The 42,252-nt window shown below is 60.6% G+C and carries 43 protein-coding genes and 1 pseudogene (1 of these 44 running past the window's edge); 19 read left to right on the top strand and 25 right to left on the bottom strand.

Annotation, left to right across the window (positions count from 1 at the left end):
- Positions 1 to 394: 394 nt before the first annotated feature.
- The 8 genes from H096_RS16345 to H096_RS16310 all read right to left on the bottom strand — a co-directional run bounded on the left by H096_RS16345 (position 395) and on the right by H096_RS16310 (position 9,670).
- Positions 395 to 1,396 (bottom strand): diguanylate cyclase, encoded by a 1,002-nt coding sequence (locus H096_RS16345; protein ID WP_033899969.1) that lies wholly within the window; start codon positions 1,394 to 1,396, stop codon positions 395 to 397.
- Positions 1,397 to 1,447: 51 nt separating this feature from the next.
- Positions 1,448 to 2,458, bottom strand: a complete 1,011-nt coding sequence (locus H096_RS16340) for a chemotaxis response regulator protein-glutamate methylesterase (protein ID WP_033899968.1) — start codon at positions 2,456 to 2,458, stop codon at positions 1,448 to 1,450.
- Positions 2,455 to 4,725: a hybrid sensor histidine kinase/response regulator gene (locus H096_RS16335; RefSeq protein WP_033899966.1), complete on the bottom strand. Its 2,271-nt coding sequence runs from the start codon at positions 4,723 to 4,725 to the stop codon at positions 2,455 to 2,457. The genes H096_RS16340 and H096_RS16335 overlap by 4 nt, the downstream gene beginning before the upstream one ends.
- Positions 4,722 to 5,423, bottom strand: coding sequence for a chemotaxis protein CheW (locus H096_RS16330; protein WP_033899964.1), 702 nt, complete (start codon positions 5,421 to 5,423; stop codon positions 4,722 to 4,724). Before H096_RS16330 ends, H096_RS16335 begins: the two co-directional genes overlap by 4 nt.
- Positions 5,420 to 6,679, bottom strand: a complete 1,260-nt coding sequence (locus tag H096_RS16325) for a protein-glutamate O-methyltransferase CheR (protein ID WP_033899962.1) — start codon at positions 6,677 to 6,679, stop codon at positions 5,420 to 5,422. Before H096_RS16325 ends, H096_RS16330 begins: the two co-directional genes overlap by 4 nt.
- A complete protein-coding gene (locus H096_RS16320; RefSeq protein ID WP_033899959.1) occupies positions 6,676 to 7,188 on the bottom strand; it encodes a chemotaxis protein CheW in 513 nt (170 codons plus the stop codon). The genes H096_RS16325 and H096_RS16320 overlap by 4 nt, the downstream gene beginning before the upstream one ends.
- Positions 7,188 to 8,810, bottom strand: a complete 1,623-nt coding sequence (locus H096_RS16315) for a methyl-accepting chemotaxis protein (protein WP_033899957.1) — start codon at positions 8,808 to 8,810, stop codon at positions 7,188 to 7,190. Before H096_RS16315 ends, H096_RS16320 begins: the two co-directional genes overlap by 1 nt.
- 149 nt (positions 8,811 to 8,959) lie before the next feature.
- On the bottom strand, positions 8,960 to 9,670 hold the full coding sequence (locus H096_RS16310; protein WP_033899955.1) for a tellurite resistance TerB family protein: 711 nt from the start codon (positions 9,668 to 9,670) through the stop codon (positions 8,960 to 8,962).
- 168 nt (positions 9,671 to 9,838) lie between these two features.
- Here H096_RS16310 and H096_RS16305 point away from each other — a divergent pair, with 168 nt between their 5' ends.
- From H096_RS16305 to H096_RS16265, 9 genes are all read left to right on the top strand, one after another.
- Positions 9,839 to 10,750 (top strand): LysR family transcriptional regulator, encoded by a 912-nt coding sequence (locus tag H096_RS16305; RefSeq protein WP_003209548.1) that lies wholly within the window; start codon positions 9,839 to 9,841, stop codon positions 10,748 to 10,750.
- A gap of 133 nt (positions 10,751 to 10,883) precedes the next feature.
- On the top strand, positions 10,884 to 12,341 hold the full coding sequence (locus H096_RS16300) for a gamma-aminobutyraldehyde dehydrogenase (RefSeq protein ID WP_033899952.1): 1,458 nt from the start codon (positions 10,884 to 10,886) through the stop codon (positions 12,339 to 12,341).
- 136 nt (positions 12,342 to 12,477) lie between these two features.
- Entirely contained in the window at positions 12,478 to 13,629 is a 1,152-nt protein-coding gene (gene ydcS / locus H096_RS16295; RefSeq protein ID WP_033899951.1) for a putative ABC transporter substrate-binding protein YdcS, read from the top strand.
- A gap of 175 nt (positions 13,630 to 13,804) precedes the next feature.
- Positions 13,805 to 14,839: an ABC transporter ATP-binding protein gene (locus tag H096_RS16290; protein ID WP_033899948.1), complete on the top strand. Its 1,035-nt coding sequence runs from the start codon at positions 13,805 to 13,807 to the stop codon at positions 14,837 to 14,839.
- A 1-nt stretch (position 14,840) separates the two neighbouring features.
- Positions 14,841 to 15,770 carry an ABC transporter permease gene (locus H096_RS16285; protein WP_016977918.1) on the top strand — a complete coding sequence of 310 codons (930 nt, stop codon included), beginning with the start codon at positions 14,841 to 14,843 and terminating at the stop codon, positions 15,768 to 15,770.
- The gene (locus tag H096_RS16280; protein ID WP_012722540.1) at positions 15,760 to 16,569 is read left to right on the top strand and encodes an ABC transporter permease; all 810 of its coding nucleotides are present in this window, start codon (positions 15,760 to 15,762) and stop codon (positions 16,567 to 16,569) included. The genes H096_RS16285 and H096_RS16280 overlap by 11 nt, the downstream gene beginning before the upstream one ends.
- 21 nt (positions 16,570 to 16,590) lie before the next feature.
- Complete coding sequence (locus tag H096_RS16275) at positions 16,591 to 18,015, top strand: gamma-aminobutyraldehyde dehydrogenase (RefSeq protein WP_033900006.1); 1,425 nt, start codon at positions 16,591 to 16,593, stop codon at positions 18,013 to 18,015.
- 63 nt (positions 18,016 to 18,078) lie between these two features.
- The gene (locus H096_RS16270) at positions 18,079 to 19,941 is read left to right on the top strand and encodes an FAD/NAD(P)-binding protein (RefSeq protein ID WP_033899946.1); all 1,863 of its coding nucleotides are present in this window, start codon (positions 18,079 to 18,081) and stop codon (positions 19,939 to 19,941) included.
- Positions 19,942 to 20,184: 243 nt separating this feature from the next.
- Positions 20,185 to 21,810 carry a glucan biosynthesis protein D gene (locus H096_RS16265; RefSeq protein WP_033899943.1) on the top strand — a complete coding sequence of 542 codons (1,626 nt, stop codon included), beginning with the start codon at positions 20,185 to 20,187 and terminating at the stop codon, positions 21,808 to 21,810.
- 44 nt (positions 21,811 to 21,854) lie between these two features.
- On the opposite strand, the gene H096_RS16260 is transcribed toward H096_RS16265, so the two are convergent.
- The 4 genes from H096_RS16260 to H096_RS16245 all read right to left on the bottom strand — a co-directional run bounded on the left by H096_RS16260 (position 21,855) and on the right by H096_RS16245 (position 26,020).
- Entirely contained in the window at positions 21,855 to 22,040 is a 186-nt protein-coding gene (locus H096_RS16260) for a hypothetical protein (protein WP_033899941.1), read from the bottom strand.
- A gap of 194 nt (positions 22,041 to 22,234) precedes the next feature.
- On the bottom strand, positions 22,235 to 22,780 hold the full coding sequence (locus tag H096_RS16255) for a GNAT family N-acetyltransferase (RefSeq protein ID WP_033899939.1): 546 nt from the start codon (positions 22,778 to 22,780) through the stop codon (positions 22,235 to 22,237).
- Positions 22,781 to 22,884: 104 nt separating this feature from the next.
- Positions 22,885 to 23,991 (bottom strand): NADH:flavin oxidoreductase/NADH oxidase, encoded by a 1,107-nt coding sequence (locus H096_RS16250; protein WP_033899937.1) that lies wholly within the window; start codon positions 23,989 to 23,991, stop codon positions 22,885 to 22,887.
- Between the two features lie 127 nt (positions 23,992 to 24,118).
- The gene (locus H096_RS16245) at positions 24,119 to 26,020 is read right to left on the bottom strand and encodes a potassium transporter Kup (RefSeq protein ID WP_033899936.1); all 1,902 of its coding nucleotides are present in this window, start codon (positions 26,018 to 26,020) and stop codon (positions 24,119 to 24,121) included.
- A 381-nt stretch (positions 26,021 to 26,401) separates the two neighbouring features.
- Here H096_RS16245 and H096_RS16240 point away from each other — a divergent pair, with 381 nt between their 5' ends.
- From H096_RS16240 to tsaA, 7 genes are all read left to right on the top strand, one after another.
- Positions 26,402 to 26,692 carry a type II toxin-antitoxin system RelB/DinJ family antitoxin gene (locus H096_RS16240; RefSeq protein WP_033899935.1) on the top strand — a complete coding sequence of 97 codons (291 nt, stop codon included), beginning with the start codon at positions 26,402 to 26,404 and terminating at the stop codon, positions 26,690 to 26,692.
- Positions 26,658 to 26,972 (top strand): type II toxin-antitoxin system YafQ family toxin, encoded by a 315-nt coding sequence (locus H096_RS16235; RefSeq protein WP_033899934.1) that lies wholly within the window; start codon positions 26,658 to 26,660, stop codon positions 26,970 to 26,972. The genes H096_RS16240 and H096_RS16235 overlap by 35 nt, the downstream gene beginning before the upstream one ends.
- Positions 26,973 to 27,153: 181 nt before the next feature.
- The gene (rimO, locus tag H096_RS16230; protein WP_169855583.1) at positions 27,154 to 28,482 is read left to right on the top strand and encodes a 30S ribosomal protein S12 methylthiotransferase RimO; all 1,329 of its coding nucleotides are present in this window, start codon (positions 27,154 to 27,156) and stop codon (positions 28,480 to 28,482) included.
- A gap of 104 nt (positions 28,483 to 28,586) precedes the next feature.
- On the top strand, positions 28,587 to 29,060 hold the full coding sequence (locus H096_RS16225) for a GNAT family N-acetyltransferase (RefSeq protein WP_033899933.1): 474 nt from the start codon (positions 28,587 to 28,589) through the stop codon (positions 29,058 to 29,060).
- Between the two features lie 71 nt (positions 29,061 to 29,131).
- Positions 29,132 to 29,842: an rRNA pseudouridine synthase gene (locus tag H096_RS16220; protein WP_033899932.1), complete on the top strand. Its 711-nt coding sequence runs from the start codon at positions 29,132 to 29,134 to the stop codon at positions 29,840 to 29,842.
- Positions 29,843 to 29,912: 70 nt separating this feature from the next.
- Positions 29,913 to 30,374: a DUF1456 family protein gene (locus H096_RS16215; RefSeq protein WP_032893248.1), complete on the top strand. Its 462-nt coding sequence runs from the start codon at positions 29,913 to 29,915 to the stop codon at positions 30,372 to 30,374.
- A gap of 69 nt (positions 30,375 to 30,443) precedes the next feature.
- Entirely contained in the window at positions 30,444 to 31,139 is a 696-nt protein-coding gene (gene tsaA, locus H096_RS16210) for a tRNA (N6-threonylcarbamoyladenosine(37)-N6)-methyltransferase TrmO (RefSeq protein WP_033899930.1), read from the top strand.
- A 77-nt stretch (positions 31,140 to 31,216) separates the two neighbouring features.
- Here tsaA and fpr read toward each other — a convergent pair whose 3' ends face one another.
- The gene (gene fpr / locus H096_RS16205; RefSeq protein ID WP_003189055.1) at positions 31,217 to 31,996 is read right to left on the bottom strand and encodes a ferredoxin-NADP reductase; all 780 of its coding nucleotides are present in this window, start codon (positions 31,994 to 31,996) and stop codon (positions 31,217 to 31,219) included.
- A 123-nt stretch (positions 31,997 to 32,119) separates the two neighbouring features.
- On the opposite strand from fpr, the gene H096_RS16200 reads away from it, so the two are divergent.
- Entirely contained in the window at positions 32,120 to 33,046 is a 927-nt protein-coding gene (locus tag H096_RS16200; RefSeq protein WP_003189054.1) for a LysR family transcriptional regulator, read from the top strand.
- Positions 33,047 to 33,049: 3 nt separating this feature from the next.
- Here H096_RS16200 and H096_RS16195 read toward each other — a convergent pair whose 3' ends face one another.
- From H096_RS16195 to H096_RS16185, 3 genes are all read right to left on the bottom strand, one after another.
- Positions 33,050 to 33,412 carry a diacylglycerol kinase gene (locus H096_RS16195; RefSeq protein ID WP_003172176.1) on the bottom strand — a complete coding sequence of 121 codons (363 nt, stop codon included), beginning with the start codon at positions 33,410 to 33,412 and terminating at the stop codon, positions 33,050 to 33,052.
- A gap of 75 nt (positions 33,413 to 33,487) precedes the next feature.
- Positions 33,488 to 34,138: a response regulator transcription factor ErdR gene (erdR, locus tag H096_RS16190; protein ID WP_003189050.1), complete on the bottom strand. Its 651-nt coding sequence runs from the start codon at positions 34,136 to 34,138 to the stop codon at positions 33,488 to 33,490.
- A gap of 139 nt (positions 34,139 to 34,277) precedes the next feature.
- Positions 34,278 to 34,997: a tRNA-uridine aminocarboxypropyltransferase gene (locus H096_RS16185; RefSeq protein WP_033899928.1), complete on the bottom strand. Its 720-nt coding sequence runs from the start codon at positions 34,995 to 34,997 to the stop codon at positions 34,278 to 34,280.
- Positions 34,998 to 35,176: 179 nt separating this feature from the next.
- On the opposite strand from H096_RS16185, the gene H096_RS16180 reads away from it, so the two are divergent.
- Both H096_RS16180 and H096_RS16175 read left to right on the top strand, forming a co-directional pair.
- Complete coding sequence (locus tag H096_RS16180; protein ID WP_016977934.1) at positions 35,177 to 35,611, top strand: PA3611 family quorum-sensing-regulated virulence factor; 435 nt, start codon at positions 35,177 to 35,179, stop codon at positions 35,609 to 35,611.
- Between the two features lie 275 nt (positions 35,612 to 35,886).
- Positions 35,887 to 36,999, top strand: coding sequence for a TIGR00730 family Rossman fold protein (locus H096_RS16175; protein ID WP_033899925.1), 1,113 nt, complete (start codon positions 35,887 to 35,889; stop codon positions 36,997 to 36,999).
- Between the two features lie 63 nt (positions 37,000 to 37,062).
- Here the strand turns inward: H096_RS16175 and recX are convergent, their stop codons facing one another.
- The 9 genes and pseudogenes from recX to H096_RS16135 form a co-directional block, all read right to left on the bottom strand.
- Entirely contained in the window at positions 37,063 to 37,530 is a 468-nt protein-coding gene (recX, locus tag H096_RS16170; RefSeq protein ID WP_033899922.1) for a recombination regulator RecX, read from the bottom strand.
- A 2-nt stretch (positions 37,531 to 37,532) separates the two neighbouring features.
- Positions 37,533 to 38,591 (bottom strand): recombinase RecA, encoded by a 1,059-nt coding sequence (gene recA, locus H096_RS16165; RefSeq protein ID WP_010170065.1) that lies wholly within the window; start codon positions 38,589 to 38,591, stop codon positions 37,533 to 37,535.
- 84 nt (positions 38,592 to 38,675) lie between these two features.
- Positions 38,676 to 39,176 (bottom strand): nicotinamide-nucleotide amidohydrolase family protein, encoded by a 501-nt coding sequence (locus H096_RS16160; protein WP_033899920.1) that lies wholly within the window; start codon positions 39,174 to 39,176, stop codon positions 38,676 to 38,678.
- Positions 39,177 to 39,257: 81 nt separating this feature from the next.
- The gene (locus tag H096_RS16155) at positions 39,258 to 39,719 is read right to left on the bottom strand and encodes a lysis system i-spanin subunit Rz (protein WP_033899918.1); all 462 of its coding nucleotides are present in this window, start codon (positions 39,717 to 39,719) and stop codon (positions 39,258 to 39,260) included.
- Positions 39,707 to 40,264, bottom strand: a complete 558-nt coding sequence (locus H096_RS16150; RefSeq protein ID WP_033900004.1) for a glycoside hydrolase family 19 protein — start codon at positions 40,262 to 40,264, stop codon at positions 39,707 to 39,709. Before H096_RS16150 ends, H096_RS16155 begins: the two co-directional genes overlap by 13 nt.
- Positions 40,265 to 40,321: 57 nt before the next feature.
- Positions 40,322 to 40,507 (bottom strand): annotated as a pseudogene (locus H096_RS16145) (MFS transporter); the annotation flags it as partial.
- Between the two features lie 388 nt (positions 40,508 to 40,895).
- Positions 40,896 to 41,858 (bottom strand): hypothetical protein, encoded by a 963-nt coding sequence (locus H096_RS16140; RefSeq protein WP_033899916.1) that lies wholly within the window; start codon positions 41,856 to 41,858, stop codon positions 40,896 to 40,898.
- An 11-nt stretch (positions 41,859 to 41,869) separates the two neighbouring features.
- On the bottom strand, positions 41,870 to 42,055 hold the full coding sequence (locus H096_RS33295; RefSeq protein ID WP_082461604.1) for a Com family DNA-binding transcriptional regulator: 186 nt from the start codon (positions 42,053 to 42,055) through the stop codon (positions 41,870 to 41,872).
- Positions 42,049 to 42,252, bottom strand: partial view of a hypothetical protein gene (locus tag H096_RS16135; RefSeq protein ID WP_033899914.1) — the 3' portion only. The gene runs 309 nt beyond the window's last position; only the last 204 of its 513 coding nucleotides appear in the window; the start codon falls outside the window, past its right edge; it ends in the stop codon at positions 42,049 to 42,051. The genes H096_RS33295 and H096_RS16135 overlap by 7 nt, the downstream gene beginning before the upstream one ends.

Below are 42,252 nucleotides of genomic sequence, written 5' to 3'. Positions count from 1 at the left end.
AAGGATTATTTTGAAAATAAATCCTCAAAGACAGTTGCTCCCACATTTTACCGAGTTAGACCAAACAATACCGGTCGGCTCTAAGGCCGCCACGCTCTTGCTTCTGCTTTTGATCTTAGGCGCCCCGTCAAACACGCTGGCCGAACGCAGGCTTGAATCCGTGGGTAACCCGGCAGGACGCCGGGTTAGCCGCGCTGGGCCAAGGATGGCCCATCGCGGCGGCCCACGCTCCAAAGCCGGAGTGAGGGCACACCGAGCCTAAGCGAGGTGCCGAGTGTTGGGGCGAAGCGTTTTTGGTTACTTTTTGCGCTTTTCAAAAAGTGACCCGCTGTAAGAGCGGAACCAATAGCAGCCGTGACCGCAGCAACGGATATGTACACAGAAGCACTCAGCCCTACTCAATCCCCACCTGATTCCGCCCATTATGCTTAGCCGTATACAACCCCTTATCCGCCGCCAAGATCACCTGCCGGCAATCCGTCCCCTGCTGCGGCGTCATGGTCGACAACCCAATGCTAATCGTCAGGCTCGACCCCTCAGTCGGCGCGTTATGCGGAATCTTCAACGCAGCCACCGCCATGCGCAGCTTCTCAGCCACCAACCGCGCACCGCCCGGCGAGGTATTAGGCAGCACCAGGGCAAACTCCTCCCCTCCATAGCGCGCCGGCAAATCCGAAGGCCGACTGCTGGCCTCACGAATGGTCGCCGCCACCTTGCGCAAGGCTTCGTCACCCTCAACGTGCCCAAAACTGTCGTTATAGGTCTTGAAGAAATCCACATCAATCATCAACAACGACAACTGAGTCTGATCACGCATGGCCCGACGCCACTCCAGCTCCAGGTATTCATCAAAGTGACGACGGTTGGACAGCCCGGTCAGGCCATCAGAGTTCATCAGCCGTTGCAGTACCAGATTGGTGTCCAGCAACTGTTGCTGGCTGACCCGCAGCGCACGATAAGCCGCATCCCGCTGCAACAGGGTCATGTAGGACCGCGAGTGATAGCGAATGCGCGCCACCAATTCGATGTTGTCCGGCAGCTTGACCAAGTAATCATTGGCCCCTGCAGAAAAAGCCGCGCTCTTGATCAGCGGATCTTCTTTGGTGGACAGCACGATAATCGGGATATTCGCGGTGGCCGGATGATTGCGGTATTCGCGCACCAAGGTCAGACCGTCGAGGCCCGGCATCACCAGATCCTGCAGGATCACGGTCGGCTTGATGCGGATCGCCTGGGCAATCGCCTGGTGTGGATCGGCGCAGAAGTGGAAGTCGATATTTTCTTCATGGGCCAGGCCGCGTCGCACGGCTTCGCCGATCATGGCCTGGTCGTCGACCAGCAACACCATGGCGGCATTTTCGTCGGTCTTGATGTCGTCGATCTGTAAATCATTCATGTGCAGTCACCTGAATTACTACCTGCCAGCCAGCACCGCGGGAGGTCATGTTCATTTTGCAAAGACCTCCAGCAATCGGGGCGCAATTCTATCCAGTGGGCGAATTTCAACAGCAGCATCAATTGCCGCCGCCGCTTTGGGCATGCCATACACCGCCGAGCTTTGCTGATCCTGGGCGATGGTTAAATAACCTTGTTCACGCAGCAACTTGAGGCCCTGGGCCCCGTCACGCCCCATGCCGGTCAGCAGCACGCCGACGGCATCGCCATTCCAATGGCTGGCCACGCTTTCGAAAAACACGTCGATCGAAGGCCGGTAAATCTCGTTCACCGGCTCTGCGGTATAGGCCAGCGTGCCATTTTTCAGCAAACGAATGTGGTGGTTGGTGCCGGCCAGCAGCACCACGCCGCTTTGCGGGGGCTCGCCTTCACGGGCCAGGCGCACCGGCAGGCCGGAAGCGCTGCCCAGCCACTCGGCCATGCCGGCGGCGAACACTTGGTCCACATGCTGCACCAGCACAATGGCGGCGGGAAAGTCCCGGGGCAAACCCTTGAGCAGGATTTCCAGGGCAGCCGGACCACCGGCCGATGAACCGATTGCCACCAGGCTCTGGCGTTTACCGGTCATTCGCGGCGCAACGGTTTCGGCACGTACGCGGCTGCCGCGCTGGCCGATCAGCCAGCCGATATTGAGGATCTTGCGCAGCAGCGGCGCCGCCGCATCCTTGGGGTTGCCCACGCCCAGGGGCGGTGTGTCCACCACGTCCAACGCGCCGTGGCCCATGGCTTCAAATACCCGGCTGACGTTGGCCTGACGGTCGACGGTCACGATCACAATGGCGCACGGGGTCTCGGCCATGATCTGGCGGGTGGCTTCCACGCCGTCCATCACCGGCATGATCAGGTCCATCAGGATCAGGTCCGGCGTCAGTTCAGCGCAGCGCTGCACCGCTTCGAGGCCATTGGCGGCCACCCAGACGACTTGATGCGCGGGCTCGAAGCTCAAGGCGCGGCGCAAGGCCTCCACTGCCAGGGGCATGTCATTGACGATCGCAATCCTCATGCCCGCGCGCCTCCGATCAGTTCCACCACGGCATCCAGCAGGGCATCATCATGGAAACTGGCTTTGGCTAAATAATAGTCGGCGCCGGCGTCCAGTCCACGACGTCGGTCTTCTTCGCGATCCTTGTAGGACACCACCATCACCGGCAACGATTGCAGGCGACTGTCTCGGCGCAAGAGTGTGACCAATTCAATACCGTCCATACGAGGCATATCAATATCAGTGATCAACAGGTCAAAGTCTTCGGAGCGCAAGGCGTTCCAGCCGTCCATGCCATCGACCGCCACGGCCACTTCATAACCACGATTAAGTAACAATTTACGTTGCAGTTCACGCACGGTCAGCGAGTCGTCCACCACCAACACGCGTTTACGCGGTGCCTCAGTGGCTTGTTGGCTACGCCGCGCGATACGTTCCAGGCGGCCGGTGTTGAGCAGTTTGTCCACCGAACGCAGCATATCTTCGACATCGACGATCAGCACCACCGAGCCGTCATCCAGCAACGCGCCAGCGGAAATATCCTGGACCTTGCCCAGGCGATCATCCAGCGGCAGCACCACCAGGGTACGCTCGCCGATAAATCGCTCCACGGCAATCCCATACACCGCATCACGCTCGCGGATCACCACGACTTTCAAGGTGTCCGACTGGCCCTGCCCCGCCGGACGCTGCAACAACTGGCTGGCGGCAACCAGGCCGACGTGCCGGCCTTCGTGCCAGAAATGCTGGCGACCTTCCAGTTGCACAATATCGTCCGGCGCCAGGTCGCACATGCGCTCAATGTGAGCCAGCGGAAAGGCGTAGGCTTCTTCGCCGACTTCCACCACCAGGCTGCGCACCACCGACAGGGTCAATGGCACCTCCAGGTGGAAGCGGCTGCCCTGCCCCGCCGTCTGCTCCAGCACCACCGCGCCGCGCAGTTGGCGAACCATATGCTGCACCGCGTCCAGGCCGACGCCGCGCCCGGAGACTTCGGTGACCTTGTCACGCAGGCTGAACCCCGGCAGGAACAGGAACGTCAGCAACTCTTCTTCGCTCAGGCGCAGGGCGGTTTCCAGCGGCGACAGATGCCGGTCGACGATGGTGCCGCGCAGCCGTTCCAGGTCGACGCCATTACCGTCATCGCTCAATTCCAGCACCAGCAAGCCGGCCTGGTGGGACGCGCGCAGGCGGATCAGGCCTTCAGCCGGCTTGCCTGCGAGCAGGCGTTGCTCAGGCATTTCGATGCCGTGGTCGACCGCATTGCGCAACAAATGGGTGAGCGGCGCTTCGAGTTTTTCCAGCACATCACGGTCGACCTGGGTCTTTTCGCCCTCGATCTCCAGGCGTACCTGTTTGCCGAGGCTGCGGCCAAGGTCGCGCACCATGCGCACTTGCCCGGCCAGCACATCGGCAAACGGGCGCATGCGGCAGGCCAAAGCGGTGTCGTAGAGCACCTGGGCGCGCTGCCCGGCCTGCCAGCCAAACTCGTCCAGCTCGGCGGTTTTTTCCGCCAGCAGGGCCTGGGCTTCGCTGAGCAGGCGGCGGGTGTCGGCCAGCGCCTCTTGAGCTTCCAGGTTCAGATTTTGGGTCTTGAGTTGCCCGTCCAGCGCATCCAGGGCCCGCACGCTCTGGTTTTGAATGCGCTTGAGGCGCTGCAGGCTGGCCAAATATGGCTTGAGCCGCTGGGTTTCCACCAAGGATTTGCTCGACAGGTCCAAGAGGCTGTTCAAGCGCTCAGCGGTTACCCGCAGCACGCGCTCGCCGCCTTCGGTCATGCGTTTGTTCTGGCGCAGCGGCTCGGCAACCACCGGCGGCGCAGGCTCGGGTTCCGGCGGCAGTTCTTCAACGACAGGTACAGGCTCTGGCGGCGGCGCCACAGGCTTGACCGGCGCCTGGGACGGGTCCAACAGGCGCTCCATCAACGCCACATAGGCTTCGATATCCGCCGGCCCCACGTTATTGCCGGGCGTGGCGATGCGCATCAGCAGGTCGGTGCCTTGCAGCAACGCATCAATATGTTCGGGTTGCAGGTACAGGCGGCTTTCCTGGGCGCTGACCAGGCAATCTTCCATCACATGGGAGACGCTGACCCCGGCGTCGACCCCGACGATACGCGCCGCACCCTTGAGCGAGTGAGCGGCGCGCATGCAGGCTTCAAGCTGATCGGCCTGGGTCGGGTTGCGTTCCAGGGCCAGCAGGCCCGCGCTCAGCACCTGGGTCTGCGCGTCGGCTTCCAGGCTGAACAGCTCCAGCAGCGAGGCATCGCGCATCTGGTCGGGGGTCATGTGAGGCTCCGGGTCACGGCGGACAACAATTGCACCTCGTCCAGCCAACGCAGGCTGCGACCTTTCCACTGCAACACGCCTTGGGTGTAGCGCGCGCTGGCCTGGGTGCCGGAGGCCGAAGCCGCCTTCAAGGTGCGCTCATCGATGGCGTGGATCCCGTCGACTTCATCCACCGGTACCACCACCGGGCCATCCTGTGCGGCAATGATCAGCATGCGCGGCATGATGCGGCCGCCGCTGGCGCCGTTGCTGGTGACATCCAGGCCCAGCAGTTCCACCAGCGACAGGCACGCCACCAGCGCACCCCGCACATTGGCCACGCCGAGCAAGGCGCGCGAGCGTTGGTGCGGCAGGGAATGTATCGGTTGCAACGGCGCGACTTCCACCAGGCAACGGGTGGCAATGCCCAGCCATTCTTCGCCGAGGCGGAACATCAGCAACGAACGGGTGACCACATCTTCGCCCAGCTCGACAGCGGCATGCGGGCGATGCGCGTCCTGCTGCAAGGCGTAGCGGTCCAGCAAGCGCGTGGCTGCCGCCGAGTACACCGAGCAGTTGCGGCAATGGATATGGTCTGCCAACAGCGGGCAGGATTTGTCGCCATGGATGCCGATGCGGTTCCAGCAGTCGTCGATGGCTTGGGTGTCGGCCAGGGTCAGGTCCAGGCCTGCGGTGTCGAGCGCCTCGGTGTTACTCATCGTTTGGACTCACTGTCAGCTCGCTCGCTACGGGCAGCCCGCGCCTGCAAGCGGCGCGCTCCCGCACTGTCGCCCTGGGATTCGAGCAACGCGGCCAGGTGCATCAAGGCCTGCGGGTGCTGGGGTTCCAGGTACAAGGCTTTTCGATAATAACCCTGGGCCTCCAGAGCACTACCGGCCACATCACTCAACAACCCGAGCCAGTAGAACACCTGAGCAGCCGGCGGATGGTTGCTCAAATACTGCTCGCACGCGGCGCGGGCTTCGGCACTCTTGCCTTCATTGGCCAGGGTGGCGATGCGGCTGAGCAGGTCGCCCGCATCGGTGTGCGGCGCCTTGATCGGCACCACTTGAGCGCTGGCCGTGCTGAACGGCCGTGGCTTGCTCGGAATCGGCGCCGCACTGCGTTGCGGGATAGGCGCGGCAATCGGCACAAACACGGGCGCAGGTATGACCGGCTCGGCATGCCGACTGAATGCAAACGACTGCGGCACCCCAATTGAGCGCATGCCATGGCGCCCCAGCAAGCTGCCCTCGGCCGGGCCGATAAACAGCACGCCGTCCACATGGGTCAGGCCCTTGAGCACATCGAAAACCTGCTTCTGCGTCGGCTGGTCGAAGTAGATCAGCAGGTTGCGGCAGAACACGAAGTCGTAGCTCGCCTCATTCGCCAGCAAGCCCGGATCAAGCAAGTTGCCCACCTGCAGACGCACCTGTTCGCGCACACGGTCGGCAATGTGGTAACCGTCGCCATACTCGGTGAAATGGCGGTCGCGAAAGGCAATATCGCCACCGCGAAACGAGTTCTTGCCATACACCCCGCGCCGCGCACGCTCCACCGACAGCGGGCTGACATCCAGGCCCAGCACCTTGAACTGGTGCGGCGCGAGGCCAGCGTCCAGTAATGCCATGGCAATCGAATAAGGTTCTTCACCGGTGGAGCACGGCAGGCTGAGGATGCGCAGTGCGCGCATCTGCTTGATTTCGACCAGCCGCGCCTTGGCCAAGCGGGCCAGGGTCGCAAATGATTCGGGGTACCGGAAAAACCAGGTTTCCGGGACGATTACCGCTTCGATCAGCGCCTGCTGCTCATCCTCGGAACTTTGCAGGTGCTGCCAGTACTCGCCGGCCGTTTGCGCATTGACGGCCTGGCTGCGCTGGCGCAACGCGCGTTCGATGATGGCTTCGCCCACCGACGCGACATCCAGACCGATGCGCTCTTTAAGGAAGGCAAAGAAACGCGGATCGCTGCTCATAGGCTCAGCTCGGCAGAAAACAGCACGGCACGCACCTCATCGGTGAGCAGGTCATTCACGCCGATCCATTGCATCAAGCCCAACGCGTCTTCACGCACCGGCCCCAGGTACGGCGCCTGGCGGTTGTCGAGGCCATAGGGCTGAAACTCCGCCGGGTCGCAACGCAACGTGTCGGTGGCCTGCTCCAGGATCAGTCCCAGCCAGCGCGCTTCAATCCAGGGCTCGGGCTGGTAATTGACCAGCACCAGCCGCGTGCTGGTACGTGCCTGGGCGGCGGTGCCGAAGGTCAAGGCGCTGAGGTCGATCACCGGCACCAGTGCACCACGGTGGGCAAAAATGCCCGCCACCCACAGCGGCGCATGGGCGATGGGTTTCAAAGGCAGGCGCGGCAGCACCTCGGCCACTTCGGTGGCCTTGAGGGCGTAACGTTCGTTGCCGATGTGGAACACCAGGAACAACGCCTTTTTCGCTGCCGGGACGGCGCCGCGTTTAGCCGCGAGGTCGCTCATCAGACTTTGAAACGCGACACGCCGCTGCGCAGACCGACCGCCACCTGGCTCAGCTCATCAATGGCAAAGCTGGCCTGGCGCAGGGACTCGACGGTCTGGCTGCTGGCATCGCCCAGTTGCACCAGGGCGTGGTTGATCTGCTCGGCACCGGTGGCCTGGGCCTGCATGCCTTCGTTGACCATCAACACCCGCGGCGCGAGGGCCTGGACCTGATGAATGATCTGCGACAGCTGCTCGCCGACTTGCTGCACTTCAAACATGCCGCGACGCACTTCTTCGGAGAACTTGTCCATGCCCATCACGCCAGCGGACACCGCCGACTGGATCTCGCGCACCATCTGCTCGATGTCGTAGGTAGCCACGGCCGTCTGGTCGGCCAGTCGCCGCACTTCGGTGGCCACCACGGCAAAACCGCGACCGTACTCGCCGGCTTTCTCAGCCTCGATGGCCGCGTTGAGCGACAGCAGGTTGGTCTGGTCGGCAACCTTGACGATGGTCACCACCACCTGGTTGATGTTGCCGGCCTTCTCATTGAGGATCGCCAGCTTGGCGTTGACCAGGTCGGCCGCGCCCATCACCGAGTGCATGGTTTCTTCCATGCGCGCCAGGCCTTGCTGGCCGGAACCGGCGGCGACCGAAGCCTGGTCGGCGGCGGTGGACACTTCGGTCATGGTGCGCACCAGGTCCTTGGACGTGGCCGCGATTTCGCGGGAGGTGGCACCGATTTCAGTGGTGGTCGCAGCGGTTTCAGTGGCGGTGGCCTGTTGCTGCTTGGACGTGGCAGCAATCTCGGTGACCGAGGTGGTGACCTGCACCGACGAACGCTGGGCCTGGGATACCAGGGCCGTCAGCTCGGTCATCATGTCGTTGAAGCCGGTTTCCACCGCATTGAATTCGTCTTTGCGCTCCAGGTTCAAGCGCTTGCTCAGGTCGCCGTCGCGCATGGTTTCGAGGATATCGACGATGCGTTGCATCGGCGCCATGATCGCGCGCATCAGCAGCAGGCCACACAGGCCGGCGGCGAGGATGGCGACGACCAGCGATACGAACATGCTGATTTTAGCAGCGGAAACCGCATCATCGATGGCGTTGGTCGCACGGTCGGCGACGTTCTTGTTCTCGGTGATGATGTCGTTGAGCTTCATGCGGCCTGCGGTCCAGGTCGGCGTCAGCTGCGTATCAAACTCTTTGCGGGCGGCCGCCAGGTCACCGCGTTGCAGGCTGTCGAGCACCGTGGACAGGCTCTTGTTGTAGGCCTGGTGCAGGGCTTCGAATTTGTCGAACTCGGAACGGTCTTCACTGCCGGCAATGGTTTTATCGTAATTGCTCATCTGCTGCAGGATGCGCGCTTCGAAGGACTTGAACTCCGCCCGATCAGCGTCGCTCAGTTGCTTGTTCTCACGCAGGCCCAGCAATTCAAGGGTCTGCAGGTAGCTGTCGACCCAGGCGCTACGGATCATTGAACTGAGATAGACCCCCGGCACCGCGTCATCGCGCACCGCGACTTCGCTGGTTTCGATCTTCAGCAACCGTGAATAGGAGACCACAACCATTAACAGCATGATGGCGATAATGACCGCAAAGCTTGCCAAGATCCGTTGGCGCAAGGTCCAGTTCTTCACAGTAATTCCTCGAAGGGCCGATCAAATGCCGGGGAGTATAGCTGAGCAGAAGCCCTCATTTATCAACGGGTTTTGATGTAACGCTCACAGAATGCAAAAACACCCCGGGCCTTTATGGCATCCGGGGTGTTTTCGATAAAGCGATGGGCTCAGAGCGCCGCTTGGCGCACCTGTTTTTCCAGCTCCAGCTTCAAACCCGGCTCCAGTTTCAGTTGACGGGCCAACTCATCGAGGTAGGCCTTTTCCATGAAGTTTTCCTCATCCACCAGCATCACACTGGCGATGTACATCTCTGCAGCCATTTCCGGTGTGCCGGCAGCCCGCGCTACGTCGGCCGGGTCGAGGGGTTTGTTGAGTTCGGCGTGCAGCCAGCTTTGCAGTTCGCGGTCGTTGTCCAACTTGGTGAATTCGCCCTCGATCAGCGCACGCTCGCGCTCATCCACATGGCCGTCAGCCTTGGCGGCGGCGACCAGTGCCTTGAGAATGCCTTGGCTGTGTTGCTCGACCTGGGCCGGTGGCAGTCGGTCGATGGTCTGCGGTTCGCCTTGTGGCGCATTGGCTTGGCTGGCCTGCCAGTTGCCATAGGCTTTGTAGGCAATCACGCCCAGTGCGGCCAAACCACCGTAGGTCAGGGCTTTGCCGCCGAATTTGCGGGCTTTTTTGTTACCCAACAGCAAGCCCATCGCGCCGGCCGCCAAGGCACCGCCGCCCGCGCCACCGAGCAGGCTGCCCAGGCCGCCACCGCCGAGCAAACCGCCCAGTGCACCTTTGTCGTCCTGTTTACGCTGGCCGCCAGCCTTGTTTTGCAACATGTCCTGGCCAGACTTGAGCAACTGATCGAGCAATCCACGGGTATTCATTCGTAGCCTCCAGACACTAGGGTTCATAGGACCAATAGGCCCCCAGCGTAAAACTAAGTGCCAAAAAGCCTCGATCTAGAGTGCTTCCAGATGTAACGCGGCCGCCCTTCGCTTAAATCGATATACACTCGAACAAATCTATAAAAACACCCCACTGGTAATTCCAGCATGATGACCTTGCGTCAAATCCGGCATTTTATCGCCGTGGCCGAGACCGGCTCGATCTCTGCCGCCGCGCAGACGGCGTTCATTTCCCAGTCCACCCTGACCCTGGCGATCCAGCAATTGGAGCAGGAAATCGGCGTCAACCTGTTCAACCGGCATGCCAAGGGCATGACCCTGACCCACCAGGGCCATCAATTCCTGCGCCAGGCGCACCTGATCCTTGCCACCGTCGACAACGCCAAACGCAGCCTGCAACAGAGCACTGATCAGGTAGCCGGGCAGCTGATCATCGGTGTGACCAGCCTGGTGGCCGGTTATTACCTCGCTGACCTGCTGACGCGATTCCAGCGCGCCTACCCCAATGTGGAAATCCGCGTGATGGAGGATGAGCGCCCGTACATCGAGCATTTGCTGGTCAGTGGCGAAATCGATGTGGGCGTGCTGATCCTCTCCAACCTCGAAGACCGACACGCCCTGCAGACCGAAGTCCTCACCCACTCCCCGCACCGCTTGTGGCTACCGGCACAGCATCCACTGCTGGAACACGACAGCATCAACCTGGCCGATGTGGCGCGTGAACCGCTGATCCAGCTGAATGTGGATGAAATGGGCCACAACGCCCAGCGCATGTGGACCGGCGCGGGCCTGCAACCGCGCGTGACGTTGCGCACCGCCTCCACCGAAGCCGTGCGCAGTCTGGTGGCCGCGGGCCTCGGCGTGTCGATCCAGCCGGACATGACCTACCGGCCTTGGTCTCTGGAAGGCGACATCATTGAAGCCCGGCCGATTGCCGACCTCAGCCAGACCCTCGACGTCGGCCTGGCCTGGCGCCGTGGCACCGCACGCCCAGCGCTGGTGGACCCGTTCCTGACGGTGGCCCGCGAACAGCCGCACCCGCGCAAGCCATCTATTTAATCGAATGCTGCATTCAGTATTTAGTATTTGTTGACCTCGCGCCTGACCTCTAGTCTCTGTTCATCCCATAAGAGAAGGTCAGGCGCCTTGTAAGAGAACGCCCATGGCCACACAAGAAAAGAGATCGCGAAAAATGTCCGGCGCGCCCACCCCGCTGCTCACTGCGTTGCTGATCGACGGCGAACTGGTCCAGGGCCAGGGGTTTGCCGAGCCGATCCTCAACCCGGCCACCGGTGAAGTGCTCACTCAGATCGCCGAAGCCAGCACAGAGCAGGTCGAAACCGCGATCCTCGCCGCCCACCGCGCCTTTGCCGGCTGGTCGCGCACCACGCCGCAGCAGCGTTCGAACATCCTGCTCGGCATCGCCGACGCCATCGAAAAACAAGCTGATTACCTGGCCCGCCTCGAATCCCTGAACTGCGGCAAGCCGTTGCACTTGGCCCGCCAGGATGACTTGAGTGCCACCGTCGATGTATTCCGCTTCTTCGCCGGAGCCGTGCGTTGCCAGACCGGGCAGTTGAGCGGTGAATACCTGCCCGGTTACACCAGCATGGTGCGTCGCGATCCGATTGGCGTAGTGGCCTCGATTGCGCCGTGGAACTACCCGTTGATGATGGCCGCGTGGAAGATCGCCCCGGCCCTGGCTGCCGGTAATACCCTGGTGTTCAAACCGTCGGAACACACGCCGCTGTCGATCCTGGCCCTGGCGCCCGTGCTTAAAGAGCTGCTGCCACGTGGTGTGATCAACATTCTGTGTGGCGGCGGCGAAGGCGTAGGCAGTCACTTGGTCAGTCACCCCAAGGTGCGCATGGTCTCGCTGACCGGCGATATCGTCACCGGGCAGAAAATCCTGCAAGCCGCCTCCAAAACCCTCAAGCGCACACACCTGGAACTGGGAGGCAAGGCGCCGGTGATCGTGTGCAACGACGCCGACCTGCAAGCCGTGGTCGAGGGCGTGCGCGCCTATGGCTATTACAACGCCGGCCAGGACTGCACCGCCGCGTGCCGCATCTACGCCCAGGCCGGGATCCACGACAAACTGGTGGCTGAGCTGGGCGCGGCGGTCAGCAGCCTGCGTTTTGCCGGCAAGCGCGATGCCGACAATGAGCTCGGCCCGCTGATCAGCACGCGTCAGCGCGACCGCGTCGCCAGTTTTGTCGAACGTGCCCTCGGCCAGCCGCATATCGAACGCATCACCGGCGCCGCCGTGCATTCCGGCGCGGGCTTCTATTACCAGCCGACCTTGCTCGCCGGGTGTAAACAGAACGATGAAATCGTGCAGCGCGAAGTGTTCGGCCCGGTGGTCACCGTGACCCGCTTCGATGAGCTGGAACAGGCGGTGGACTGGGCCAACGACTCCGAATACGGCCTGGCCTCCTCGGTGTGGACCCAGAACCTGGACAAGGCCATGCAGGTGGCGGCGCGCCTGCAATACGGCTGCACCTGGATCAACAGCCATTTCATGCTGGTCAGCGAAATGCCCCACGGAGGCTTGAAGCGCTCGGGGTATGGGAAGGATCTTTCGAGTGATTCACTGCAGGACTATAGCGTTGTCAGGCACATCATGGCCCGGCACGGGAATGAGCTTTAGCTGCAAGCTACAAGTAAACGCAGATGCGCTTTTTCTTGCAGCTTGCGGCTTGAAGCCAGGAGCTACGCTAAAACAACAAACAACACCTACAACTGCTTTTACTGCCCCGACCATAATTAAAGAAGAGGGAACCCCCATGTCTGCGCACAAGACCGCACTGCTCAGTGCCCTGACCACTGCACTGCTGGCCAGCGCCAGCCTCCAGGCCGCCGAACCGCTCAAAGCGGTGGGCGCCGGTGAAGGCCAGTTGGATATCGTCGCCTGGCCCGGCTATATCGAACGTGGCGAAAGCGACAAGGCCTACGACTGGGTCAGCGGTTTCGAGAAGGAAACCGGCTGCAAGGTCAACGTGAAAACCGCTGCCACCTCTGACGAAATGGTCAGTTTGATGGCCAAAGGCGGGTATGACCTGGTCACCGCGTCGGGCGATGCGTCGTTGCGGCTGATCGTCGGCAAACGTGTGCAGCCGATCAACACCTCGCTGATCCCCAACTGGAAGAACATCGACCCGCGCCTGAAAGATGCGCCGTGGTACGTAGTCGGCCAGCAAACCTATGGCACCCCTTACCAGTGGGGCCCGAACGTGTTGATGTACAACACCAACGTGTTCAAGACCGCGCCCACCAGCTGGAATGTGCTGTTCGAAGCGCAGAACCTGCCGGACGGCAAGCCGTACAAAGGTCGCGTGCAGGCGTATGACGGCCCGATCTACATCGCGGACGCGGCGCTGTACCTCAAGTCGACCCAGCCGGAACTGGGCATCCAGAACCCCTATGAACTGACTGAAACCCAGTACAAGGCCGTGCTCGAATTGCTGCGCGCGCAACAACCGCTGATCCACCGCTACTGGCACGACACCACCGTGCAAATGAGTGACTTCAAGAATGAAGGCGTGGTGGCCTCCAGCGCCTGGCCGTATCAGGTCAACGGCCTGCAGAACGAGAAACAGCCGATTGCCTCGACCATTCCAAAGGAAGGCGCCACCGGCTGGGCCGACACCACCATGCTGCACACCGAGGCCAAGCACCCGAACTGCGCCTACAAGTGGATGGATTGGTCGCTGCAGCCGAAGGTCCAGGGCGACGTTGCCGCCTGGTTCGGTTCGTTGCCGGCAGTGCCTGCGGCGTGTAAGGAAAGCGAGTTGCTCGGCGCCGAAGGCTGCAAGACCAACGGTTTCGACCAGTTCGACAAGATCGCCTTCTGGAAAACCCCGCAGGCTGAGGGCGGCAAGTTCGTGCCTTACAGCCGCTGGACCCAGGATTACATCGCGATCATGGGCGGCCGCTAAAGGTCTCTGCAGAGACCGCTTCTTGTGGTGAGCAGGCTTGCCCTGCGCGGGGCAAGCCCGCTCACCACAAAAGCCCGATTTTGACCGTTTCAGCGCAGCACCCATGCATCCTCGTTTTTTCAGAAGTCCAGGCCGGGCCGCTGCGACGACCCGCGCCTTTTCGGAGCACCGCACCATGACGCTTGCAGTCCAATTCACCCACGTTTCCCGTCAGTTCGGCGAAGTGAAAGCCGTTGACCGGGTTTCCATCGACATCCAGGACGGCGAGTTCTTTTCCATGCTCGGCCCTTCCGGCTCGGGCAAGACCACCTGCCTGCGCCTGATAGCCGGGTTTGAGCAGCCGAGCGCAGGCTCGATCCGTATCCATGGCGAGGAAGCCGCCGGCTTGCCGCCCTATCAGCGCGATGTGAACACCGTGTTCCAGGATTACGCGCTGTTCCCCCATATGAATGTGCGCGACAACGTGGCCTACGGCCTCAAGGTCAAGGGCGTGGGCAAGGCGGAACGCCTGAACCGTGCCGAAGAGGCGCTGGCCATGGTCGCCCTCGGCGGCTACGGCGACCGCAAGCCGGTGCAACTCTCCGGCGGCCAGCGCCAGCGTGTGGCCCTGGCCCGCGCCCTGGTCAATCGTCCACGGGTGCTGCTACTGGACGAACCCCTGGGTGCCCTCGACCTCAAGCTGCGCGAGCAGATGCAAAGCGAGCTGAAAAAGCTGCAACGCCAGTTGGGCATCACTTTTATCTTCGTGACCCACGACCAGACCGAAGCGCTGTCGATGTCCGACCGCGTGGCCGTGTTCAACAAAGGCCGCATCGAGCAAGTCGACACCCCGCGCAACCTCTATATGAAACCGGCCACGTCGTTCGTCGCTGAGTTTGTCGGCACCTCCAACGTGATTCGTGGCGAGCTGGCCCAGCGTCTAAGCGGCAACCCACAGCCCTTCTCAATCCGCCCGGAACATGTGCGCTTTGCCGAAGGCCCGCTGGGCGCTGGCGAAGTGGAAATCAGCGGCTTGCTCCACGACATCCAGTACCAAGGCAGCGCCACCCGCTATGAACTGAAGCTGGAAAACGGCCAGGCCCTGAACATCAGCCGCGCCAACAATCAGTGGCTGGACACAAGCGCCGGCCACCAGGTCGGCCAAACCCTCACCGCGCGCTGGGCCCGTGAAGCCATGGTGCCGCTGACCGATATCGCAGGCGAGGTGTGACATGAGCCTGGCCCTTTCCCAACCGCCGATGCGCAGGTTTTCCAACCTGCTGTACCGCAAGCCCAACCTCTACCTGGCGATGCTGCTGGTGCCGCCGCTGATCTGGTTCGGCGCGATCTACCTCGGCTCGTTGCTGACCCTGCTGTGGCAAGGTTTCTATACGTTTGATGACTTCACCATGGCGGTCACCCCGGACCTGACCCTGGCTAACTTCGCCGCGCTGTTCCAGCCGTCGAACTTCGACATCATCGTGCGCACCCTGAGCATGGCCATTGTGGTGTCGATCGCCAGCGCCGTCGTCGCCTTTCCGATTGCCTACTACATGGCGCGCTACACCACGGGCAAGACCAAGGCGTTCTTCTACATCGCGGTGATGATGCCGATGTGGGCCAGTTACATCGTCAAGGCCTACGCCTGGACCTTGCTGCTGGCCAAGGGCGGCGTGGCGCAGTGGTTTGTGCAGCACCTGGGGTTGGAGCCGGTATTGCAGTTCGTGCTGGGCATTCCGGGCGTGGGCGGCAGCACCTTGAGCACCTCGCACCTGGGGCGCTTCATGGTGTTTGTCTACATCTGGCTGCCGTTCATGATTCTGCCGATCCAGGCGTCCCTGGAACGTTTGCCGCCCTCATTGCTGCAAGCGTCGGCGGATTTGGGCGCCAAGCCGCGCCAGACGTTCATGCAGGTGATCCTGCCGCTGTCGATTCCGGGGATTGCCGCCGGCTCCATCTTCACCTTCTCGCTGACCCTGGGCGACTTCATCGTGCCGCAGCTGGTGGGCCCGCCGGGTTACTTCGTGGGCGGCATGGTCTACGCGCAGCAAGGCGCCATCGGCAACATGCCCATGGCGGCGGCGTTCACCCTGGTGCCCATCGTGCTGATCGCGGTTTACCTGTCCATCGTCAAACGCCTGGGGGCCTTCGATGCACTCTGAAAAATCTTCCATGGGTCTGAAGATCGCAGCTTGGGGTGGACTGGTTTTTCTCCACTTCCCGATCCTGATCATCTTCCTCTACGCCTTCAACACAGAAGAAGCGGCGTTCAGCTTCCCGCCACAGGGCTTCACGTTGAAGTGGTTCAGCGTGGCCTTCGCCCGGCCGGATGTGCTGGAAGCGATCAAGCTGTCGTTGCAGATTGCGGCCATCGCTACCCTGATCGCCATGGTGCTCGGCACCCTGGCCTCGGCGGCGCTGTATCGCCGTGAGTTCTTTGGCAAGCAAGGCGTGTCATTGATGCTGATCCTGCCGATTGCGCTGCCGGGGATCATCACCGGTATCGCGTTGCTGGCGACTTTCAAGACGCTCGGGATCGAGCCGGGGATGTTCACCATCATCGTCGGCCACGCGACCTTTTGCGTGGTGATCGTCTACAACAACGTCATCGCCCGCCTGCGCCGTACCTCCCACAGTTTGATCGAAGCCTCGATGGACCTGGGCGCCGACGGCTGGCAGACCTTCCGCTACATCATCATGCCCAACCTGGGCTCGGCGCTGCTGGCCGGCGGCATGCTCGCCTTTGCGCTGTCGTTCGACGAAATCATCGTCACCACCTTCACCGCCGGCCACGAACGCACCTTGCCGTTGTGGCTGCTCAACCAACTGAGCCGCCCACGGGATGTGCCGGTGACCAACGTGGTCGCGATGCTGGTGATGCTGGTGACGATGTTCCCGATTCTCGGTGCCTATTACCTGACGCGCGGCGGTGAAAGCGTGGCCGGTAGTGGCGGTAAATAATTGTTTGAAGAGGACATGGCGATGCAAACCAAATTGCTGATCAATGGCCAACTGGTCGAGGGCGAAGGCCCGGCCCAGGCGGTATTCAACCCGGCGCTCGGCCGCGTGCTGGTGGAAATCAACGAAGCCAGCGAAGCCCAGGTCGACGCCGCCGTGCGCGCAGCCGATGCGGCTTTCGAAAGCTGGTCGCAAACCGCGCCCAAGGACCGTTCGCTGCTGCTGCTGAAACTGGCGGACGTGATCGAGGCCCACGGCGAAGAGCTGGCCAAGCTGGAATCAGACAACTGCGGCAAGCCCTACAGCGCCGCCCTGAACGATGAAATTCCAGCGATTGCCGACGTATTCCGCTTCTTTGCCGGCGCCAGCCGTTGCATGAGCGGCTCGGCCGGCGGCGAATACCTGCCCGGCCACACCTCGATGATCCGCCGCGATCCGGTGGGGGTGATTGCTTCCATCGCGCCGTGGAACTACCCGCTGATGATGGTCGCCTGGAAAATCGCCCCGGCCCTCGCCGCCGGTAATACCGTGGTGCTCAAGCCGTCGGAGCAAACCCCGTTGACCGCGCTACGCATGGTCGAATTGGCCGCTGAAATCTTCCCGGCCGGTGTACTCAACCTGGTGTTCGGCCGTGGGCCAACCGTCGGCAGCCCGCTGGTGAACCACCCGAAAGTGCGCATGGTGTCGTTGACCGGTTCCATCGCCACCGGCGCAAACATCATCTCCAGCACCGCCGACAGCGTGAAGCGCATGCACATGGAGTTGGGTGGCAAGGCGCCAGTGATCATCTTCAACGACGCGGACATCGACGCCGCCGTGGACGGTATTCGTACCTTTGGTTTCTACAACGCCGGTCAGGATTGCACGGCGGCCTGCCGGATTTATGCGCAGGCGGATATCTACGATGCGTTTGTCGAGAAGCTCGGTGCGGCGGTCGCCAGTATCAAGTACGGCTTGCAGGATGACCCGGCCACCGAGCTGGGCCCATTGATTACCGCGCAGCATCGCGACCGTGTCGCCGGGTTTGTCGAACGCGCCGTGGCGCAGTCGCACATTCGCCTGGTCACCGGTGGCAAGGCCGTGGAAGGCAATGGTTTCTTCTTTGAACCGACGGTATTGGCCGACGCACAGCAGGACGACGAAATCGTGCGCCGTGAGGTGTTTGGGCCGGTGGTGTCGGTGACCAAGTTCACTGATGAAGCACAGGTACTGGGCTGGGCCAATGATTCGGACTACGGCCTGGCGTCATCCGTGTGGACCGCCGATGTAGGACGCGCCCACCGCTTGGCCGCACGCCTGCAGTACGGCTGCACCTGGGTGAACACCCACTTCATGCTCGTCAGCGAAATGCCCCACGGCGGCCAGAAACTGTCCGGGTATGGCAAGGACATGTCCATGTACGGGCTGGAGGACTACACCACCGTGCGCCATGTGATGTTCAAGCACTGACGAATTAACCCGGCATCCTCCCTGGATGCCGGGAACCTATAACAATAATTTTCAGGATCCCCCATGGATATCACCCGCCGCGACTTCCTCAACGGCGTCGCTGTCACCATTGCCGCCGGCATGACCCCGCTGCAAATCCTGCAAGCCGCTCCCGATGGCCGTTACTACCCACCCGCCCTCACCGGCCTGCGCGGCAGCCATGCCGGCTCGTTCGAAGTGGCGCACCAGATGGGCTGGGAAAAGAAGGTGTTCAACACCGACGCACTGCCGATCACCGAGGACTATGACCTGGTGGTCGTGGGCGGCGGCTTGAGTGGTTTGTCAGCGGCGTGGTTCTACCGCGAGAAGCACCCCAAGGCGAAGATCCTGATCCTGGAAAACCACGACGACTTCGGCGGTCACGCCAAGCGCAACGAATTCCAGGCCGGTGGCCGCATGATCATCGGCTACGGCGGCAGCGAGGCGTTCCAGTCGCCCAACCACCTGTACAGCCAGGAAGTGAACGGGTTGTTGAAAAAGCTCGGGGTGAATATCAAGCGCTTCGAAACCGCCTTCGACCGCCAGTTCTACCCAGGCCTTGGGCTGTCGCGCGGGGTGTTTTTCGACAAGGAAAACTTCGGCGAAGACAAACTGGTGACCGGCGACCCGACGCCAATGGTGGCCGACGATATTGCACCCGACCAGTTGAATGCCCGAGCCATCAGCGACTTCATCAATGACTTCCCCTTGCCAGCGGCCGACCGCCAGGCCCTGATCGAACTGCACACCGCGCCCAAGGATTACCTGCCGGGCAAGACGGCCGAAGAAAAGGCCGACACCCTGGCAACCACCAGCTACCGCGATTTCCTGCTCAAGAACGTAGGATTATCCGAAGGCGCAGTGAAGTACTTCCAGAGTCGCACCAATGACTTCATGGCGTTGAGCATCGATGCCGTCGCTGCTGCTGACGCTTATAGCGTGGGTTTCCCAGGCTTTGCCGGGATGAACCTGGCGCAGATCAGCGAAGAAGCGGCAGCGGAAATGGAAGAGCCCTACATCTACCACTTCCCAGATGGCAATGCGTCGGTGGCGCGGTTGCTGGTGCGCAGCCTGATTCCGGGCGTGGCGCCAGGGCACACCATGGACGATATCGTGCTGGCGGCGTTTGACTACGCCAAGCTCGACCAGCCCAAGGCGGCCGTGCGCTTGCGCTTGAACAGCACGGCAGTCAGCGTGCGTAACGTCGGCAGCAGCGTGCATATCGGCTACAGCCGTGGCGGACAACTCGCACAGGTGCGCGGCAAACGCTGCATCCTGGCCTGCTACAACATGATGATTCCGTATCTGCTGAAAGACCTGCCGGCAACCCAAGCCCAAGCCCTGAGCCAGAACGTGAAGTACCCGCTGGTGTACACCAAGGTGGTGATCCGCAATTGGCAGTCGTTCCAGAAGTTGGGCGTGCATGAAATCTACGCGGCGACCCAGCCCTACAGCCGCATCAAGCTGGATTACCCGGTGAGCATGGGCGGCTACGACCACCCGCGCGACCCGACGCAGCCGATCGGCTTGCACATGGTCTACGTACCCACCAGCCCCAACAGCGGCATGAACGCCCGCGACCAGGCCCGCGCCGGACGCGGCAAGCTGTATGGGCAAACGTTCGAGCAATTGGAAGCGCAGTTGCGTGACCAGTTGCAACGCATGCTCGGGCCAGGTGGGTTCAACCATGAGACCGACATTTTGGCGATCACTGTCAACCGCTGGTCACACGGTTATGCGAGCTTCTCCAACAGCTTGTTCGACGATGCGGACCAGAGCGAAGCGTGGATGAACCTGGCGAAAAAGCCGCTGGGGCATGTGAGCATCGCCAACTCGGACGCGGCGTGGAGTGCGTATGCCCATGCGGCGATTGATGAAGCTTACCGGGCTGTGGGCGAAGTGAGCTGAGGACTTGTAGTGAGCGGGCTTGCCCCGCTCACTACAGGGCTGCCTGACAATTGGAAATGTCTTGTCGCACTTGCAACGCCATCACCCAGCCATCAATCAATTTTCCTACGTCATCGAACCGCTTAAGCTATCCGGCGTCTGTTTAATGTCCGTTGCGTTTGGTCGAAGGCATGTCCGAACCGTAATTTCTGATCCGCTACGTGCCAGGAACGGCGCGGGATTTGCTCACGACAGGTTGTCTCTATGCACCGCAGGAATTTGCTCAAAGCGTCCATGGCCATTGCGGCTTACACCGGTTTGTCGGCCAGCGGCCTACTTGCCGCCCAGGCCTGGGCCGGGAACCGTGCCGCCGATGGAAAGGCCGTGGCGTTCGATTTCGACTCGCTCAAGGCCCAGGCCAAACAACTGGCCGGGACCGCTTACAAGGACACCAAACAGGTGCTGCCGCCGACGCTGGCGACCATGACCCCGCAGAATTTCAACGCCATCGGCTACGACGGCAACCATTCACTGTGGAAAGAGTTGAACGGCCAATTGGACGTGCAGTTCTTCCACGTCGGCATGGGCTTCAAGACGCCAGTGCGCATGCACAGCGTCGACCCCAAGACCCGCGAAGCGCGTGAAGTACATTTCCGCCCGTCGCTGTTCAACTATGAAAAGACCACGGTCGACACCAAGCAACTGACCGGGGACCTGGGTTTTTCCGGCTTCAAGCTGTTCAAGGCGCCGGAACTGGACCGCCATGACGTGCTGTCGTTTCTCGGCGCCAGCTACTTCCGTGCGGTGGACAACACCGGGCAGTACGGTCTTTCGGCCCGCGGCCTGGCCATCGACACCTACGCGAAAAAACGCGAGGAGTTCCCCGACTTCACGCAGTTCTGGTTTGAAACCCCGGACAAGAACGCCACCCGCTTTGTGGTCTACGCCCTGCTCGACTCCCCGAGCGCCACGGGTGCCTACCGTTTCGATATCGACTGCCAGGCCAACCAGGTGGTGATGGCAATCGACGCACACATCAATGCACGTACCACCATCGAACAACTGGGCATCGCACCGATGACCAGCATGTTCAGCTGCGGCACCCACGAACGGCGCATGTGCGACACCATCCACCCGCAGATCCACGATTCGGACCGCCTGGCCATGTGGCGCGGCAACGGCGAGTGGATCTGCCGCCCGCTGAACAACCCAGCCAAGCTGCAATTCAACGCCTTTGCCGACAAAGACCCGAAAGGCTTCGGCCTGGTGCAGACCGACCATGAGTTCGCCAGTTACCAGGATACGGTGGACTGGTACAGCAAGCGCCCAAGCCTGTGGGTCGAACCGACCACTGCGTGGGGTGAAGGCTCCATCGACCTGCTGGAAATTCCTACCACCGGCGAGACACTGGATAACATCGTGGCCTTCTGGACCCCGAAAAAACCCGTGGCAGCCGGCGACTCGCTCAACTATGGCTACAAGCTGTACTGGAGCGCCCTGCCACCGGTGAGTACGCCGCTGGCACAAGTCGACGCGACCCGTTCAGGCATGGGTGGCTTTACCGAGGGTTGGGCACCGGGCGAGCACTACCCACCCGTGTGGGCGCGCCGTTTTGCCGTGGACTTCAAGGGCGGCGGCCTGGATCGCCTGCCACCGGGCACCGGGATCGAGCCGGTGGTGACCTGCTCCCATGGCGAAGTAAAAGACTTCAGCGTGCTGGTGCTGGATAACATCAAGGGCTACCGCATCCTGTTTGACTGGTACCCGACCAGCGACAGCGTGGAGCCGGTGGAACTGCGCCTGTTCATTCGCACCCAGGACCGCACCTTGAGTGAAACCTGGTTGTACCAGTACTTTCCGCCGGCTCCGGACCAGCGTAAGTACACCTGATTGACCGCGTTCCCACGCGTGCGTGGGAACGTTCCTCCTGCGGCTCAGAACCGCGACACACTCTTCATCGCCCCAATCAAATAGCGCATCGCCACCTGATCGTTTTCGGTCAGGGCGCGATATTGCGCCAGCAGTTCAGCTTCATCCGAACTCAGCCTTCGGCCACGCAAAGACACCCTGCGGGCCAGAAATAACGCCACCACACCCGCTACACCATAGGAACTGGCCATGGACTGCTTCTCCTGATATCCATCAAATACTCCCGTTGCCCATAACTGCCTCCCATGAAGCGCAATGCCTCAGTGAGCAAACCAACTGACTTCCTGGGCCAGAAATCAGACTTACCCTAAGCGTAGAAACCTTCTTGCCGAGCGTGGGACTTTTTTAGAGTAATCACTTAAATATTTGCTTCGGTAACAAAGACCTACAGCACTTTCTCACCTAACGGTCGGTAGAGATGAATGTCATGGGGCTCCTGTGCAAACAGGCCTGGATCAGGTTGATGCAGTAACAGGCAGCCTTGGCGTAGGTAAAAGTCCACGGTATTGCGCGATTCCGTGGCCGAGATATACAACGCCTCCGCGCCGGTTTGACGGCCGTGCTCACAGGCCAGCGCGAACAGACGCCCTCCCAGCCCCAAGCCGCGCGCCGCGTGGCTGACGTGCAGGAACTTCAGTTGGCGCATGCGCAGCTGCTGGTTATGGAGGGTGCGATTGTCCACCACCGCCGCCGCGACCAAGGCGGGACCGTCGAATACACCCAGCAACCACCCGCCGCGTTTCAGGCAGGCATGCAGCGCCACGGCGTCCTGTTCAGCTTCACCTTCGGGCCAACCGCGCATGTCGTGGCAAGCGGCGTACAACACCAACTGACCACCGTCCACGCGATAGCATTGGTGGATCAGCTCCGTGCGGTCGATGGTTGCCAGCAACGGGATGTCACTTTCAGTTAACGCGCGTTCCACCAGCATGATGGCCTCCTGCTTTTAGGCGACCAAGGATCAGGCTTGTATTAACAACGAGCAAGAAAAAACCCACCGGGTCAGGGTGGGCTTGGTGGGCACATCAGGCAGGTTCAGTCACGCAGGTCCGATTCATGAATCGGCTGATCCCGGTGCGTAGCGCGCTGGTACTGCGCCGGCCAGATAGCCTTGCGTCCGCCCAGGTCATCGTCGGCATGCAGCGGCCAGTACGGATCACGCAACAGTTCTCGGGCCAGGAAGATGATATCGGCCTGGCAGGTACGCAGGATGTGCTCGGCCTGGGCCGGCTCGGTGATCATGCCAACGGTGCCGGTGGCCATGCCCGACTCTTTGCGCACGCGCTCGGCGAAACGGGTCTGGTAACCGGGGCCGGTGGGGATCTCGGCGTTGGCGGCGGTGCCACCGGAGGAGACGTCGATCAGGTCCACCCCCAGGTCCTTCAGGCGACGCGCCAGCTCTACGGTTTCATCGGGGTTCCAGCCGTCTTCCACCCAATCGGTGGCCGACACCCGCACAAACAACGGCAGCTCCTGGGGCCAGACTTCACGCACGGCCTGGGTCACTTGCAGCACCAGGCGGATGCGGTTTTCGAACGAGCCGCCGTACTGGTCCTGACGCTGGTTGCTGATAGGAGAGAGAAATTGATGCAACAGGTAACCATGGGCCGCGTGGATTTCCACCACTTCGAAGCCTGCGGTCAACGCGCGCTTGGCGGCGGCGACAAAATCGGCGATCACTTGCTGGATCTGGCCCTCGTCCAATGGCTTGGGCTGGGTGTGCTGGGGGTCGAAGGCAATCGGTGATGGCCCTACCGGCGTCCAGCCGCCATCCTCCGGTTTGACGCTGCCGTGCTTGCCGATCCAAGGCCGATGAGTGCTGGCCTTGCGCCCGGCATGGGCCAGCTGAATGCCGGCCACCGCGCCTTGGGCCGCAATGAAACGTGTGATGCGTTGCAGCGGTTCGATTTGTGCGTCATTCCACAAGCCCAGGTCCTGGGCGGTGATGCGGCCATCGGCAGTCACGGCGGTGGCTTCAGTGAAAATCAACCCGGCGCCGCCGACGGCACGGCTGCCGAGGTGTACCAGGTGCCAGTCATTAGCCAGGCCATCGACGCTTGAGTATTGGCACATGGGCGACACGGCGATGCGGTTGAGCAGGGTCAATTGACGGAGGGTATAAGGTTCGAGCAGCTGACTCATGGCGCACCTCTTCTGGGTTCTGTGGGCACTATTCAAACAGTGCTTAGAGCCTAGTCGACAACGCTGGATTGCACAGGGTTCAGAACGAAAAGCGGGAGCCGATTGCTGGCCCCCGTGTTGCAACAGCTTACATTTCGACCTGGGTGCCCAGCTCGATCACCCGGTTTACCGGGAGTTTGAAGAAGCGCAGGTTGCCGTTGGCGTTCTTCAACATAAAGGCGAACAAGGCTTCGCGCCAACGGGCCATACCCTTGATCCGCGAGGCGATGACCGTTTCGCGGCTGAGGAAGTAGGTGGTGCGCATCGGGCTGAAGTCCAGATCATCCAGGTGACACAACTTCAACGCCTCTGGCACGTCCGGCTCATCGGTGAAACCGAAGTGCAGGATCACGCGGAAGAAACCTTCGCCGTAGGCATCCACCTCGAACCGCCGTGCGGCCGGTACGCGGGGGATGTCCTCGTAGACCACCGTCAGCAGCACCACTTGCTCATGCAGCACCTGGTTATGCAGCAGGTTGTGCAGCAGCGCGTGAGGCACGGCGTCCGGGCGCGCGGTGAGGAACACGGCGGTGCCCTGCACGCGATGAGGCGGCTGCACGCGGATGCTGCTGATGAAGATCGGCAGCGGCAGGCCACCTTCGTCGAGACGCTCCACCAGCAACTGCTTGCCGCGCTTCCAGGTAGTCATCAACACGAACAGCACGATGCCCGCCAGCACCGGGAAGGCGCCGCCTTGGATGATCTTCGGCACGTTGGCCGCGAAATACAGACCGTCCACCAACAGGCAGCAGACCAGGACCGGCACGGCCAGGATTGGCGGCCATTTCCACAGCAGCAGCATCACTGCCGACACCAGAATAGTGGTCATCAGCATGGTGCCGGTCACTGCCACGCCGTAGGCCGACGCCAAGGCGTTGGACGATTCGAAGCCCAGTACCAGCAGGATCACACCCACCATCAGCGACCAGTTCACCGCGCCGATGTAGATCTGGCCCTGCTCGGCGCTCGACGTGTGCTGAATGTGCATGCGCGGGATGTAACCCAACTGGATCGCCTGGCGTGTCAACGAGAACGCGCCGGAGATCACCGCCTGGGAAGCGATCACCGTAGCCAGGGTGGACAGCACCACCAGCGGGATCAGCGCCCAGCTCGGCGCCAGCAGGTAAAACGGGTTGCGCGCGGCTTCCGGGTCACCCAGCAGCATGGCGCCCTGGCCGAAATAATTGAGTACCAGCGCCGGCAGCACCAGCATGAACCAGGCGCGAGCGATGGGTTTACGGCCGAAGTGGCCCATGTCGGCATACAGCGCTTCGGCGCCGGTCAGTGCCAGCACCACCGCGCCCAGGATGGCCACGCCAATGCCAGGATGCGCCTCGAAGAAGCGCACCGCCCACATCGGGTTCATCGCACTGAGTACTTCAGGGTGCAGGGTGATGCCATACACACCGAGGCCGCCCAGCACCAGGAACCAGGTCACCATCACTGGCCCGAAGAGCTTGCCGATGTGGTCAGTGCCATGTTTCTGGATCAGGAACAGCGCCACCAGCACCACCAAGGCGATGGGCACGACCCATTTTTCCAGGCCGTCGAAAGCCAGTTCCAGGCCTTCAACCGCAGACAACACGGAAATCGCCGGGGTGATCATGCTGTCGCCGTAGAACAGCGCCGCGCCGCACAGGCCACACACCACCAGGAAACTGCGCAACTTCTTGCGCTCCCCCGCCGCCCGTCGTGCCAGTGCCGTGAGCGCCATGATGCCGCCCTCGCCCTGGTTATCGGCGCGCAGCACGAACAGCATGTACTTGATCGACACCACCCAGATCAGCGACCAGAAGATCAGCGCCAGGATCCCCAGCACGCCGTCATGATTGACCTGAACCCCATAACCGCCGTTGAACACCTCTTTAAGGGTGTAGAGCGGGCTGGTCCCGATATCGCCGTAAACCACCCCGACCGCTGCCACCAGCATGCCAATCGGCTTGGCGTTTGACTGCTCGGCACCTGCTGCCTGATTACTCGCGTGACCCATCAACCACTCCTGCCCTTTGACCTGCGGTCTTTTATTAACAACGCGTCTAAGCTGACCCTAGCATGCGCTGTTTTACTTCTCGTAACAGACGTTTTGTTGACCTTAGGACTTTACCTACGCGCAACGGCGCGAAGCATAGCGCAGCACTCGTCGTATTTCGCTGTTCAACTGCATCGCCCTAAGAGATGAGGGGCAGTTGAAAGCTATTTGCCTGTATTGAAGTTGCTTGCTGCCAGCGCTAATTTGCCCCACCCGCGATTTCCGACGCATGGATTGCCCAACAACGCGTTCCGAACAAAAAGTGTTTGAACAAACGCGATGGGACGACCCATACTTGGACTGTAGCCCCAACGTAGCTACATTTTGAGAGGAGGTCCTGATATGTCCACATTACTGAAAACCACTGACGTGCGTTGCCGCATCGACGAGGATTTGAAGGAGCGTGCCACCGCTGTGCTCAATGCTTGTGGGCTGAGCCTCAGTGACGCCATGCGCCTTTTCCTGCGTCAGGTCGTAACAACGCAGGGATTACCCTTTGAGGTGCGCGTCCCTTCGGAGAAGACCGCTCGTGCGATGACACAAGCGCGTTCCATTCGTCGCCAGTTTGACTCGATCGACGAGATGCTAAGGGACGCTGATGGCGAAGCCGGAGAAGAAGCAAAAGCGCGCTGACCTGCCAAAGCAATGTGCGCAGACGCCTGAGTTTAAAAAGTCCTGGGAGCGCTACAAGCGCGCTGGGCGCCGAGATATGAATGAGGTCCGGGTAGTGATGGTGATGCTTTTCTTAGGCGAGCAACTACCCGCGGAGTATCGCGACCACGCGCTTACCGGGAATTGGGACGGTTTCAGGGAGTGCCATATCGGTGGTGATTTCCTGATGATTTACGAGAACTCGCGGGTTGACCTGATTACCTTCGTGGATTTGGGGAGCCATGCAGAATTGTTCTCGTAGTCATTGACCCAACCCATAGCGCAGCACTCGTCGCATTTCCCTGCATAAAGCTGGTCAAGTGCGTTGCCCGTCGCTAGAATTGCGCACTTTTTGATCAGAGGCGCACCAAGCGCCCGTCCGCAGCCTTGTCGTGCCCGACTGGCGGCGTCATTCAATACCGAGGTTAGACATGTCCACCACCATCGCAAAAGCCAACCCCAAGGTTGGCTTTGTTTCCCTGGGTTGCCCGAAGGCGCTTGTCGACTCCGAGCGCATCCTTACGCAACTGCGTATGGAAGGCTACGACGTTGTGTCCACTTACCAGGACGCTGACGTGGTGGTGGTCAACACCTGCGGCTTCATCGATTCGGCCAAGGCGGAATCCCTGGAAGTGATCGGCGAAGCGATCAAGGAAAACGGCAAGGTCATCGTGACCGGCTGCATGGGCGTGGAAGAAGGCAATATCCGCAACGTGCACCCGAGCGTGCTGGCGGTGACCGGTCCGCAGCAGTACGAACAGGTGGTCAACGCCGTGCACGAAGTGGTGCCACCACGCCAGGACCACAACCCGCTGATCGACCTGGTGCCGCCGCAAGGCATCAAGCTGACCCCGCGCCACTACGCATACCTGAAGATTTCCGAAGGCTGCAACCATAGCTGCAGCTTCTGCATCATCCCGTCGATGCGCGGCAAGTTGGTCAGCCGTCCGGTCGGTGACGTGCTCGACGAGGCCCAGCGCCTGGTCAAGTCCGGCGTCAAAGAGCTGCTGGTGATCTCCCAGGACACCAGCGCCTACGGCGTCGATGTGAAATACCGCACCGGCTTCTGGAACGGCGCGCCGGTGAAAACCCGCATGACCGAACTGTGCGAAGCCCTCAGCAGCCTGGGCGTGTGGGTGCGTCTGCACTACGTCTACCCGTACCCGCACGTGGACGAGCTGATCCCGCTGATGGCCGCCGGCAAGATCCTGCCGTACCTGGACATCCCGTTCCAGCACGCCAGCCCCAAAGTGCTCAAGGCCATGAAGCGCCCGGCGTTCGAAGACAAGACCCTGGCACGTATCAAGAACTGGCGCGAGATCTGCCCCGAGCTGATCATCCGCTCGACCTTCATCGTCGGCTTCCCCGGCGAAACCGAAGAAGACTTTCAGTACCTGCTGGACTGGCTGACCGAAGCCCAACTGGACCGCGTCGGCTGCTTCCAGTACTCGCCGGTGGAAGGCGCCCCAGCCAACCTGCTGGACCTGGCCGTAGTGCCGGACGACGTCAAGCAGGACCGTTGGGAGCGTTTCATGGCGCACCAGCAGGCCATCAGCTCGGCGCGCCTGCAACTGCGCATCGGCAAGGAAATCGAAGTGCTGATCGACGAAGTCGACGAGCAAGGTGCAGTCGGCCGTTGCTTCTTCGATGCGCCGGAAATCGACGGTAACGTGTTTATCGACGATGCCAGCGGGTTGAAGCCGGGCGACAAGGTCTGGTGCACCGTGACCGATGCCGACGAATACGACTTGTGGGCTGAAAAGCGCGACTAAGCCGTAAATAAACTGAAAAAGCCCCGCCTCTGGACAAGATGCGGGGCTTTTTTAGGTCTATCGTTTTGCCCATCGACGCCAATCATCGGCAAGGGGCAGCGGGCATGCGTCAGCATTCGGTTATCCACACACCTAAAACCAGCGACTACACGCAATTGGCACAAATCTGGGAAGACTCGGTCCGTGCGACCCATGATTTTCTACCGGACAGTTACATCGTGTTGCTGAAGAACCTGGTGCTGACGCGTTACTTGGACGCTGTGATGTTGATCTGCACCAAAGACCCGCGTCAGCGTATCACCGGGTTTGCCGGCGTGGCGTCGGGCAAGGTGGAGATGCTGTTCATCGCCCCCAAGCACCGGGGCGAAGGCCTGGGTCGGCAACTGCTGCGCTATGCGATCGAGCACCTGAACGCCGATCAGCTGGACGTCAACGAACAAAACCCCCAGGCCTTGGGTTTTTACTTCAAACAGGGTTTCGAAGTGATCGGACGCACGGAGCATGACGGCTTGGGGCAGCCCTATCCGTTGTTGCATATGCGTTTGCGCCAGGTGCAGCATCAAGCCAGTCAAGGCTAAATGAAATGGGGCCGGGATTAACCGCGCCCACACAGGTACAATAGCCGCCCCCTTTTGCTACGGCCCTTGTCATGACTGACCCCATACGCCTCTCCAAACGCCTTATCGAACTGGTCGGTTGCTCCCGTCGGGAGGCTGAGCTGTTCATCGAAGGCGGCTGGGTCTCGGTGGACGGTGAAGTGATCGACGAACCGCAGTTCAAGGTCACCACCCAGAAGGTTGAACTCGACCCGGACGCCAAGGCCACCGCGCCCGAGCCCGTGACCATCCTGCTGCACGCCCCAGCTGGGGTAGATGCCGAAACGGCCATGGCGTCGATCAGCGCCGATACCCTCTCGGAAGAACACCGCTTCGGCAAGCGCCCGCTCAAGGGCCACTTCCTGCGCCTCACCGCCAGCGCCGACCTGCAAGCCAAGGCCAGCGGCCTGCTGGTGTTTACCCAGGACTGGAAGATCCTGCGCAAATTGACCGCCGATGCCGCCAAGATCGAGCAGGAGTACGTGGTGGAAGTGGAAGGCGACATGGTTGCCCACGGCCTCAATCGCCTGAACCACGGCCTGACCTACAAAGGCAAAGAGCTGCCGGCGGTCAAAGCCAGCTGGCAGAACGAAAACCGCCTGCGTTTTGCGCTGAAAAACCCGCAGCCAGGCGTGATCGCGCTGTTCTGTGAAGCGGTTGGCCTCAAAGTCGTCGCCATTCGTCGTATCCGCATCGGCGGCGTTTCCATCGGCAAGGTGCCGGTTGGCCAATGGCGTTACCTGTCCGGCAAAGAGAAGTTCTAAGCCGCTACCCTTTTCCCCGACACGGCCTCTTTTGCGCGGTGTCCTCAGTTGAATACCAGGATTGCCCACCATGATTCACAATGACGTACTGCGCAGCGTGCGCTACATGCTCGACATCAGCGACAACAAGATGGTCGAGATCATCAAGCTCGGCGGCATGGACGTGACCAAGGACGACCTGCTGACCTACCTCAAGAAAGACGAGGAAGAAGGCTTCGTGTTCTGCCCGGATGAAGTCATGGCGCACTTCCTCGACGGCTTGGTGATCTTCAAGCGCGGCAAGGACGAAAGCCGTCCGCCGCAGCCGATCGAGACCCCGGTGACCAACAACATCATCCTCAAGAAGCTGCGCGTGGCCTTCGAGCTGAAAGAAGACGACATGCACGCCATCCTCAAGGCCGCCGAGTTCCCGGTGTCCAAGCCTGAGCTGAGCGCACTGTTCCGCAAGTTCGGCCACACCAACTACCGCACCTGCGGCGATCAGTTGCTGCGCAACTTCCTCAAGGGCCTGACGCTGCGCGTCAGAGCTTAAAGCTGCCACAAGCTTCAAGCCGCAAGTGAAAAGCTTGAGGCTTGCAGCTTGCAACTTGAGGCTCCAAAAATGACCTACCACGTCTCGCCCGTCGGCTTCGTGCGCTCCTGTTTCAAGGAGAAGTTCGCCATCCCGCGCCAACCGCAACTGGCGCCTGCCGCCCGTGGTGTGCTGGAACTGGTGGCGCCGTTCGACGGCGGCGAGGCCGTACAGGGCTTGGAGCAGGTCAGCCATGTGTGGCTGTTGTTCCTGTTCCATCAGGCGCTGGAAGACAAGCCACGCTTGAAAGTGCGCCCACCCCGCCTGGGCGGCAACACCTCCATGGGGGTGTTTGCTACCCGTGCAACTCATCGCCCGAATGGCATTGGCCAATCTGTGGTGAAGCTGGACAAAGTGGAGCCGGGACGGCTGTGGATCTCCGGGATTGATCTGCTCGATGGCACACCGGTGCTGGATATCAAGCCGTATGTGCCGTATGCCGACATGGTCGACACGGCGACCAACGACATCGCGAACGCCGCGCCGCAGCTGATTCCGGTGCAGTGGCTGAAGACCGCCCTGCAACAGGCACAAGGCCATGCGCAGCGCCTGGGCGAGCCGTTGGTGGAACTGATCGATCAGTGCCTGGCACAGGACCCACGGCCGGCGTATCAGACGCCGGGGCCGGAGCGGGAATACGGGGCTCAGTTCTGGGATGTGGATGTGCGCTGGCACTATCCCGAGGCGGGGGTGATTTGTGTGCTGGAAGTACTTCCCGCCCACTGAAGAAACCGGAAACAAAATGTGGGAGCGGGCAAGCCCGATCCCACATTTTTTAGATCAGTGTTGTTACTGACCCAGCATTACTTCTCGACGAACGCACGCTCGATCAAGTAATCACCCGGCTCACGCATCCGTGGCGAAACTTTCAGGCCGAAGCTGTTCAACACTTCGCTGGTTTCGTCCAGCATGCTTGGGCTGCCGCACAGCATGGCGCGGTCGTCCTCAGGGTTGATCGGTGGCAGGCCGATGTCGCTGAACAGCTTGCCGCTGCGCATCAGGTCGGTCAAGCGGCCTTCGTTTTCGAACGGCTCGCGGGTCACGGTCGGGTAGTAGATCAACTTGTCACGCAGGGCCTCGCCGAAGAATTCGTTCTGCGGCAGGTGCTCGGTGATGAATTCGCGGTAGGCGACTTCGTTGACGTAACGCACGCCGTGGCACAGGATCACTTTTTCAAAGCGCTCGTATGTTTCCGGGTCCTGGATCACGCTCATGAACGGCGCCAGGCCAGTACCGGTGCTGAGCAGGTACAGGTGTTTGCCCGGCTTCAAATCGTCAAGCACCAGGGTGCCCGTCGGTTTTTTGCTGATGATGATCTCGTCGCCTTCCTTCAAGTGCTGCAATTGGGAAGTCAGCGGGCCATCCGGCACCTTGATGCTGAAAAACTCCAGATGCTCTTCCCAGTTCGGGCTGGCAATGGAGTAAGCGCGCATGAGCGGGCGGCCGTTGGGCTGTTGCAGGCCGATCATCACGAACTGACCGTTCTCGAAGCGCAGGCCCGGATCGCGGGTGCACTTGAAGCTGAACAGAGTGTCGTTCCAGTGATGAACACTGAGGACACGCTCGTGGTTCATGTTGCTCATGTACGGGGGACTCCTGGAAATGGGTCTGCGCCAAATGTAGTTGCGCAATTGCACAGCATTCTAATGGCGGCGACAATATCTGTTAACTGGATTATTAAGATAAGGGTTATCGGTTATATCGATATGCGATTTACTCTCCGTCAACTGCAAGTCTTCGTCGCCGTCGCCCAGCAGGAAAGCGTCTCACGCGCTGCTGGCCTTCTGGCCTTATCTCAATCCGCCGCCAGCACCTCGATCACCGAGCTGGAGCGCCAATCCAGCTGCCAATTATTCGACCGCGCGGGCAAGCGCCTGAGCCTCAACGCCCTCGGTCATCAGCTATTGCCCCAGGCAGTGGCGCTGCTGGACCAGGCCAAGGAGATCGAAGACCTGCTTAACGGCAAGTCCGGCTTCGGTTCCCTGGCGGTCGGCGCCACCCTCACCATCGGCAATTACTTGGCCACGTTGCTGATCGGCAGCTTCATGCAGCAACACCCCGAGAGCCAGGTGAAACTGCATGTGCAGAACACTGCCCATATCGTGCATCAGGTGGCGCACTACGAAATTGACCTGGGTCTAATCGAAGGTGACTGCAGCCACCCGGATATCGAGGTGCAAACCTGGGTGGAGGATGAACTGGTGGTGTTTTGCGCACCGCAACATCATTTAGCCAAGCGCGGGGTGGCAACCATGGACGAGTTGACCCATGAGGCGTGGATCCTGCGGGAACAAGGCTCAGGCACACGCCTGACCTTTGACCAAGCTATGCGCCATCACCGCAGTGCGCTGAATATTCGCCTGGAGTTGGAGCACACCGAAGCAATCAAGCGCGCGGTGGAGTCGGGGCTGGGGATTGGCTGTATTTCGCGGCTGGCCCTGCGCGACGCATTCCGGCGTGGCAGCCTGGTGCCGGTGGAAACCCCAGACCTGGACCTGGCCCGGCAGTTCTACTTCATCTGGCATAAGCAGAAGTACCAGACCTCGGCGATGCGCGAGTTCCTGGAACTGTGCCGCGCCTTCACCGCCGGGGTTCAGCGCAGCGACGAGATCGTGCTGCCGAGCATTGCCTGAGGGTTAGATCAGGATCACGGCCCAGACCAGAGTGATCATGGTCAGCGCAACGAATTGCGCGGCGCTGCCCATGTCCTTGGCGTTTTTCGACAGCGGGTGGCGGTCAAGGGAGATGCGGTCGATTGCCGCTTCGACTGCCGAGTTGAGCAACTCGACGATCAACGCCAGCAGGCACACGGCGATGAGCAACGCACGCTCGACCCGGCTCACATTCAGGAAAAAGCTCAATGGGATCAGGATCACGTTGAGCAACACCAACTGACGGAATGCCGCCTCGCCGGTGAAAGCCGCACGCAAGCCATCCAGGGAATACCCCCCCGCATTGAAGATACGTTTGATACCGGTTTGACCCTTGAAAGGCGACATAGACGTAGGCAACTGAACCAAAGAAGTGGGGAAACTAGATCACGCCAAGTCAAAAAAGCGTGAATCGATGACAGCTTAATGCTGCGAAATTGACTCAAGTTGTTGCAAGAGCAGCGCCGCCTGGGTGCGTGTACGCACGCCGAGCTTGCGGAAGATCGCCGTAACGTGGGCCTTGATGGTGGCTTCCGATACGCTCAACTCGTAGGCAATCTGCTTGTTCAACAAGCCTTCGCAGACCATGGTCAGCACCCGAAACTGCTGTGGTGTCAGGCTGGCAAGGCCATCACGGGCAGCCTTGGCTTCGTCGGACACGTTGATTTCTTCGAACGCTTGCGGCGGCCAGGACACATCGCCATCCAGCACCGTGCGCACAGCTTTCTGGATATCTTCCATCGCGCTGGACTTGGGAATGAAACCGCTGGCGCCAAACTCCTTGGAGCGCACCACCACGTCGGCTTCTTCCTGGGCCGAGACCATCACCACGGGGATCTGCGGGTATTGGCCGCGCAACAGCACCAACCCGGAGAAACCATAGGCGCCGGGCATGTTCAGGTCGAGCAGCACCAGGTCCCAGTCGGATTTCTCGGTAAGGCGGGCTTCCAGCTCGGCAATGCTGGCCACTTCAACCAGGCGGACGTCCGGGCCAAGGCCCAAGGTCACGGCCTGGTGCAACGCACTGCGAAACAGCGGGTGGTCATCGGCTATCAGGATTTCGTATGTGGCCATTGATTAAATGATCCTGTTTTTTAGGGGTGCCCTGATCGGCGCCCAGCATGCCCAGCGTAGCCTGGAGGGTCAAGCGCTACGCCCGTGGGCATTTTAGCGGGTTGCGGGGTTGGGGTGCCATCATGCAAACGTCGTCTGGTTATACCGTCGCAATATAGGGAGCAAGGCGCGCATGAACAGTATCCGTCGGATCCAGCGGCATCTGGAACTTGGCGGCCAGGTAATGGGTGCTGAACACATCCAGGTAGGCGTCCAGGACTTCACTGGCCACCAGGTCATCGGCCAGCTCAAGGCACAGAGCAGCGACTTCGGCGGTGCAGAAGTGGTCGTCGCGCTTGGAACGGCGCAGTTTGTAGCGCGATAGCTGCTCGGGCGCCAGGCTGAGCACCGGCAAATGCTCCAGGTAGGGGCTTTTGCGGAACATTTTGCGTGCTTCGCTCCAAGTGCCGTCCAGCAAGATGAACAGTGGACGCTTGCCCTCCTCTACCTTCACCTCGCTGACGACGCGCTCAGGTGCGACGAATTCGCCGGGGAACACGATATAGGGCTGCCACTGCGGGTCGGCCAGCAGTGTGAGCAGTTCAGGATCGACCTCGGTACGTGACCAGGCGAACGCGGTGGTGTCGTCGATCACATCGGCGATCAGCCAGCCGGTATTGCTCGGTTTCATGGGTTCGACGTCGTGCATCAGTAGGCACATGGCAGACCGTGCTTCGACCTTGGGGCGCCAGGCACACAGGCAGTACTCAGGAATGACCCGGCAGCCGGGGCAGCGTTCGGCACGCGAACCACGGTTGAGGAACGGCCGGACGGCACGGGCCAGACGCTGGGTGCGCAGGCGGGAAACGGCGCGGCTCATCGGATGCGCCGGTGGGACGGGTAGATCGACACGGTGAAAACTCGTGGACGGCTGAAGTGGCGGCAGTTTACCAGCGATACGCCTGGCTGTAGTGGCAAGGGCTCACCTATAATTGCGCGCCACTGAACGCACAGCGCAGTGGCTGGTCTATGCACCAGTAACCGAATCAGGAGAGTTTCATGCTGCGTTCCATGCTGCGCCTTGTCGCCCCATCCGTCGCCCTCGCGCTGGTATTGCCCGTGTGCGCCCAGGCGGCCTCGCTGCTGGAGGCCCAAATGAACCGCAAGCTGCAAAGCGTCGCGGCTGAAAGCAACAAGGACCTGCCCCGGGAAATCGACGAAAAGACCCTGGAAGTGGCCTACACCGTTGAAGGCATGCAACTGATCGATCACCTGAGTGTCTTGCCCGACCGCGCCGAACAGATGCGCGCCAACCCCAAGGCGGTGTACTTCCAGCTCGGTCAGAGCGTGTGCCTGAACAAGGGGTACCGCGAGCTGATGGCCAAGGGCGCGGTGATGCGCTACGAAATCACTGAGAATAAGACCAACCGTCCTGTGGCCTCGGTGAAGTTCGTGGAAGCGGATTGCCCGGCACCGGCAAAAAAGAAAAAGTAACGGCTTGACCTTCGCGCGCTGCCGTCCGGTGGCGCGCACTCCCCCCGCTTCAATGTCTTCCAGGCAGCTAGACTCTGAACTGAGCGACCAATAAGTGGTTGCCAGCCAACGGTTTTCCGGCCCATGATCAAGTCATCCCAACCGTTCATCCACAGCGCTTTTCATGCTGTTCTGTAACATTTTCAGGGCAAAAGAAGGTTGCCCCCTGCGGCGAACAGCGACACAAGCAGTGTCGTCGCCTGCGGCGAAGGTGCCCTGCAAGAAGGAGAAGTTGAATGCCTTACGAACCGAATGACCGCCTGCTCCGACATTTTGAACAACACGGCACCGTCCTCACCCAGCAGGTCGACGCACAACTCCAGCTGATCGCCCCCAACAGCCCGAATATCCCCCTGTATCGCGACATGATCCTCACCGTGATGCGCATGGCCCAGGACGACCGCAACCGCTGGAACGCCAAGATCACCCTGCAAGCCATTCGCGAGCTGGACAATGCCTTTCGCGTGCTCGAACAGTTCAAGGGCCGCCGCAAGGTCACGGTGTTCGGCTCGGCTCGCACACCGATAGAAAGCCCGTTGTATGCACTGGCCCGCGAAGTCGGCGCGGCACTGGCACGTTCGGACCTGATGGTGATCACCGGCGGCGGCGGCGGCATCATGGCCGCCGCCCACGAAGGCGCGGGCCTGGAACACAGCCTGGGGTTCAACATCACCCTGCCGTTTGAACAGCATGCCAACCCGACCATCGATGGCACCGAGAACCTGCTGTCCTTCCACTTCTTCTTTACCCGCAAGCTGTTCTTCGTCAAGGAGGCCGATGCCCTGGTGCTGTGCCCAGGCGGTTTCGGCACCCTGGATGAAGCATTGGAAGTGCTGACCCTGATCCAGACCGGTAAGAGTCCGCTGGTCCCAGTAGTGCTGCTGGATGCGCCGGGTGGCGGATTCTGGCAAGGCGCCCTGGATTTTATCCGCAGCCAATTGGAAGCCAACCGCTACATCCTGCCCACCGACCTCAAGCTGGTACGCCTGGTGTACAGCGCCGAAGAGGCAGTGGAAGAGATCAACCAGTTTTATGCCAACTTCCACTCCACCCGTTGGTTGAAACGCGAGTTTGTGGTGCGCATGAATCACCCGCTCAGTGAACGCGCATTGACCCATTTGCAAGGCGAGTTCGCCAGCCTGCGACTGAGTGGAGAGTTCCAGCAGCTCGCGTATACCGGCGAAGAACATGATGAACCGAGGTTCAGCCATTTAACGCGGCTGGTGTTCAACTTCAACGGGCGCGATCAGGGCCGGCTGCGGGAGTTGGTGGACTACATCAATTTACCGGAGAACTGGGCACAGGCTCAGGGCAAGGCGCAGCAGCGAGTGGCGCCGGAGCCGGCGTGATTTTTTGAGGCAAAAAAAAAGACCCACTATTTTCATAGTGGGTCTTTTTGTTTGTTCAGAAGATCAATCATCCATGTCACGACCGCTCAACAAGCGGCTGATCATTTCCATCGAAAACCCGCGATAGCTGAGGAATCGTCCCTGCTTCGCCCGTTCCTTGGCATCAATCGGCAGATGGCCAGAGAACTTGCGCCGCCAGGTGTCTTCCAACTGCGCCTGCCAACTGATCCCGCACTCACGCAGGGCAAGGTCGATATCAGCGCGTTGCAGGCCACGCTGGCTCAGCTCTTCACGAATACGCGCCGGGCCATAGCCCGAGCGAGCGCGATAGGAAACAAAACTTTCGAGGTATCGGGCTTCGGAAAGCAGCCCCTCTTCCGTCAAGCGGTCGAGGGCGCTTTCGATCATCTCGGGCTCTGCGCCGCGCTGACGCAGTTTACGCGTCAGCTCGACTCGACCATGCTCGCGGCGAGCGAGCAGGTCCATCGCAGTGCGCCGAACGGCGACGAGTGTATCCAGTACAACTGTCATCGTTAGATGTCAGTGTCTACTTCTTCCACTTCTTCAACCGGCTCGCGGTTGGCGGCAGCTTTCACGTCTGGAGCGGCGGTCAGCAGCTTGTCGCGAATCTGCTTTTCAAGCGTGGCGGCGATGTCCGGGTTATCTGCCAGGAACTTGGCCGAGTTGGCCTTGCCTTGACCGATCTTGCTGCCGTTGTAGGCATACCAGGCACCGGATTTCTCGACGAAACCGTGCAGCACGCCCAGGTCGATCATCTCGCCGTTCAGGTAGATACCCTTGCCGTAGAGAATCTGGAACTCGGCCTGACGGAAAGGCGGGGCCACCTTGTTCTTCACGACTTTAACGCGGGTTTCGCTACCGACAACCTCGTCACCTTCTTTCACCGCGCCGGTACGGCGGATGTCCAGACGGACCGAAGCGTAGAACTTCAGCGCGTTACCACCGGTGGTGGTTTCCGGGCTGCCGAACATCACGCCGATCTTCATACGGATCTGGTTGATGAAGATCACCAGGCAGTTGGCGTTCTTGATGTTACCGGTGATTTTACGCAGCGCCTGGGACATCAGACGGGCTTGCAGGCCCACGTGCATGTCACCCATTTCGCCTTCGATTTCAGCCTTGGGCACCAGGGCGGCCACTGAGTCGACCACGATCACGTCGATGGCGTTGGAGCGCACCAGCATGTCGGTGATTTCCAGGGCTTGCTCACCGGTGTCCGGCTGGGAAACCAGCAGGTCGTCAACGTTGACGCCCAGTTTGCCGGCGTATTCAGGGTCCAGGGCGTGCTCGGCGTCGACGAACGCACAGGTGGCGCCCATTTTCTGCGCCTGGGCAATTACCGACAACGTCAGGGTAGTTTTACCGGAAGATTCAGGACCGTAGATTTCAACGATACGGCCTTTTGGCAGGCCGCCAATGCCGAGCGCGATGTCCAGACCCAGAGAGCCCGTGGAAATAGCCGGGATCGCCTGACGGTCATGATCGCCCATACGCATTACGGCACCCTTGCCGAATTGACGTTCGATCTGACCCAGGGCCGCAGCCAAGGCTTTCTTCTTGTTGTCGTCCATTAAAGTCCTCACGTAATCAATAAGGCCGGGGCGGCCAACACCTGTATAAGTAGACAGTATTGTTCCACAAAGATCGGAGATCGCCTACCCCTGATTTTCTATTTCTGCTGCAGCTCGTCGCAACAAGCCCTCTAGCGCGGCCTTTACCGTTTGTCGGCGGACCTCGTCGCGGTTGCCGGTGAAGTGCTCAAGCTCGGCCGTGACCTCCTCGCCGACGCCGAAAGCCAGCCATACCGTGCCCACTGGTTTGTCCGGCGAACCGCCATCCGGTCCCGCCACACCGCTGACCGCAACGGCAAAACGCGCCAGGCTTTTTTCCTGTGCACCGCGCACCATCGCCTCCACCACTTCCTGGCTGACGGCACCGACTTTTGGAAACAACGTTTCCGGCACATTCAACTGGCGGGTCTTCTGGCGGTTGGAATAGGTGACATACCCCGCCTCGAACCAGGCCGAGCTTCCCGGAATCCGCGTGATGGCTTCCGCGATTCCGCCGCCGGTGCAGGACTCGGCAGTGGTGACGTGGGCATTGAGCACCTGCAAACGGCGCCCCAGTTCAGCAGCCAGTTGAGTGATTTCCTTCACGGTCGTCTCCAGTCGTGGGCGGGGGTTCGCCTACCCTACAGGAGCCAATCGCACGCGCAAGTGACGGACTGTCTCAAGACACTAACGGGCGACGGCTCGCACATACGCCTGGCAGGCACGCAAGGCAATCAGGGCGCTGTCGCCGTCGTCGGTGATGCGGATAATTCGCTGAGCATGCGCTGGGTCAAGTCGGGCTCGCGGGGCTGCATGAACCACGCTGCCGGCGGCGGTGGCGGCTGGCATTGGGCAGCCACTGGAGGCGTCGAGAAGGACTGACAGCCGCACATCAGCAGTGGCAATGCTGTCACGCAAAGCTGCTTGAGTACGTTGGGCATCGCTCAACTCCCGGGCATGTTGTTGGTCGATGGCACTGAGCTGTTGCTCAAGGGCCAGCCGTCTGTCTTGCTCGGCCTGCTGTAGATGCAGGGCTTTCTGGGTCTGTGCGGCCGACAAGCGTTCAATCTGTGCCCCGTACCGCCACGCCTGCACCTGCCAGACAACGACCACCAGCACGCATACGCCAATCGCAACTAAGAAACGCATAACACCGCCTTCGCCCGCGCCCACAACTGCAAACGGTCCTCCAGGCCATTGAGCCCGCCGTTGATACGCCGCGTGATGGTGGTGAACTGGTCCTTGTCGGCGAGTTCATTCAAGCCATTGCTTTGCCAGAACCAGGCGGCGGATTCACAGGCCCATTGTGGTTGCTCCAGTAATTCGGGTTGTTGCAGCAAGCGATCATCGCCGAACAGCGCTTGGCTGCATGCCAGGTAGTTGCGGCGACCGGTGATCTGGATCAGCCCCCTGCCCCGGTACTTTTGGCCGTCGCCGTCCGCTTCAGGCGTATTGCCCAGGCGCGCGGCCAACGTACCGGTGTCGTACTTGCTCAAATAAGTATCGCTGCCGAGTTCGCGCACGTAGTGCAGTTCGCCGGATTCGTGGCCGATCTGCGCGAGAAAAGCGGCGGCGCGCAGCACGCTGTTGATTTCGTACCGAACAAAAGACGCATTCAACGCGGTTGAAAAAACTCCCGCCATACGGCTAGCGCCTGGAATGATTTGAATCAATTGAGGCTGCGTTATCACCACCACGGTCACCTTGAAAGCCCCCTAGGTAGACAAACCAACGTCCGTGTTAGAACTGCGATAGGCACTGACCATTCCAGCCAGGTGCAACGAACTCGCGCCCCCAGTGATTAAGAAGATCACCCAGGTACGCCAATTCGCCAGGTCGTCCTTGTGCCACCAACTGGCGATCACCGCCCCAACGAGGCCCGCAATCAACAATTCGAACCTGTCGATCTTGTCGAGCAGGCGCTGTAAATACTCCATGCGCTCGACTCCGTGGGGCATGACTTGAATTGGAACGGCCCCAGCAGCACTCCCAGCTCGGAGCAATGGGTGTGGTGGAGCCGAAAACGAAAAGGCCCCGATCATGTCGAGGCCCTGAATAGGTGCGCGGTCTTTCCCGCAGTCAGCCAAAGACCAGCCCAGCGTCGACGCCCCAATGCATCGATCTCGCCAATTCAGTCTCGCGCCACTCTGGAAGTCAGGTGTGAACAGAGCGCACGGGCTGCCGGTTTTTTTCCGTAGCGCTGCACTACCGGCTTATCAGCGTCCAGGCATCCCCCGAAGGGCCACCCTGGCTGTGGCGAGCCTGAATCAGAAATGAAAAAGCCCAGCGCGACGGCTGGGCTCTATTACGCAGGGAGGTAGAAGATCATGGAGTCCAGTAAGCAATCTTGCCGCCTGCACCAACAGCTGTAAAATTGCCGTTGCCGTAGGCGACGCTCCGGATATCGGTTCCTGCGAAAGTGTTGGCTTGCTGAACCCAACCGATCCCATCCTCGGAAACGGCTGTCTTGCCGCCGTCGCCGACAGCTACATACTTGCCATTACCGTAAGCAATGTCGCGGATGATGGTTCCACCGAAACTGGTATCTTCAACAGCAGTCCAGCTAAGCCCATCGGATGAATATGCCATCTTGCCATCCGCACCAACGATAAACATTTTCCCGTTGCAAAGCTTCATGGAAAGGATAGTGCTAGTGCCAAAGGTGCTGGTTCTGGGCGTGAATGTTTGCGGATTTTCCGTCGCCATCTTCACTGCGCTAAGCAGCTTCCCATTCGATCCCGCAACCAACACAAAACTGCCAATGACGTTGACGCAGTACACAGTCTCGCTAGAAGTGAAGGTCGTAGTGCGCTCCACCAGGCCTGACCAATCGCTATAACGGGAAAAGACTTTACCGTTAGACCCAACCAGTATCCAGGTGTAGCTGTTACCGGAAATTGGTTGATAAAACACAATGCCTTGCAAGTCTCCGGACGCGCGAACAGTTGCCGTAAGGTCTGTCCAAACCCTTTCAGGGCGTGCTGCGTCGCCGAAGATCAGATTGCCGGATTGAGAAAGGGCTTGAAGCGATACCCCAATACCGTTCCAGTACAGCTCGTTGAGGACCTTTCCGCTATCAGAGGTGACGGCGCCCTTAAGCTTGGTCCACGCTGTACCAGTTACGCCTCCGCTGACGACCTGAGTGGTTGTGTTAAGACCGTTACCACCAACCGCATAAAACTTGCCTTGCGCAAAAACCACGCGCCTAAGCATGCCGGTGTTATCCACCGGTTGTACTTGAGTCCAAAGATCTTGCAAGGTTTGAGACGCCGAGTTTGCGTTTTCCATTTTAAACTCCGTTACTGAGCTGATTTAAGTTCAGGCCTCTGGATTGGGCGTATGGCGCTCATGGGCGATTGCTCAAGGCTCGCGGCCTTCACATGATTCAGCGTCCCACATCGGGAACATTTGATCTGGAGCTCTGAAAACCCACCCGTGCGGGCGAGAAGTCGGTTGCAGTTACCGCATCTGAATTCTTTCAACATCTGCAAATTCCTTTTACTGAACCACCTTTTCCGTGTGATTGATTAGGAAGCGGCGTTACATTCGCCGCCCTCTCACACCCACCTACATACAGGTCCGTAGACGGCGGCATGCCTGCGGGATCTTTGAGCAGAGACAGTCCGAGGTAAAAGTTCTGGGTGAAGGATACAATCCAAGTGTCATAGTCCGTTTCCGCGCT

The sequence above is a fragment of the Pseudomonas sp. FH1 genome, from assembly GCF_000510895.2.
GTDB classification, from domain to species: domain Bacteria; phylum Pseudomonadota; class Gammaproteobacteria; order Pseudomonadales; family Pseudomonadaceae; genus Aquipseudomonas; species Aquipseudomonas azotoformans_A.
This window is presented reverse-complemented; position numbering and strand designations above follow the sequence as displayed.

Bases quoted from the DNA above. Each gene is read 5' to 3' on its own strand.
- H096_RS16155 (WP_033899918.1), bottom strand. From the start codon at position 39,719: ATGCGTTTCTTAGTTGCGATTGGCGTATGCGTGCTGGTGGTCGTTGTC.
- H096_RS16195 (WP_003172176.1), bottom strand. From the start codon at position 33,412: ATGTCGCCTTTCAAGGGTCAAACCGGTATCAAACGTATCTTCAATGCG.
- H096_RS16305 (WP_003209548.1), top strand. From the start codon at position 9,839: ATGATGACCTTGCGTCAAATCCGGCATTTTATCGCCGTGGCCGAGACC.
- H096_RS16200 (WP_003189054.1), top strand. From the start codon at position 32,120: ATGCGATTTACTCTCCGTCAACTGCAAGTCTTCGTCGCCGTCGCCCAG.
- H096_RS16345 (WP_033899969.1), bottom strand. From the start codon at position 1,396: ATGAATGATTTACAGATCGACGACATCAAGACCGACGAAAATGCCGCC.
- H096_RS16270 (WP_033899946.1), top strand. From the start codon at position 18,079: ATGGATATCACCCGCCGCGACTTCCTCAACGGCGTCGCTGTCACCATT.
- H096_RS16140 (WP_033899916.1), bottom strand. From the start codon at position 41,858: ATGGAAAACGCAAACTCGGCGTCTCAAACCTTGCAAGATCTTTGGACT.
- H096_RS16325 (WP_033899962.1), bottom strand. From the start codon at position 6,679: ATGAGCAGCGATCCGCGTTTCTTTGCCTTCCTTAAAGAGCGCATCGGT.
- H096_RS33295 (WP_082461604.1), bottom strand. From the start codon at position 42,055: ATGTTGAAAGAATTCAGATGCGGTAACTGCAACCGACTTCTCGCCCGC.
- recA (WP_010170065.1), bottom strand. From the start codon at position 38,591: ATGGACGACAACAAGAAGAAAGCCTTGGCTGCGGCCCTGGGTCAGATC.
- H096_RS16215 (WP_032893248.1), top strand. From the start codon at position 29,913: ATGATTCACAATGACGTACTGCGCAGCGTGCGCTACATGCTCGACATC.
- H096_RS16285 (WP_016977918.1), top strand. From the start codon at position 14,841: ATGAGCCTGGCCCTTTCCCAACCGCCGATGCGCAGGTTTTCCAACCTG.
- H096_RS16255 (WP_033899939.1), bottom strand. From the start codon at position 22,780: ATGCTGGTGGAACGCGCGTTAACTGAAAGTGACATCCCGTTGCTGGCA.
- H096_RS16330 (WP_033899964.1), bottom strand. From the start codon at position 5,423: ATGAGTAACACCGAGGCGCTCGACACCGCAGGCCTGGACCTGACCCTG.
- H096_RS16180 (WP_016977934.1), top strand. From the start codon at position 35,177: ATGCTGCGTTCCATGCTGCGCCTTGTCGCCCCATCCGTCGCCCTCGCG.
- H096_RS16250 (WP_033899937.1), bottom strand. From the start codon at position 23,991: ATGAGTCAGCTGCTCGAACCTTATACCCTCCGTCAATTGACCCTGCTC.
- H096_RS16310 (WP_033899955.1), bottom strand. From the start codon at position 9,670: ATGAATACCCGTGGATTGCTCGATCAGTTGCTCAAGTCTGGCCAGGAC.
- H096_RS16320 (WP_033899959.1), bottom strand. From the start codon at position 7,188: ATGAGCGACCTCGCGGCTAAACGCGGCGCCGTCCCGGCAGCGAAAAAG.
- H096_RS16300 (WP_033899952.1), top strand. From the start codon at position 10,884: ATGTCCGGCGCGCCCACCCCGCTGCTCACTGCGTTGCTGATCGACGGC.
- H096_RS16225 (WP_033899933.1), top strand. From the start codon at position 28,587: ATGCGTCAGCATTCGGTTATCCACACACCTAAAACCAGCGACTACACG.
- H096_RS16175 (WP_033899925.1), top strand. From the start codon at position 35,887: ATGCCTTACGAACCGAATGACCGCCTGCTCCGACATTTTGAACAACAC.
- H096_RS16265 (WP_033899943.1), top strand. From the start codon at position 20,185: ATGCACCGCAGGAATTTGCTCAAAGCGTCCATGGCCATTGCGGCTTAC.
- fpr (WP_003189055.1), bottom strand. From the start codon at position 31,996: ATGAGCAACATGAACCACGAGCGTGTCCTCAGTGTTCATCACTGGAAC.
- H096_RS16220 (WP_033899932.1), top strand. From the start codon at position 29,132: ATGACTGACCCCATACGCCTCTCCAAACGCCTTATCGAACTGGTCGGT.
- H096_RS16335 (WP_033899966.1), bottom strand. From the start codon at position 4,725: ATGACCCCCGACCAGATGCGCGATGCCTCGCTGCTGGAGCTGTTCAGC.
- tsaA (WP_033899930.1), top strand. From the start codon at position 30,444: ATGACCTACCACGTCTCGCCCGTCGGCTTCGTGCGCTCCTGTTTCAAG.
- H096_RS16245 (WP_033899936.1), bottom strand. From the start codon at position 26,020: ATGGGTCACGCGAGTAATCAGGCAGCAGGTGCCGAGCAGTCAAACGCC.
- ydcS (WP_033899951.1), top strand. From the start codon at position 12,478: ATGTCTGCGCACAAGACCGCACTGCTCAGTGCCCTGACCACTGCACTG.
- recX (WP_033899922.1), bottom strand. From the start codon at position 37,530: ATGACAGTTGTACTGGATACACTCGTCGCCGTTCGGCGCACTGCGATG.
- H096_RS16185 (WP_033899928.1), bottom strand. From the start codon at position 34,997: ATGAGCCGCGCCGTTTCCCGCCTGCGCACCCAGCGTCTGGCCCGTGCC.
- H096_RS16280 (WP_012722540.1), top strand. From the start codon at position 15,760: ATGCACTCTGAAAAATCTTCCATGGGTCTGAAGATCGCAGCTTGGGGT.
- H096_RS16240 (WP_033899935.1), top strand. From the start codon at position 26,402: ATGTCCACATTACTGAAAACCACTGACGTGCGTTGCCGCATCGACGAG.
- H096_RS16275 (WP_033900006.1), top strand. From the start codon at position 16,591: ATGCAAACCAAATTGCTGATCAATGGCCAACTGGTCGAGGGCGAAGGC.
- H096_RS16290 (WP_033899948.1), top strand. From the start codon at position 13,805: ATGACGCTTGCAGTCCAATTCACCCACGTTTCCCGTCAGTTCGGCGAA.
- H096_RS16235 (WP_033899934.1), top strand. From the start codon at position 26,658: ATGGCGAAGCCGGAGAAGAAGCAAAAGCGCGCTGACCTGCCAAAGCAA.
- erdR (WP_003189050.1), bottom strand. From the start codon at position 34,138: ATGGCCACATACGAAATCCTGATAGCCGATGACCACCCGCTGTTTCGC.
- H096_RS16340 (WP_033899968.1), bottom strand. From the start codon at position 2,458: ATGAGGATTGCGATCGTCAATGACATGCCCCTGGCAGTGGAGGCCTTG.
- H096_RS16260 (WP_033899941.1), bottom strand. From the start codon at position 22,040: ATGGCCAGTTCCTATGGTGTAGCGGGTGTGGTGGCGTTATTTCTGGCC.